The sequence below is a fragment of the Streptococcus sp. 27098_8_74 genome (assembly GCF_041431705.1).
Lineage (GTDB): Bacteria > Bacillota > Bacilli > Lactobacillales > Streptococcaceae > Streptococcus > Streptococcus salivarius_E.
In genome coordinates this window covers 1-57,671 of the sequence record NZ_JAPVYF010000006.1, presented here as the reverse complement: position 1 = coordinate 57,671, position 57,671 = coordinate 1, and the positions used below count along the sequence as shown (strand labels likewise).

55 protein-coding genes, 2 pseudogenes and 1 riboswitch (1 of these 58 running past the window's edge) are annotated in these 57,671 nt (G+C 39.8%); of the genes and pseudogenes, 48 read left to right on the top strand and 9 right to left on the bottom strand.

The window, feature by feature from the left end; translation table 11 throughout:
* The 14 genes and pseudogenes from O3670_RS03595 to O3670_RS03530 form a co-directional block, all read left to right on the top strand.
* Nucleotides 1–553 carry the 3' portion of a nitroreductase family protein gene (locus O3670_RS03595; protein ID WP_195187495.1) on the top strand. 80 nt of this gene lie to the left of the window's left edge, so 553 of the gene's 633 nt are visible here — the last part of the coding sequence; its start codon lies beyond the left edge, outside the window; it ends in the stop codon at nt 551–553.
* A 192-nt stretch (nt 554–745) separates the two neighbouring features.
* Nucleotides 746–2,038 carry a PTS sugar transporter subunit IIC gene (locus O3670_RS03590; RefSeq protein WP_371595789.1) on the top strand — a complete coding sequence of 431 codons (1,293 nt, stop codon included), beginning with the start codon at nt 746–748 and terminating at the stop codon, nt 2,036–2,038.
* Entirely contained in the window at nt 2,025–2,888 is an 864-nt protein-coding gene (locus O3670_RS03585) for an alpha/beta hydrolase (RefSeq protein ID WP_371595788.1), read from the top strand. Before O3670_RS03590 ends, O3670_RS03585 begins: the two co-directional genes overlap by 14 nt.
* Nucleotides 2,889–3,068: 180 nt before the next feature.
* Nucleotides 3,069–3,518: an Rrf2 family transcriptional regulator gene (locus O3670_RS03580; protein ID WP_037602342.1), complete on the top strand. Its 450-nt coding sequence runs from the start codon at nt 3,069–3,071 to the stop codon at nt 3,516–3,518.
* A 132-nt stretch (nt 3,519–3,650) separates the two neighbouring features.
* Nucleotides 3,651–4,511, top strand: a complete 861-nt coding sequence (locus O3670_RS03575; RefSeq protein WP_037602211.1) for a VOC family protein — start codon at nt 3,651–3,653, stop codon at nt 4,509–4,511.
* 129 nt (nt 4,512–4,640) lie between these two features.
* Nucleotides 4,641–5,243 carry a nitroreductase family protein gene (locus tag O3670_RS03570; RefSeq protein ID WP_201059209.1) on the top strand — a complete coding sequence of 201 codons (603 nt, stop codon included), beginning with the start codon at nt 4,641–4,643 and terminating at the stop codon, nt 5,241–5,243.
* 495 nt (nt 5,244–5,738) lie between these two features.
* Nucleotides 5,739–6,047, top strand: coding sequence for a hypothetical protein (locus O3670_RS03565; protein ID WP_215672237.1), 309 nt, complete (start codon nt 5,739–5,741; stop codon nt 6,045–6,047).
* 13 nt (nt 6,048–6,060) lie between these two features.
* The gene (locus tag O3670_RS03560) at nt 6,061–6,270 is read left to right on the top strand and encodes a helix-turn-helix transcriptional regulator (protein WP_021143931.1); all 210 of its coding nucleotides are present in this window, start codon (nt 6,061–6,063) and stop codon (nt 6,268–6,270) included.
* A pseudogene (locus O3670_RS03555) lies at nt 6,267–7,071 on the top strand (DUF3169 family protein). The gene O3670_RS03560 and the pseudogene O3670_RS03555 overlap by 4 nt, the downstream one beginning before the upstream one ends.
* A gap of 265 nt (nt 7,072–7,336) precedes the next feature.
* Nucleotides 7,337–8,260: an aldo/keto reductase gene (locus tag O3670_RS03550; RefSeq protein ID WP_371595787.1), complete on the top strand. Its 924-nt coding sequence runs from the start codon at nt 7,337–7,339 to the stop codon at nt 8,258–8,260.
* A gap of 399 nt (nt 8,261–8,659) precedes the next feature.
* Nucleotides 8,660–8,824 (top strand): hypothetical protein, encoded by a 165-nt coding sequence (locus O3670_RS03545; protein ID WP_371595786.1) that lies wholly within the window; start codon nt 8,660–8,662, stop codon nt 8,822–8,824.
* Nucleotides 8,825–9,403: 579 nt separating this feature from the next.
* On the top strand, nt 9,404–9,700 hold the full coding sequence (locus O3670_RS03540; RefSeq protein ID WP_371595785.1) for a hypothetical protein: 297 nt from the start codon (nt 9,404–9,406) through the stop codon (nt 9,698–9,700).
* Nucleotides 9,701–9,825: 125 nt separating this feature from the next.
* Nucleotides 9,826–10,188: a DUF6232 family protein gene (locus tag O3670_RS03535; protein WP_073949586.1), complete on the top strand. Its 363-nt coding sequence runs from the start codon at nt 9,826–9,828 to the stop codon at nt 10,186–10,188.
* 255 nt (nt 10,189–10,443) lie between these two features.
* Nucleotides 10,444–10,704, top strand: coding sequence for a SemiSWEET family transporter (locus O3670_RS03530; protein WP_008534978.1), 261 nt, complete (start codon nt 10,444–10,446; stop codon nt 10,702–10,704).
* A 105-nt stretch (nt 10,705–10,809) separates the two neighbouring features.
* Here the strand turns inward: O3670_RS03530 and O3670_RS03525 are convergent, their stop codons facing one another.
* On the bottom strand, nt 10,810–11,292 hold the full coding sequence (locus tag O3670_RS03525) for a glutathione peroxidase (RefSeq protein ID WP_371595784.1): 483 nt from the start codon (nt 11,290–11,292) through the stop codon (nt 10,810–10,812).
* A gap of 382 nt (nt 11,293–11,674) precedes the next feature.
* Between O3670_RS03525 and O3670_RS03520 the strand changes: the two genes are divergently transcribed.
* The 5 genes from O3670_RS03520 to O3670_RS03500 all read left to right on the top strand — a co-directional run bounded on the left by O3670_RS03520 (nt 11,675) and on the right by O3670_RS03500 (nt 15,784).
* Entirely contained in the window at nt 11,675–12,673 is a 999-nt protein-coding gene (locus tag O3670_RS03520; RefSeq protein WP_073689538.1) for a uroporphyrinogen decarboxylase family protein, read from the top strand.
* Nucleotides 12,674–12,691: 18 nt separating this feature from the next.
* Entirely contained in the window at nt 12,692–13,558 is an 867-nt protein-coding gene (locus O3670_RS03515) for a transporter substrate-binding domain-containing protein (protein WP_002885359.1), read from the top strand.
* A gap of 67 nt (nt 13,559–13,625) precedes the next feature.
* Nucleotides 13,626–14,318 carry an amino acid ABC transporter permease gene (locus O3670_RS03510; RefSeq protein ID WP_021143940.1) on the top strand — a complete coding sequence of 231 codons (693 nt, stop codon included), beginning with the start codon at nt 13,626–13,628 and terminating at the stop codon, nt 14,316–14,318.
* 3 nt (nt 14,319–14,321) lie between these two features.
* Complete coding sequence (locus O3670_RS03505; protein ID WP_004182287.1) at nt 14,322–15,008, top strand: amino acid ABC transporter permease; 687 nt, start codon at nt 14,322–14,324, stop codon at nt 15,006–15,008.
* 11 nt (nt 15,009–15,019) lie between these two features.
* Nucleotides 15,020–15,784, top strand: coding sequence for an amino acid ABC transporter ATP-binding protein (locus O3670_RS03500; RefSeq protein WP_049546143.1), 765 nt, complete (start codon nt 15,020–15,022; stop codon nt 15,782–15,784).
* A gap of 167 nt (nt 15,785–15,951) precedes the next feature.
* Here the strand turns inward: O3670_RS03500 and O3670_RS03495 are convergent, their stop codons facing one another.
* Entirely contained in the window at nt 15,952–19,101 is a 3,150-nt protein-coding gene (locus O3670_RS03495; protein WP_371595783.1) for a KxYKxGKxW signal peptide domain-containing protein, read from the bottom strand.
* Between the two features lie 323 nt (nt 19,102–19,424).
* Between O3670_RS03495 and O3670_RS03490 the strand changes: the two genes are divergently transcribed.
* The 3 genes from O3670_RS03490 (at nt 19,425) to O3670_RS03480 (ending at nt 23,887) form a co-directional block, all read left to right on the top strand.
* Nucleotides 19,425–20,810: an amino acid permease gene (locus tag O3670_RS03490; RefSeq protein ID WP_002891257.1), complete on the top strand. Its 1,386-nt coding sequence runs from the start codon at nt 19,425–19,427 to the stop codon at nt 20,808–20,810.
* A gap of 73 nt (nt 20,811–20,883) precedes the next feature.
* The gene (locus tag O3670_RS03485) at nt 20,884–21,327 is read left to right on the top strand and encodes an ASCH domain-containing protein (protein ID WP_070438137.1); all 444 of its coding nucleotides are present in this window, start codon (nt 20,884–20,886) and stop codon (nt 21,325–21,327) included.
* Between the two features lie 121 nt (nt 21,328–21,448).
* A complete protein-coding gene (locus O3670_RS03480; RefSeq protein ID WP_070438140.1) occupies nt 21,449–23,887 on the top strand; it encodes a carbohydrate-binding domain-containing protein in 2,439 nt (812 codons plus the stop codon).
* A gap of 71 nt (nt 23,888–23,958) precedes the next feature.
* Here the strand turns inward: O3670_RS03480 and O3670_RS03475 are convergent, their stop codons facing one another.
* The 3 genes from O3670_RS03475 to O3670_RS03465 form a co-directional block, all read right to left on the bottom strand.
* Nucleotides 23,959–24,156, bottom strand: coding sequence for a CsbD family protein (locus tag O3670_RS03475; protein ID WP_008534959.1), 198 nt, complete (start codon nt 24,154–24,156; stop codon nt 23,959–23,961).
* 66 nt (nt 24,157–24,222) lie between these two features.
* Nucleotides 24,223–24,855: a DUF421 domain-containing protein gene (locus O3670_RS03470; protein WP_070438143.1), complete on the bottom strand. Its 633-nt coding sequence runs from the start codon at nt 24,853–24,855 to the stop codon at nt 24,223–24,225.
* Nucleotides 24,852–25,304 carry a DUF3290 family protein gene (locus tag O3670_RS03465; protein ID WP_371595782.1) on the bottom strand — a complete coding sequence of 151 codons (453 nt, stop codon included), beginning with the start codon at nt 25,302–25,304 and terminating at the stop codon, nt 24,852–24,854. Before O3670_RS03465 ends, O3670_RS03470 begins: the two co-directional genes overlap by 4 nt.
* A gap of 376 nt (nt 25,305–25,680) precedes the next feature.
* Between O3670_RS03465 and manA the strand changes: the two genes are divergently transcribed.
* The 3 genes from manA (at nt 25,681) to msrB (ending at nt 29,251) form a co-directional block, all read left to right on the top strand.
* Nucleotides 25,681–26,622, top strand: a complete 942-nt coding sequence (gene manA, locus O3670_RS03460; RefSeq protein WP_324711990.1) for a mannose-6-phosphate isomerase, class I — start codon at nt 25,681–25,683, stop codon at nt 26,620–26,622.
* Nucleotides 26,623–26,837: 215 nt separating this feature from the next.
* Nucleotides 26,838–28,166 carry a branched-chain amino acid transport system II carrier protein gene (gene brnQ, locus O3670_RS03455; protein WP_371595781.1) on the top strand — a complete coding sequence of 443 codons (1,329 nt, stop codon included), beginning with the start codon at nt 26,838–26,840 and terminating at the stop codon, nt 28,164–28,166.
* Between the two features lie 134 nt (nt 28,167–28,300).
* Nucleotides 28,301–29,251, top strand: a complete 951-nt coding sequence (gene msrB, locus O3670_RS03450) for a peptide-methionine (R)-S-oxide reductase MsrB (RefSeq protein WP_004182298.1) — start codon at nt 28,301–28,303, stop codon at nt 29,249–29,251.
* Nucleotides 29,252–30,133: 882 nt separating this feature from the next.
* Here the strand turns inward: msrB and O3670_RS03445 are convergent.
* Both O3670_RS03445 and O3670_RS03440 read right to left on the bottom strand, forming a co-directional pair.
* Nucleotides 30,134–31,483 carry an MATE family efflux transporter gene (locus O3670_RS03445; RefSeq protein ID WP_048790062.1) on the bottom strand — a complete coding sequence of 450 codons (1,350 nt, stop codon included), beginning with the start codon at nt 31,481–31,483 and terminating at the stop codon, nt 30,134–30,136.
* Between the two features lie 63 nt (nt 31,484–31,546).
* The gene (locus tag O3670_RS03440; protein WP_227039585.1) at nt 31,547–32,380 is read right to left on the bottom strand and encodes a helix-turn-helix domain-containing protein; all 834 of its coding nucleotides are present in this window, start codon (nt 32,378–32,380) and stop codon (nt 31,547–31,549) included.
* A gap of 129 nt (nt 32,381–32,509) precedes the next feature.
* On the opposite strand from O3670_RS03440, the gene O3670_RS03435 reads away from it, so the two are divergent.
* Nucleotides 32,510–34,078, top strand: coding sequence for an ATP-binding cassette domain-containing protein (locus O3670_RS03435; protein ID WP_195187519.1), 1,569 nt, complete (start codon nt 32,510–32,512; stop codon nt 34,076–34,078).
* A 121-nt stretch (nt 34,079–34,199) separates the two neighbouring features.
* Here O3670_RS03435 and O3670_RS03430 read toward each other — a convergent pair whose 3' ends face one another.
* Together O3670_RS03430 and O3670_RS03425 are read right to left on the bottom strand one after the other, a co-directional pair.
* Nucleotides 34,200–35,468: a nucleobase:cation symporter-2 family protein gene (locus tag O3670_RS03430; RefSeq protein ID WP_073686875.1), complete on the bottom strand. Its 1,269-nt coding sequence runs from the start codon at nt 35,466–35,468 to the stop codon at nt 34,200–34,202.
* Nucleotides 35,468–36,049, bottom strand: a complete 582-nt coding sequence (locus O3670_RS03425; RefSeq protein WP_049528094.1) for a xanthine phosphoribosyltransferase — start codon at nt 36,047–36,049, stop codon at nt 35,468–35,470. The genes O3670_RS03430 and O3670_RS03425 overlap by 1 nt, the downstream gene beginning before the upstream one ends.
* A gap of 147 nt (nt 36,050–36,196) precedes the next feature.
* Nucleotides 36,197–36,292, bottom strand: a riboswitch (purine riboswitch).
* Between the two features lie 206 nt (nt 36,293–36,498).
* On the opposite strand from O3670_RS03425, the pseudogene O3670_RS03420 reads away from it, so the two are divergent.
* From O3670_RS03420 to O3670_RS03315, 22 genes and pseudogenes are all read left to right on the top strand, one after another.
* Nucleotides 36,499–37,179 (top strand): annotated as a pseudogene (locus O3670_RS03420) (response regulator transcription factor).
* Nucleotides 37,169–38,146, top strand: coding sequence for a sensor histidine kinase (locus O3670_RS03415; protein ID WP_371595780.1), 978 nt, complete (start codon nt 37,169–37,171; stop codon nt 38,144–38,146). Before O3670_RS03420 ends, O3670_RS03415 begins: the two are co-directional and overlap by 11 nt.
* A gap of 141 nt (nt 38,147–38,287) precedes the next feature.
* Entirely contained in the window at nt 38,288–39,046 is a 759-nt protein-coding gene (locus tag O3670_RS03410) for an ABC transporter ATP-binding protein (protein ID WP_008534947.1), read from the top strand.
* Between the two features lies 1 nt (nt 39,047).
* On the top strand, nt 39,048–41,048 hold the full coding sequence (locus tag O3670_RS03405) for an ABC transporter permease (protein ID WP_371595779.1): 2,001 nt from the start codon (nt 39,048–39,050) through the stop codon (nt 41,046–41,048).
* Between the two features lie 84 nt (nt 41,049–41,132).
* Entirely contained in the window at nt 41,133–41,627 is a 495-nt protein-coding gene (locus O3670_RS03400; RefSeq protein ID WP_004182309.1) for a YkgJ family cysteine cluster protein, read from the top strand.
* 12 nt (nt 41,628–41,639) lie between these two features.
* A complete protein-coding gene (locus O3670_RS03395; protein ID WP_037602160.1) occupies nt 41,640–42,305 on the top strand; it encodes a hypothetical protein in 666 nt (221 codons plus the stop codon).
* A gap of 138 nt (nt 42,306–42,443) precedes the next feature.
* Nucleotides 42,444–43,121: a hypothetical protein gene (locus O3670_RS03390; protein ID WP_037602158.1), complete on the top strand. Its 678-nt coding sequence runs from the start codon at nt 42,444–42,446 to the stop codon at nt 43,119–43,121.
* A gap of 66 nt (nt 43,122–43,187) precedes the next feature.
* Nucleotides 43,188–44,069 (top strand): ABC transporter ATP-binding protein, encoded by an 882-nt coding sequence (locus tag O3670_RS03385; RefSeq protein WP_175061349.1) that lies wholly within the window; start codon nt 43,188–43,190, stop codon nt 44,067–44,069.
* On the top strand, nt 44,066–44,803 hold the full coding sequence (locus tag O3670_RS03380; protein WP_037610448.1) for an ABC transporter permease: 738 nt from the start codon (nt 44,066–44,068) through the stop codon (nt 44,801–44,803). Before O3670_RS03385 ends, O3670_RS03380 begins: the two co-directional genes overlap by 4 nt.
* A gap of 10 nt (nt 44,804–44,813) precedes the next feature.
* Nucleotides 44,814–45,263 (top strand): cytidine deaminase family protein, encoded by a 450-nt coding sequence (locus tag O3670_RS03375; protein WP_037610447.1) that lies wholly within the window; start codon nt 44,814–44,816, stop codon nt 45,261–45,263.
* Between the two features lie 143 nt (nt 45,264–45,406).
* The gene (locus O3670_RS03370; RefSeq protein WP_014632977.1) at nt 45,407–46,345 is read left to right on the top strand and encodes a bile acid:sodium symporter family protein; all 939 of its coding nucleotides are present in this window, start codon (nt 45,407–45,409) and stop codon (nt 46,343–46,345) included.
* A gap of 345 nt (nt 46,346–46,690) precedes the next feature.
* Entirely contained in the window at nt 46,691–48,460 is a 1,770-nt protein-coding gene (locus O3670_RS03365; RefSeq protein ID WP_038676266.1) for an Hsp70 family protein, read from the top strand.
* Nucleotides 48,461–48,470: 10 nt separating this feature from the next.
* On the top strand, nt 48,471–49,826 hold the full coding sequence (locus O3670_RS03360; protein WP_038676264.1) for a J domain-containing protein: 1,356 nt from the start codon (nt 48,471–48,473) through the stop codon (nt 49,824–49,826).
* A 4-nt stretch (nt 49,827–49,830) separates the two neighbouring features.
* Complete coding sequence (locus O3670_RS03355) at nt 49,831–50,316, top strand: hypothetical protein (protein ID WP_038676262.1); 486 nt, start codon at nt 49,831–49,833, stop codon at nt 50,314–50,316.
* Between the two features lie 149 nt (nt 50,317–50,465).
* Nucleotides 50,466–50,675 (top strand): hypothetical protein, encoded by a 210-nt coding sequence (locus tag O3670_RS03350; RefSeq protein WP_004182317.1) that lies wholly within the window; start codon nt 50,466–50,468, stop codon nt 50,673–50,675.
* Nucleotides 50,676–50,856: 181 nt separating this feature from the next.
* On the top strand, nt 50,857–51,738 hold the full coding sequence (locus O3670_RS03345; protein ID WP_060775867.1) for an ABC transporter ATP-binding protein: 882 nt from the start codon (nt 50,857–50,859) through the stop codon (nt 51,736–51,738).
* Entirely contained in the window at nt 51,735–52,472 is a 738-nt protein-coding gene (locus tag O3670_RS03340) for an ABC transporter permease (protein WP_014621744.1), read from the top strand. Before O3670_RS03345 ends, O3670_RS03340 begins: the two co-directional genes overlap by 4 nt.
* On the top strand, nt 52,465–53,559 hold the full coding sequence (locus tag O3670_RS03335; protein WP_371595778.1) for a sensor histidine kinase: 1,095 nt from the start codon (nt 52,465–52,467) through the stop codon (nt 53,557–53,559). Before O3670_RS03340 ends, O3670_RS03335 begins: the two co-directional genes overlap by 8 nt.
* Nucleotides 53,556–54,158, top strand: a complete 603-nt coding sequence (locus tag O3670_RS03330) for a response regulator transcription factor (protein ID WP_038676257.1) — start codon at nt 53,556–53,558, stop codon at nt 54,156–54,158. The genes O3670_RS03335 and O3670_RS03330 overlap by 4 nt, the downstream gene beginning before the upstream one ends.
* 382 nt (nt 54,159–54,540) lie before the next feature.
* Complete coding sequence (locus tag O3670_RS03325; protein WP_156685355.1) at nt 54,541–55,533, top strand: ABC transporter ATP-binding protein; 993 nt, start codon at nt 54,541–54,543, stop codon at nt 55,531–55,533.
* A gap of 1 nt (nt 55,534) precedes the next feature.
* Nucleotides 55,535–56,353, top strand: a complete 819-nt coding sequence (locus O3670_RS03320) for an ABC transporter permease (protein ID WP_195520013.1) — start codon at nt 55,535–55,537, stop codon at nt 56,351–56,353.
* Between the two features lies 1 nt (nt 56,354).
* Nucleotides 56,355–57,140: an ABC transporter permease gene (locus O3670_RS03315; protein ID WP_073951114.1), complete on the top strand. Its 786-nt coding sequence runs from the start codon at nt 56,355–56,357 to the stop codon at nt 57,138–57,140.
* The last annotated feature ends 531 nt before the right edge of the window (nt 57,141–57,671 follow it).

Below are 57,671 nucleotides of genomic sequence, written 5' to 3'. Positions count from 1 at the left end.
TCCGCGAGAAGAATTGTTGGAAATCTTGGATAAAACTGTTACAGCACCATCATCAGTCAACATGCAACCTTGGCGTTTTGTGGTCGTTGATAGCGAAGAAGGTAAAGAAAAATTGAAACCTTTCGTCAGCTACAATGGTGTGCAAAATGAAACATCATCAGCCATGGTCCTTATTTTTGCTGATTTGAAGAGCCAAGAAAGAGCTGAAGAAATCTACGGCAAGGCTGTTGCTCAAGGAAAAATGCCTGAAGAGGTCAAAGAAAAACAATTGTCAAGTATTGTACCAATGTATGAAAATGCTCCTCGCGAAATGATGAATGAAATTGTCCACATCGATGCCAGCCTTGCTGCTATGCAGTTGATGTTGGTTGCACGTTCTTATGGCTATGATACCAACGCCATCGGTGGCTATAAAAAAGATGGCCTTGCTAAAGCATTTGGACTTGATGAAGACCGCCATGTGCCAGTTTTGCTTATTGCTCTTGGGAAAGCCAATGAAGAAGGCTTTGAGTCTGTTCGTTTGGACGCCTCTGATGTGACAACTTTTGCTTAATAAATAATCGACCATAGGTCTCGGAAGTGGAGACTTATGGTTTTTTCATGTATTAAGAGAGAGCTAAGTGTTTTTTAGCAAGAATGGGAATTTGCTTTAACTCACGATTAAGGTAAGGCCTCTCTCTTTGTGCTATAATGAAAGAAAACGTTTGAATATAAGGTAGATTTTGCCTTTTGCTAGGAGTCTGTTATGACTAACTATTTGGTCCAGAGGTTTCTCTGGTTTCGTGAGCGAGGCTTTGTCCAAATTACGCAGAAAACCTTGGTTTCGCTCTTTCCCTTTTTCCTCTTTTCAGGAATTATTCGGGTGATTTCGCTATCTGTCTTTTCAGAGCTTGGTTATATTAATCAGTTGTTTTCAGTTTCTGATTGGCTGCCAGCCTTTAGGATAACTGGTCAGGTGCTCAACAATCTTTCCAGTTTTCTTGGTGGTTTAGCGGGTCCCTTGTCAACTTACTTTGCAGGAAAATACACGGCTGGTCACTACGGTAGAAGTACTGGAACGGCTGGTGTGACCTCCCTTTTGGTCAGCTTGACAATAGGATCGCAAGAGTTGTTAATGTCTCCCATAAACGATGGCGATTTGACACGTATCAATTTACCAGCTTCGATTAATATTATGCTGGCTATCTTCGTGGGTTATCTGGTTGGCCAGATTTTTCGCTTTTCAAGAGCTAGTGATGATCAGATTGTGGATAAGGACTATATTTATCAACCTAAGACAGTTCGTCCCATCTTTTTATCCCTAATTCTGGCTGTTGGTCTTAATATCCTTTTGTTTATTGGAGAGCAACGGAATGTTTTTCAGACCATAGGTCAATATGTATCGAAAATCACTGTCACCCATAACCATCTATTCTCAACCTTTATGATGGGACTTTTGAACACTTTTTCTGCTTGGATTGGAAATAGTCAGGCTTTTGCCCTAAATTCAATTGCCGAGGATAGTTTTGCCTTGGAAAATTTGACCTATGCTGTTTCCCATCATACGACGACTGGGCTTCCCCACCTTTACACACTAACAAATCTTTATCATAGTTATGGCTTGGTTGCTGGCATTGGCTCAGGGCTAGCCCTCTTGGTGGCTCTGCTTTTAGCATCAACCAGTTATAAGGATAAGAAGGTGAGTCTTCTAAGTGTCTTTCCTAGTCTCTTTAACAATGGGGCTCCATTTATGGTGGGGATACCAGTCTTGCTTAATTTAGTTTATCTGGTTCCTTTCCTACTGTCACCTATGATCAATATGGGCATTGCTGCGGTGGCCTTGGCTATCCATCTTATGCCAGCTGCGGTTTATCCAGTTCCAGATGGTACACCAAGTCTTCTTTACGCCTTTATTGGAACTGGTGGTAGTCTGCGGGCACTTGCTGTTAGCCTGCTCTGTTTTGCGGTTGATGTTGCTATCTTTATTCCATTTGTGCGTCTGTCTAATAAAGTACAACACGGTCTAAAAGAGGAAGGAGAGAGCATTGAAACTAAATAAAAAAACGAAGTTGGTCTTTATCCTTGTCGCTGTCTTTCTCATTGGTTTGGCAGTTCCGTCTTATAGTTGGACTAGGAAAAATGTCAAGGAAATAGAGACTTTCTATAATTCAAAATTGTCTCCCATTATCATGATTCCAGGGAGCTCCGCTACGGAAAATAGATTCGACGGCCTAGTACGTAAGCTCAATCAAGACCATCGTGGTGTCAAGCATAGCCTTCTCAAAGTCAAGGTCTGGAACAATGGGCGTATCACCTTTGAGGGTAAAATCAAGGATAAGGATAACGAGCCAGTCATTGTTATTGGATTTGAGAATAACAAAGATGGCTATAACAATATCAAGAAACAAACCAAGATGATGAATCAGGCATTTGAAGCCTTGCAGAATAAATACAATTTCAATAATTTTAAAGGGTTGGGGCATTCAAATGGTGGCTTGATTTATACGGCTTTTATTGAAAATTATCTTAGCGACTACGATGTCAAGATAAATTCTTTGATGACTATCGGAACGCCCTATAATTTCACTGAAACCAATATTAAAAATAAATCGGTCATGCTAGCAGACTTTATAGCTGCTAAGGAGAATATTCCGTCTACCCTACATGTCTATTCGGTAGCGGGAACCATCACCTATGATTCGGACGAGCTGGTTCCAGATGCTAGCGTGTCCGCTGGGAAATATATCTATCAGAATCAGGCAAAAAGTTATACTGAAATCACTGTTACAGGTGAAGATGCCCAACACTCGGATTTACCAACCAATGATGAAGTAGTGGAACTAATCAAACAACATATCGAGGGACAAGGTGTTCGTAAGAAGCAAAAGACCAATCTAGAACCTCAATAGGCTATAATACTATGTATTATTAGTCTAGTTAGTTATTATCAAATACAAAAGAATAGAGTCTACGATGGCTCTATTTTTTTAGTGTAAGACTGACTCTTTAAGTTGTTGTAACCCCTTGTTTTACAACGTTGGTTTTGTTATAATTGATTGAAAAGAAAAAGATGAATGAGAGGTTCTGATATGCAAATACCAAGTCGCTTTACCATTGCTGTTCATATTTTGACCCTTATAGCACAAAATAAGGGAAATGAAACTAAGCTAACCAGTGATTTAATGGCAGGTAGTGTGGGGGTTAATCCAGTTATTATCCGCAAAACCTTGTCGCAACTGAAGAAAGCAGACTTGATTTCAGTTCAAAGGGGAAGTGGAGGAGCCACATTAGCCAAGGTACCAGAGGAGATTAACCTTTTGCAGGTTTATCGTGCGGTGGATAGCATCGGTCCAAGTGGCAAACTCTTTAGTTTTCATGACAATCCTAATCCAGCGTGTCCAGTAGGACGTAATATCCATGGGATTTTGGATCAGAGCCTAGAAGACGTTCAAATGGCAATGGAAAAGGAACTCGAAAAGAAAACTTTGGCTGGTATTTTAAAGGATGCTAAGGCCAACTGGAAAGAAGCTGGAGCTTGATTTTTAGATTTTAAACTATAAGAAATCGAAAGTTTTTCGGTTTCTTTTTTAATTCCCAAGTTGTAATGATTGACGTGACAATATAAAAAGTTATAATGTAATTCATATAATTACAACACAGGAGAAAATCATATGACATACGACTACAATAGTAAGATTTACCTCGCGGAGACGGTACTCAATGTGAAGGACTTGGCACGTCAGACAGCCTTTTATACACAGGTTATAGGACTTGAAATCCTATCTCAAACTGCAACAGAAATTGTTTTGGGTGCTGGAAACAAGCCGCTAGTTCACTTGATTGAAACCAATCGTGAGGAAGCGGTCAAGTCTAGTTATGGTCTCTACCATATGGCAATTTTGTTGCCATCTCGCGAGGATTTGGCAGATGTTTTCAAACATATTGCTGAGCTAGATTATCCATTTGTCGGTGCAGCTGACCACGGTTATAGTGAAGCCCTTTATTTGGAAGACCTTGAAGGCAATGGTATTGAGCTCTATAGAGACAAGCCTGTTGCTGAATGGGATATTCGTGAGGATGGTCGCATCGTTGGTGTAACAGAAGAACTATCAGCTCAAGAAATTTACGAGATGGGACGCAAGGTTGAGCCATTTGTGATAGCTAAGGATACTCGTATGGGGCATATTCATTTATCGGTCAAAGATAGTCAGCTAGCAACGGCTTTCTATCAGGATGTTTTGGAGCTGGCAGATAAGTATACCATTCCAAGTGCTAGTTGGATTGCTTCAGGTGATTACCATCACCACTTGGCTGTCAATGAATGGGGTGGCAAAAACTTAGCCAAACGTGAAAAAGGGATGATTGGTCTTGCCTACTACGTCCTTGAAGTAGAAGACAAAGAAGATTTGATTACCATAGCAGAACGTGCTAAGAATCGTGGAGCAGAGGTCAAATGGTTATCTTCTAATGCGTTAATCTTCGAGGATAATGATGGTATTTTGACACGAGTGAGAAAAAATATTAATAATTAGTGATTTTCAAGTCGTAACTATTGACATTACATTTGAAAGGTCTATAATGGTTATTGTAATCAAAGTTGTTACAAATAAACTTAACAATTTTAACAATTAACATTCATCACAAAGAAAGAGGGAATAACTATGACCTACTTTACAGACTTACAAACAAAGCGCCGTTCTATCTACGCATTAGGAAAAGACCTTGAGCTCTCTAACCAAGAATTGATTGAAACCGTTCAAGGGGCTGTTCTTAACACTCCGACAGCCTTTAACTCACAAACATCACGTGTGGTGATTTTGCTGGATGAAGAATCAGATGCTTTCTGGAATGAAATCGCTTATTCAGAGCTTGAAAAAGTAACGCCAGCAGAAGCTTTTGAGGCAACAAAAGAACGTTTGGCAGGTTTTGCCCAAGCTAAGGGAACAATCCTCTTCTACGAAGATCAAGATGTAGTGAAAGGCCTTCAAGAGCAATTCCCACTTTACGTTGAAAACTTCCCAATTTGGTCAGAGCAAGGTCACGGAATCGCTCTTTATGCAACGTGGTTGGCTTTGGCTGAGAAGAATATCGGCATGAACGTACAACACTACAATCCACTTGTGGATGCCCAATTGGCTGAAAAATACGACATTCCAGCTAACTGGAAACTCCGTGCTCAAGCACCATTTGGTCAAATCGTTGCACCAGCAGGAGATAAAGACATCCAAACAGAAGGTCGTTTCAAAGTTTTTGGCGACAAATAATCACTTTAATTTAGTCAGTCAGCTTGCCAGTAGGCTACATACTGACTGAACAAAATCATAATGATAAGACAAAAAAGTAGCAGGGTTGAGAAATCTTGTTATTTTTTTATCTTAAAAATAGTAATACCCAAGGAAAGTTATAGCTTGAATTTTGCTAAGGTGACACCGGACGTCAGCAATCTTTTTCGAAGTTTCATGACTAAGTTTTAAGTTTCTAGATTTTAAATTTTTAGGCTCGGGCTAAGACAATTTTCCCAATTTCCGAGTATCTGAAACTATTTGGTTTCGGGCGCTTTTGTAACGGCATCTTGCATATCAATTTTTCCAAGTCATTTTTTTGAAGGAGAAGTGCTATAAGATGTTAGAAAAGTTGTGTTATTTATATCATATTTCCAATGATTTTGACAATATCCTTTTTATTATTGACAAAGATACTTGTCAAAAATAAAAAGAAGCGTTACAATAGTTTTAGACGAAAGAAGGAGAGGTATTCTTATGGGAGCCATATGGATTCTTTTTATCCCTTTTATAGTTATATTTTATGCAAGCTCAGAAAAGAAGATAAAAGGATTGAACAGACGTATCAGACGATTAGAAAAACAAGTGAAAGGAAATAAAGAAATGTCTAGACTTTTAGAAGAATTGAAAGGCCAAACGGCCACTGTTACAGTAGATGGTGTTGGATTTGAGTATGAAATTATAGATATCGATGAAGATTGGGTCAAACTGACTCGTGTGAATCATAAACAACAGAGGGAAACCAAATTAGTCCGCATCGAAGATATTCAAGATATTCAACTATAAGGGGGCGAAAGCCATGATCTTAAAAAATCGACTGAAAGAGCTGAGGGCGCGTGATGGGCTCAACCAATCCGAGCTAGCTAAGCTAGCAGGGGTTTCGCGCCAGTCCATCAGTCTCTTGGAGCGAGGGGAATATACCCCTTCTGTAATTATTGCCATCACCATCGCCCAGGTTTTTAAAGAGCCTGTGGAAAATGTTTTTAGTCTTGTAGAGGAAGAGGAATGATTATGAAAAAGCAACAACAAGAACGATCTCCACGTTACCGTTTTTGGAGAAATGTAGGGATCATTACAGTTTCTGGTTTGATTGGAGGAGTCATCGGAGTTTTGACAGGCATGTTTGGATCAGAAAAGCCACTTGAAATCCAAACCTTCTTTAGTAAAGAAGTACTCTTTTTGGACTCAGCAGTTTTATTTCTGATCCTATTTATACTCACGATGGCCTTGTTGATTCACGCGAGAAAAGTCCATCAAAAAAATGCTCCAAATAGATGACGAAGATGAGGCCTATCACTATGACATTCAAAAGAATAAACTGTATGGTTTAGCGACCATTTTTAAAGGCATCATGATCTTGTCATACTTTTTAGTCATCATCTTTTATTGTCAATTGATGTCTATGGATAGACCTGGCACAGGGAACTTGGCTTTTATCTTTGGAGACTTTACCATGCTCTATCTTTTTCTTGCCTTGATTGTCCTATTTTTCCTAGTGGATTCCTTCTATCGAAAGACCTTTCATCAGCTTTATGGAAAACCAATTCCCCGCAATGCCAATGCCAAGGAAGTGCGTAAATTCATGATGAGTATGATGGATGAAGCAGAAAAGCAGATTAGCTACGAGGAAAATTTCGAAGTGGTTGTCAAGTTAAGCAATTATATCTTGCCGAGCCTTCTCCTTGGTCTCTTAATTATTGGAATTGCCTTCCAGACGGATATCCTTTTAGCTTTGATTGTTGTATCCATCATCTATATTTATATCCTTATTTCACAATACAAGATTACCAAACGTTATTATAAAGAGTAAAGGAGTCATCCATGTTAGAAATCTGTAAAAGCTTTTGGAAGTGCTGGAGATCTCTTCTTATTGAAAATTTTATCTTACATTTATTTACATACAATCAGTGGGTATGCTATCGGTCTTGAATCATAGGGATTCTGAGAGACCATCAAACGTGCTCTCAGTTATCGCTAATCAAACAAGCTCTCAGTTACAGCTGAGGTTTTTTTGATTCCCAATTGATTTTTGCAACCCTTTTCACTACAATAGAGATACAGAAAAGGAGGCGGACATGAACTATATTGAGTTTTCTGAAAATGAGCGTCTGTCCACGATTGTCCTTGGGATGATGCGGATCAGTCAGATGAGTGAAGATGAGGTGGAGGCCTTGGTGGAAGCAGCCTTGTCGATTGGGATCAACACCTTTGACCTGGCGGATATCTATGGCGATGGCCAGTGTGAGGTCCTACTGGGGAAGGTTCTCAAGCGCCGTCCGGATCTTCGGGACCAGATGTGGATCCAGTCCAAGTGTGGGATTCGCAAAGACGGTTTTACCTATTTTGATTTTTCGAAGGACTATATTTTGGCCTCTGTTGATGGCATCCTCGAGCGTCTGCAGATCGAGCGCTTAGATAGTCTCCTCCTTCACCGACCTGATGCTCTCATGGAGCCGGAAGAAGTGGCAGCAGCTTTTGATCACTTGGATCAAGCGGGCAAGGTCCGTCATTTTGGGGTGTCCAATCAAAATCCTATGATGATGGAATTGCTCAAAACGGCTGTCAAACAACCGCTCAAGGTCAACCAGTTGCAGTTGAGTGCTGCCTTTACACCGAGTTTTGAGGCTGGTTTTCATGTCAACATGGAAGGGCCAAAAGCAGCTGTGCGAGATGGTAGTATCTTTGAGTATTGTCGCTTAACCGATACGGTGATTCAAGCCTGGTCAGTCCTCCAGCATGGCTATTTTAAGGGGAACTTTGTCGGCAAGGAAGAGTTTGCGGCCCTTAATCATGTCCTCAATGACTTGGCGAAGAAATACCAGGTCACTCCGACAGCCATCGCCCTTGCTTGGGTCCTCCGCTATCCGGGTAAGATGCAGGCTGTCATCGGAACGACCAAACCCCAGCATGTCCTTAAAGCAGGGAAAGCAGCAGAGGTGAATTTGACCCGCAAGGAATGGTACCAAATCTACCTTGCTGCAGGTAATGATTTGCCTTAGAATATAAAAAAGAAGTTGCTAGTACTGTACTAGTAACTTTTTTTGTGATTTAAGTAGCTGAGAACATGTTGTAGAGTTTTGGCAGTCGAATGTCTTCTTTGGATAGCTTAAGTTTTTGAAAAACGTATTAAAATACTATCCTGTCCAGTCTTGAAAATGTTAATTTTACCACTAAAAACCTATTTTTTTATAATGTATTTTTCATATATCAAATGACATAAAATACTGTGTTTTGTGTCATTTTGTTTTTGTAGTAAATTTTGAGAAATAAATACTTTTGGTATACGCACATTAGACTACGTTTTTAGCTGTTTTCGAGGTTGAATCTCTTATTTTTCTGTGCAATAATAATGGCATCAAAGATGTTATCTGAGTTATAAAAATGAGAGGAGACTTAATATGAAAACACTTGATGTAGAGTCAGTTAAAACTTTAATTCAGTCACGACTTAGCAAGAATGAGAAACTGTTATCGTGTTCACAAGCTCATGGAACTGAGTCAATCTATGTTGCCATTACTAAAGACACCTATTATTACAAGATTTTTCGTTTGAGTGGTCATTAAGCATTACAATCTTTTGGACAAGAGACTGTTTCTAACCGTCATAGTGACTTTTGGCTTAAGTCGTCTATCAGTGATTTGCTTTATAAAGAAGGAAACTGGTATTACTTTGATCAGAGTCAGTATCTGGCTTTGAGACTTCTTCAATCTTTACAGTCGGAGGGTGTCCATGTACGTCTCTATAAACCTAAAGATCCTCAATTTTACATTTTTGTGCCAGATTCGAAAAAGGGATCGGGTCTCAAGTACCAATTTAATCAGACTTATCAAAAGACCTTAAAGAAACTGTTAAGGGGTGGGCTCTTGGCATGTCATCAAAGGAAACTGGTATATTTGACAAAGGCAGCGTATGCTTACTTGGAAGTAATGCGAAAGGATAATGATTTTCAGAATGCATGGCAGCAGTTATCTAAAAGCGCCCATCTAGAGAAGTTACCAGAACACAATACCTATATTAGTCAGGTGACTTATCGTTTATCAAAGTAGGAGTTACATTATAAGCTCTCAGGTCAATCTATTGAGCCACCAAAAATTTATGGAGCAAATGCTCAACGCTCAATCTTTAAGCGACTTAGAAATCATTTGATTTATTCAATTAAAGCATTTTTGAAAGAGAAAGTGGACCAAGTTTTATCCTGTTTGAAGCAAACTTTCTCTAGTAAGGTAAAACGTCTCGAGGCCCCCCAAGCAGTTAGCTTGGAACGAAAAAATCCTATTAATATTTTGTCAAAATCAAAGCTCAATAATGAGAGGGATAGTATCAAACAGGCATGGGAAGCTAATATTAATCATCGTTCAAATGAAAATATCAAAGGTTTAGTTTCAAGTGATACTTTGGACAAGTTAGCTCAATTTAGGCAGACACTTTCTGAGGGATAGAAAGGAGATATCATGTCAAATGATTTGACTAAAGGCTGGCGTGCACCGCCAGTAGGATAATAGATAAATAAACGTACATGTCGAGACTATGTGTCTCAAGCAATAAGAGGATTAGGAGTATATAAATGAGTTTTCAAATTGGTGGTGTCAGTTCAACAGGTAAAATTTTGTCATGGGGTGGCCGTTCAGTAGCTATTAACAAGATTAATGCCGTCGATGTCGTTTGTGACAAGCGTGCATTTCCGAAAATTGCTCTTTTGGGAGTATTTCTGGGATTGATTTTCTTAGGGAAGGATCCGTTTTTGGGGCTTTTATTGCTTGGTATTTGTGGCTTCTGGCTTTACTGGTGGTCTAATCACATTTACCACAATTACTGTGTCCGTATGAAGACGAGCTCTTCACAACCGTTCTATATTAATTTTGGTGATAATGCGGCCATGGCCCGTCAGGTCTGTAGGGCGATTGTTGAGGAAATGTCGGTATTATAACCATTTGAAGACCACTATGAAGGTCTTTTTTCTTATGAAAATGCTACATAAGAGACTAAATTCACTATCACAAGACTGAGACCAATCACAATCTTGTGATAGTTTACATGTTTTTAACATTGCCCCAAAATTCTTGAATTCTCTATTGTAAAAGCGTAAGATAGACACTGTTTTAATTCTAGTGCATTAAAACATGTCTTGAGAATCTTATCATCAGGTTCAAGGCAAAAGAATTTTATAAAAGAGGAGTCTCGAATGTCAGATAAACAAATGAAAACCCTTGGTTGGGTAGCAACCTTTATGTCAGTAATGATGTACGTATCTTACGTACCACAAATCATGGACAATCTGTCTGGTCATAAAGGAAACTTTATCCAACCTTTGGTAGCTGCAATCAACTGTAGCCTTTGGGTTTACTATGGTCTCTTTAAAAAAGAACGTGACCTTCCCCTTGCTGCTGCAAATGCGCCAGGTATCGTCTTTGGTTTAATTACAGCATTGACAGCTTTGTTCTAAAATAAGGCGAAATTTCTTTCTATATTATTTTTCTTAACGCAGAAAACGAGAGCAGAACTAGCGACAGTCAGAGATTGTCGTTCTGGTTTTACTCTCGTTTTATTTTTAGTTATTAAGAAGAGCTTTGATAGCATCTTCCATTTTTAGTGGATCAGTTTTGGAAGAAAAGCGTTCGACGACTTGACCTTCACGGTTAATCAAAAATTTAGCAAAGTTCCATTCAATTCTAGCCCCAAGCGGTCCAGATTTTTCTTGTTTTAGCCAATCAAAAAGTGGTTCTGCTTCCTTACCATTGACCTTGATTTTGGCAAACCGAGGGAAGGTTGTATGGTAATTGAGGGTGCAGAAGGTATTGATTTCTTCAGCACTACCAGGTGCCTGTCCCATAAACTGATTACAAGGAAAATCAAGAATCTCGAATCCTTGGTCTTTGTATTTGTCATAAAGTTCCTGCAAGCCCTGATATTGTGGCGTCAAACCACATCCTGTTGCTGAATTGACGATTAAGACGATCTTGCCCTTATAGTCCTGGAGAGACACGGGTTGGTCAGCTTGATCTGAAACTGTAAAATCGTATAAGGATGTCATAGAAAATCTCCTTTTATTTGTTTGAGACTATTATAGCAAAGTTAGTCAGAGAAGTGATTTTCCAAGAAGACTAGAGACTAAATTAAGTTTGTGATAGTTATTATTTATATAGGCATTAGGATTACTTATTGCTAATTGAGATGATACTATATGGAGATATATCACTTGAAAGTATATAACAAAAGGTTTAAAGGGGATTTGAATGTTACACTCATAAATTAAATTTATAACCCAGTATAAAATTTCTTTATTTTTCGGATGTGATAATCTCTGATAAGATAATGTCATTCAGTTTTGAAGCAGCTAGTGATAATAGGAGTTGAAAGTATTTTAGGTATGTTCATTAGCTGTTGATATTAGGATAAGAGAAAAGGAGATTCTTATGTCAGAAAAAAGAGAGTTAGTTTTGAAAGCACTTCGTGGAGAAAGTGTTGATCGTGTCCCGGTGGGATTTTGGCATCATTTTACTACTGAAGACGAGTGGTTACATGGTTTTGAAAATCCAGAAATTATTGATAAAAATAAGGCTGGTCATAAAAAATTTATTGAAGAAGTCAAACCCGATTTTGTTAAGTTGATGAGTGATGGTTTCTTTGCATACCCACAACCTGCTTTTAAAGATTTTAAGTCAATCAGTGACCTGCAAACAATTGAACCTTTAGGTGCAAATCATCCTTGGATTTCTGATCAAGTTGAACTTGTAAAAAGTTTGATTGCTGATTTTCCTGAAGATATTGTTGCAATTTACAATATCTTCGCTCCGGTTACTTATTTTAAATGGTTAGTTGGAAAGGTCTCAGGTGGAGATGATTCCATCGCAGATTACATTGAGGAGAACCGTGAAGCTTTGAAGCATGTTTTAGATGTTATTGGAGAAGACATTGCAAGTCTTAGTCAGAGAGTGATTAAAGAAGCTGGTGCTGATGGTATTTACCTAAGTGTTCAAAGTATTCAAGATAATCGTGTTAGCGCTGAGACTTATAAGGAAATCATTTCTCCAAGTGAATTAAAGGTTTTAGATGCAGCTAATGAGGTCAAGGGTCACAATATTCTACATATTTGCGGTTACGAAGGGGCTCGTAATAACATCGAACTCTTTAAAGATTATCCTGCTCAGGTAGTTAATTGGGCGGTTGGTCCTGAAGGAATTAGTCTGTCAGAAGGACGTAACATTTTTGGTGGTCGAACAGTCCTTGGAGGGTTTGAAAATGGAAAAGATGGCCTTCTATATACTGGAACTAAAAAAGCTATTCAGGAAAAAGTTAAGGAGATTATTGCTGATACTGGAACTCATGGGTTAATCATTGGTGCTGATTGCACGATTCCAAGTGATATTAACCATGAGCGTATTGAATGGGTACGTGAAGCAGCAATTTTGTAAGAAAAAGGAGAGATTAATATGAGTAAAAAGACATGGATTATTGGTGGAGCAGTTGTTGTAGCACTTATTGGGGCTACAGTTATTGGACGTAGCTTAACAGGAGATAAAAAAGCAAAATCAGACTCTGGAAAGGTAACAACATTAAAAGTTGCCCATACTCAAAACTATGTTCCTTATGATTTTGTTGATAAGGATGGTAATTCTGATGGCTATGAGGTAGCTGTATTAAAGGAAATTGATAAAAAGCTTCCACAGTACAAATTTGAATATACTGGAACAAGTGATGATGACCTTTTGATTGGTTTAGAGTCAGGTAAATATGATATTGGTACTAAGGGCGCGTGGTATACAGATGAACGTGCTAAAAAGTTTATTATTCCTAAGGATCCAATTGGAGCAAGTATTATTGGATTTACCATTCGTAAGGATGATAAAGATAAATATAAAAATATCTCTGATTTTGCAAAACAAAATGGTCGATTGGTGCCAATCTCACCACAAAATGCTCAGTGGAATGTTATCAAAGACTACAACGATGAGCATAAAGATCAACCAATTGAGTTAACATCTGCGGAATCTTTCCAAGTTTCAGATGCCTATGCATGGGTTTTGGAAAATCGTTATGATGCTTACTTTGATATTAAATTATCTTTTGAAAAGGCTGTAACTGATAAAGATGGTGCTTATCATCAATATGCAGATAAGTTGACTTGGTTCCCTTATAAAGGAATTCCAACCTATCCACTCTTCCATCGAGATAGTAAGAATGAAGAGTTTTCAAAAGAATATACTAAGGCAATTAAGGAACTAAAAGAAGACGGTACACTTGAAAAGTTGTCTAAAAAATACTTTGGTGAGGATGTCTTCTCATACGTAGACAAATAAGTAATTGTAACGTCGTAAAGTAGGATGTTTTGATAAGCTTCTGAAGTGAGTTTAGTTAGGAGAAATTATGGTCAATTATGACATTTCAAAAGTTTTTGGAGCATTACCTGAAATCATAAAGGGCTTACCGATGACATTATTGGTTATCTTATTAACGACTTTACTTGGGTCGTTATTAGGAGGATTAGTTGCTTGGGCAAGCCTTTCTAAGGATAAAGCTTTAGAGAATTTGGCTAAGGGATATGTTTTTATCTTACGCTGTACCCCACCGATTGTCTTGCTATTTTTAGTATTTTACGGAGTTCCAGAATTTCTTAATTGGTGGTTAGGATTAGATATTAATGATTGGTCAAAATTGATATTTGTTCTTGTGACTATGGTTCTCCTATTCTCAGCAATGATATCAGAAGTATTTAAAGCAGCTTATCAAGCAATCCCTAAAGGACAATTAGAAGCTGGGCTTAGTATTGGGCTTACTTCTGAACAAACCTTTGTAAGAATAATTGCCCCTCAAGCATTTAAGGTTGCTTTACCAAATATTACAACAGCTATACTTAACCTTATGCGTGATGCAGCTTTGGCTTATACGATTGGTTTTATTGATGTTATGGGCAAAGGGAACCTTTTGATTAGTCGCCATTTAGGAAATTATTCTTTGGAGACTTATACAGCTGTTGCCTTTGTTTATTGGGGAATAGCATTAATTCTATCGTTGATTTCTAGGATAGCAGAGCAACAATTGAGTGTAAAAGAGAGGTAAAAAATGAATATTACTTTTATTATAGATACCTTTATCAAGGCTTTATATGGTGTTCCGGTAACACTGGGAATCATGGTTGTGGCTATTCTATTGAGTTTTCTACCTGCTTTATTTCTCGCTTTGGGTCAAATTTATAAGGTACGAGGTGTTAAGACTTTTTCAATTGTGTATCTTGCGTTTATTCGTGCAACACCTCCAATTCTTTTAATTTTATTCTTTTATAGTTTGTTCCCTAGTTTGTTAAATCAGTTTTTTAAAGGTATTGGGAGTCACATAGATGTCTTCAAAGTTAATCCGCTGTACTATGCCTTTATTATCTATAGCTTGATGACGACAGGAAGCTTATCGGAAATCATTCGATCAGCATTACTAACTGTTGATAAAGGTCAACTAGAAGCTGCACAAGCGATAGGCTTAACAACAAGACAAGCCTATCTGAGAATCGTTTTTCCACAGGCACTTAAGGCCGCTCTTCCAAATTTGTGTAACTTAGTTATCAATATTGTAAAAGGAACGTCACTTGTCTTTGTTATGACGATAAAAGATATTACCGCAATTGCACGAGTCGAAGCAGCATATGGATATCAATATTTTGAATCTTATTTTGTCATCTTCATTTTATATTTAATCATTTGTGGTATCATTCAAGTTCTCTTTAACTTTGGAGAAAGAAAATTGCAATTTACATAGAGGGAGTCACTATGCTAGAAGCTAAACATATATCAAAAACATTTGGAGATCGTCAGGTTCTTGTTGATGTCAATCTACAAGTGAAACAGGGAGATGTGGTTGTCATCTTGGGACCATCAGGTTCAGGAAAAACAACTTTCTTACGTTGCCTTAATCATTTGGAGAAAGCTGATGGAGGTCAATTAACAATTTCGGGTAAGGACTACTCTTTGGAAAAGTTATCAAAGAAAGATATTTTAGATATCCGAAAGAAAACAGCTTTTGTATTTCAACATTACAATTTATTTGCAAACAAGACTGCCATTGAGAATATCTTGGAAGGTTTAGTGATTGCTAGGAAAGTTCCCAAAAGTGAAGCGCAAGAGATTGCTGAAGAAGCACTTAAAAAAGTTGGTCTTCTGGATTTTAAAGATTACTACCCATCACAACTTTCAGGAGGACAACAACAACGTATTGGTTTAGCTAGAGCAATAGCAGTCAAACCAGAAGTTATCTTGTTAGATGAACCAACATCGGCCCTTGATCCAGAACTAGTTGGGGATGTTCTGGATGTCATGAAACAACTTGCTAATGAAGGAACGACAATGGTAGTTGTGACTCATGAAATGGGGTTTGCACGAGATGTAGCTAATCATGTCGTTTTCATGGATGGTGGTCATGTCATCGAAGAGGGGAGTCCAAAGGACATTTTTTACAGACCCAAAGAAAAACGTACACAACAATTTTTGGCACGAATTCTTTCTGATGCTAGTTATGATTTGGAATATATGATTTGATTCATCATTAATAAGTTGTAATTAGAGTATATATTTCTTGTATAAATAAAATAGGCTGAGGTTATTTCTCAGCCTATTTTTAGTTTCCTAAATGTAATGTTAGTTTATATGGTATAACTCCCACAAAAAACCAAGACTTTCGTCTCGGTTTCAGGTTTCATCTCATCTTAAGACACCACATGTCCATCTTTATCGAAGGTATAGAGTTTACCGTCGATGAGGACAGAGCAGTTAGTGTATCTTTCACCTGTTTTAGGGTCGAAATAGTAGGTGTAATTATCAACTGTGACAAAGCGTCCTAGGACTTGTTTGCCTTCAGCGTCGAAGTAGAGGACCTTGCCATCAACTTCTTGGAAGCCGGTCACTTTCTCACCTTTGTCATTGTAATAGTAGTTATCGCCCTTATCGTAGACAATACGATTGCGATAAGCTGGTTCACCCTTGCGGTCAGCAACTACGCCATTGTCATCAGCGTTATAGGCTCTATCTCCGATGACAAAACGTCCTGTTTCAAGGTTTCCACTAGCTCGGAAGTAGTAGTCCTTGCCATCGATGGTTTGCCAACCAGTAAGAGCAGCTCCGTCGTTACCATAGTAGCGTGTTGGGTATAATGGGAAGCGTGGAGAACCTTCGTAGTTGTATGATTCTGAAAAGGCGTTACGTGTCATGATACCAGTCAATTGGTCAAATTGGTATGTTTTACCATTGATTGTGACCTCTGTGCCTTTGGCTTGACGGCCATCTTCATAGAAATAGTAACTAACGCCATCAAAGGTCTTCAAACCAGTGACTTTTTGGCCATTTTCATAGAGATAACTTGTACCGTTACGATCCGTCTGCAATTGGTCAAAGTGGATGGCTTTTTCTTTTGTCTCGTCAATACCCTTGGCATCAAAATTAAAGGTTACACCACGATATGTAAGGGCCTTGTTAGTTGTTGCAATGGCAACGTTTGTGGTTACTTTTTGGCCATTTGGTGCTGTGAAGGTCATTGGTGTAGAGTCGAAATGGTAGAGGTGTCCGTTAAGAATGTCCCATTCGTCAAAAGTTGACCATTGTGATTGGCGAACGCTACTATATTTTGATCCAAGAATCTTGCCATCATACTGATAAGGACCTTCTTTGATATTACCGTCGGTATCTGTGACATAGACACCTTCAAGGTCATAAGCATTTTCACCAGTACGCTTAAACTCAGGATAGAGACCATTTGTCAAGAGTTTCCCATCTGGGCTAAAGAGTTGAGAGTTGATAACTCCTGTGTAGAGGTTTCCTTTAGGGGTGTCGTCATCAGAATAGTCGCTAGCGTAGTAACGGTTACCGTTGACTTCTAACCAGCCTGTCTTGAAGGCACCATCATTGCCAGCGTAGTAGATGTTTTCAGAGAAGTCACCGTAACGACCAGTAGATTTATCATGGTAGAAGGCATTGCGAAGGATAGCACCAGTATCTTTGTTGGCGACGTAGTAGTTATCACCTAGGTTGAAAATACCTCCTCGAACTTGTTGGCCCTTATCGTTAAAGTAGTAGAGGTCCTTGTTAATGGTTTGGAAACCAGTGACCTTTTTACCATTATCATCATAGTAGTACCATTCTTGATCAGTACCTTTAACAAATTGATTTCGATTTGTGGTTTGGTCAGCTTTAGTAGTCGCCACACCATTGCTATCAAAGTTATAGACCGTACCGTTTAAGGTAAGTGAGCGATTTACCCACTTGTCACCTGTATTTGGATCGAAGTAGTAGGTTTTGCCACCAACAGTAACCAGTTGTCCCTTGGCTTGTACACCATATTCGTGGAAATAAAGGTTCTGTCCGTTAATGGTTTGGAAACCAGACACGGCTTTACCATCAGCTCCGAAGTAGTACCAAGAGTTGTCTCTATTGATAAATTGGTTAGTTACTGGATTTCCATTATCTTTATCGAAATAGTAGATATCGTTACCGTAGTAAAGGAAGTCCCCTTTGATTTGTTGACCATTGTCATTGAAGTAGTGAAGGCTACCGTCTACAGTTTGAAAGCCATGAAGCGCTTTACCATCTTTACCAAAGTAATACCAATTCCCTTTATCGTCAGAAACATAACGGTTGGTTACCATAATACCAGTCTTAGGGTCAAAGTAATACTGTTGTCCGTTCAGGTTTTGAACACTTGTCTTGTAGTGAGCCTGGCTACGGTCTAGAAATTCGGTTTGGAAACCAAATGGGGCTGAGAAGCCTTTAGTTGCCTTGAAGTCATTGATGTAATACCAGTTTCCAGCTTTATCCGAAACAAAGACAAAATTAGGTTGATTACCAGTAGCATCAAAGTAGTAAAGATTTCCATTTTCAGTGATGAAGTCATCTTTGACCATCTTGCCATCTTTGTCGAAGTAGTAAAAGCCAAAGTATTTATGGTTGACGTTGTTAAGAGCTTGGCGACCTGTTACACGACGTCCATTGTCTTTATCGAAATAGTAGCTATCACCATTAATAGTGACGATTTCGTTTTTAGCTTGTCGACCATCTTCGTGGAAGTAGAGGTTAAAGCCATCGATGTTCTGAGCACCAGTGACGGGTTTCCCATCTTTACCGAGGTAATACCAGTTGTGGTTGTTGTCTTCAATAAACTGGTTGCGTTTGTTCGTTTCAGGCAGAACTGCTGTCAAACGACCTTGGGCATCAGCTTTGTAGGCTTGACCATCAATGTTGATAGAGGTATTGGTTACCTTACGTCCATTGGCTTTGTCATAGTAGTAAGATTGTCCATTTTCTGTGATAATCTCACCCTTGGCTTGCTTGCCATCCTCGTGGAAATAAAGGTCGAAATGGTCAACGTTTTGGGCACCTGTCAGATTTTTCCCGTCTTTAAGGTAGTACCAGTTGCCCTCAGCATCGCTCTTGAATTGACCGCCAGAAACGACAGCAGTTTCAACAGGTTCCGGTGCTTGGCTATTCACATCAGTAGCTGTGTTAGCTGTTTCTGAAGTTGAAGTAGCAGTTCTCGTTTCGCCACTAGACAAATTGTAAGTGCTACTTGCTTGGTCTTCTTTAAGGACTGGCTGCTTATCAGATGTGACAGTAGCAGTTGTATCACTTGTCTTATTGGTTGCGCCTTGATCAGCTTTTGTCGTAGCTACAGTTGTTTCTGTGACGACAAGATCAGGATCCTGGCTGACGCTTTCAGGCGTGCTAGCTGAGGTAACTTGATTTGTAGCTTGCTCGTCGGCAGAGACACCAACTCCAATCAATGAGGCACCAAGTGCCAAACCAGATACGGCAATGGTAACCCATTGTTTTTTCACTTTATGAAGTTTAAAATGAACTTTATTTTCCATAAAAGTTCCCCTTTTCCTTTTAATGCCACCATTCTAACATCTTTCATTAGAAGAATCAAACGCATTCATAATATTTTCATGTTTTTTCTAAAAATTGAAAATTCTTTCGAGATAAGGATTTTAGAAACAAAATGAATGTTAAAGAACCACTTTAGCAAGTTTCTTTTGATAGAGATGTATGTAAAATTAAAAAGCAAGCACTGGGAGTCCCCATTTTCGGTATAGCATTCAACAATAAAAGTATAAAAATACAGAAAGGGGCCCTTTTAGGCCAAGATATATGGTATAATAGTTCGGTATTTCGCAAAAAATGGAGTATAAAAATGAGTATTTTTCGTAAAAAGGATGTTGGTCTCGCTCAGACTGAGATGAAACGACATCTGACCCTTAGGGATGTAGTCCTTCTGGGAATCGGTGCCATGGTTGGGACAGGAATCTTTACAATTACTGGTACCGCAGCATCGACTCTAGCTGGTCCTGCTCTGATTATTTCGGTCTTGATTTCAGCCGTGTGTGTTGGGATGTCAGCTATTTTCTTTGCTGAGTTTGCCTCACGTTACCCATCGGCTGGTGGTGTTTATGGTTATCTCTATGCTGTCTGGGGGGAGTATCCTGCCTGGATGGGTGGCTGGTTGACCATGATTGTCTTTATGAATGCTGTATCCAGTGTGGCCTCTGGTTGGGGTGCCTACCTCAAGGGGCTACTGGCTAGCTTTGGTCTTAAGTTGCCTCAAGCCATCAGTGGACCTTTCAATCCCAGTCAGGGTACTTACATTGACCTCTTGCCAGTCTTGGTCTTGGTCTTGGTGACAGCTCTTCTTCTCATGAATTCTAAACAGGCTTTACGTTTGAACTCCCTCTTGGTAGTACTCAAATTTTCAGCCTTAGCGGTCTTTGTCTTAGTGGGTCTCTTCCATTTGAATCCTAGCAACTGGGCAGATTTTGCACCATTTGGCTTTGGACAAATTTATGGAGGAAAGACAGGAATTATGGCGGGTGCTTCCCTCATGTTCTTTGGTTTCCTTGGTTTCGAGTCTATCTCTATGACAGTAGACGAGATTAAAGAGCCGCAAAAGAACGTTCCTCGAGGTATCGTTCTTGCCTTGATTATCGTAGCTTCACTTTATGCAGTGGTTTCGCTGGTCTTGACAGGAGTTGTTCACTATACCAAGTTGAATGTTGATGATGCTGTGGCTTATGCCCTTCGCTATATCGGTATTTCTTGGGCAGCCAACTACGTATCAGTGGTTGCTATTATGACCTTGATTACGGTATGTATCTCAATGGCCTATGCCCTTAGCCGTATGGTTTATAGCCTGGCGCGTGATGGTTTCCTTCCTCAAACCTTCCAAAAGGTTTCAAAGACTAATAAGGTTCCACATCATGCGACGCTTTTGACAGGCGTTTTGTCAGCTATCTCAGCAGGTATCTTCTCTTTGGCCAATATGGCATCCTTGGTTAACATTGCGACCTTGGCTTACTTGGTCCTCTTGGCTATTGCCCTCATTATTCTTCGTAAGGACAAGGGCTTGCCACAGAAGGATGAGTTTAAGGTTCCATTTGTTCCTGTCTTGCCCATTATTTCAATTATCGTCTGCCTCTCCTTTATGAGTCAGTACAGTTGGCAGACATGGTTAACCTTTGGTTTGGCAGTGCTAATTGGGTCAGCGATCTATGCCTTTTACGGTTACAAACATTCTAAGTATTAAGATGAAAACGTTAGGTCTGATGATCTAGCGTTTTTTGATATAATGGAAGGAGAGTAAAAGCAGGAGTAGATTGATGAAATCAGACCAGATGTGGCAAGCCTATAAGATTTTAAATCAGACAATCGGAGATAAGATTGATGCCTGGGCCTTTGGCGTGGAAGCAGATTATTTGGCAGAACTCGTATTGATGGGGCAAAAGACAGCAACCAGTTCAGCTTTTGACTTGTATGCAGTGGGGAATGAACCATTGCCCAAGGAAAATGAACTGAGCGTCATTCTTGATAGTAAGGAGAATGCTATTTGTATTATTGAAACGACGAAAGTTGAGGTCGTCCCATTTAAAGAGGTTTCTAAAGACCATGCTTACAAGGAAGGTGAAGGAGACCGTGGGCTAACCTATTGGCAAGAGATTCATGAGAATCTCTTTAGCAATTGGTTGGAAGAGGTTGGATTACATTTTAGTCAGGACAGTCTAGTTGTTTTAGAAGAATTTAGAGTAGTCTATCCTAGAGATTGAAAGTTCCCAATATCTTGGGGACTTTTTTTACTTTAAGGAAAGATTAACCTTTCTTTAAGTCTTGTCTTAGGTTTCTTGTGTTTAATAGAGGCATCTCAAAAGTAAGTAAGAGGTAGAACATATGACATACAAACATAGCAAACAAACACAAGAACGTTATGCCATTAAGAAATCATCAAAATGGAAAACAGCAGGTTCAGTCCTGGTAGCAAGCTTAATCTTTGGTAGCTCAGTTGTCTTAAATGACAGCAAGGTTTCAGCAGACGAGACAAACACTGAATCAACACTCTCAACGGTTTCAACAGGTGAAACCACTGCTGATTTAATTGAAGAAAGTACTCAGACCGACAATACATCAGAAACTACTGAAACAAGCACAGAATCGGCTACAAGTACTTCAACTGCGGCTTCAACTTCAGACACTGATTCGTCAACAATAAGTACAACAAGTACGATAGAGGACACGACTGCTACATCAACAAGCAGTGAAACATCTGATCATTCAAGTACTTCCGCAACTCCAGAAGCAAGTTCTTCTGAAACTGCTGAAAGCACAACTAGTGAAACCTCAGCATCTGAAACGAACAATGCAGACGAAAACACTAGCTCTAATACAAGCTCAAGCACCACTGAAGCCACTGCATCAGAAACGGCTTCTGTTCTAACTAACAATTCTTCTGATACTGCTTCTGAGGCAACAACAACTGAGTCTAACGGCACTGATTCAGAAAGCACGACGACCACGATTACCTTTAATGGGACAACTGTTGTAACGAGTGATAGTAGCACAGTAACAGTTGATGGCACTACCGTTACCATTAATCAATCCGGATCATACACTTTGACCGGAAATGGTTCAAGCTATACCATTATTGTGTCAGGTAGCGTGACAGATCCAGTTACAATCTACTTGGATGGTGTGACCTTGACAGATTCATCAATCACTTCCAATTCTTCAGCAGAATTGACTGTTAATGTCCTTTCAGACAGTTCTATTTCTTCGACGTCTGCTAATGCGATTGAAGCCGCTGGTGCCTTAACAATCACGAGTGGTACTGGAAGCACCCTTACCCTTTCATGCACTGAAAAGCATGCGATTAAGGCTGACAGTGTAACGGTTGACTCTGTAACACTTGATTTGACTTCTGAGGCAAAGGATGGTATCAATGCGACGACAGCTGTAACTATTAAAAATGCCACAGTCAACATCACAGCAACTGATGACGGTATTAATGCCACTGAGTGGACGACCAAGGACAGCGCTGATACTTCAAGCTTAACCAATTCGACTTCTGACTTGGAAAATGAAGTGGGCATCAATATTGACGGTGCAACGGTAACTATCTTGGCAGATGGTGATGGTATCGACAGTAACGGCAATGTGACAGTGAAAAGTGGTTCTCTCTACGTCGCTCAGACAAGTGCAGATAATGCTGCTATCGACTACGATGGAACAGGTATTATTTCTGGCGGTACCGTTTGGGCCATAGGTAACCAAGGAATGGCTCAGGCCTTTACAACGGGTTCAAGCCAGTCTTATATCATGGCCAACATCTCTGGTAGTGCTGGAGATACCATCACAGTTACAGATAGTTCTGGAAATGTTGTAGCGACCACGACAGCAACAACTTCATTTGGAAATGTGGTCTTTAGTACCGAGAGTCTAACTTCGGGTGAAACCTATACCATTACGACATCAAGTGGTGCTAGTGTGACTGCAACAGCTACTGAAGAAGGCACAAACAATGGTCCTGGTGCTGGTGGCATGAGTGGGTTCCCAGGCGGTGGCTTTGGAAATGGCTCAGTGCCTGATAACTTTGGAGGCTACGGTGGACCGACTAGCTATGGCGGAAGCTCTATCAATACCGGAAGCGTTAACACAGCATGGGGCCAATCTGCTTCGACAAGTTCTGAGAATACAACTAGCACAAGTAGTACAAGTTCAACAAGCCAGACGGCTAATACTGGACGTCCAACCCCACCAAACTTTGCTAGTCAAACAAGTAGCTCAAACTCTATAAATATGAGCCCTACGACAAGTAACAGTGGTAATCAACCAGCTACCAATGATCCAGCAATGACAGCGACAAACACAGCTTTATCAAATCAAAATACGCCAACATCAAATCCTTCAAGCTCTGAAGGAGCATCGCTTAAATCAAATACCTCTCTTGCTAACCAGCCTACAAAAGAGCAATCGACACAAACAATGACTAATGCGACAAGCAGTGCCCAACAACAAGCTCAAGAGACTGCTGAGAAATTGAATAAGATTCTTACTCAAAATCAAACTTCTGAAGCAGCAAAAGGTCAGACAAGAGAAGTTTCAAGTCAAAAGGAAAATGTAAGCTCAGTCGTACAAACTAATCTTGCTCAGAAACAAAATACCCAAACAAGCTCTAAGGCTAATCAGTCATCTAAAAGTTCACAAAGCAATCAAACAAGTAAATCAAGTCTACCAAATACTGGTGATGTGAGCAGTTTGGGACTAGGTGCATTAGGGGCTGTACTTATGACAACATCATTTGCAATTAAAGGAAGCAAGCATTCTCGTAAGTAATTCTAGTTAAGAACATAAAGAAAAACAGAAGCCCTCTTCAAAAAAGGAAAAGAGCTTCTGTTTATTTATTATTATTTTTTAGAAAAAGCATTTTTAAGGCCTTCAACAGCACCTTCAACGCCTTCTTTAACATCTTCGATACCGTCTTTTGCTTTTGCTACCACTTTTTCAACAGCACCTTCGACTTCAGTCTTTTTGTCGCCAGTCAGTTTACCAGCACCCTCTTTAAGAGCGCCTTTAGCTTGATTCAATTTATCTTCGATTCCCATAGTAGAACCTCCTTTTTATGATGAGACCATTGTAGACAATATTAAACGGTAATGCAAGTGATTTGTTTAATAAGTAACGACATTAATGTTTCCTTTATCGTATTCAGCAATAAAGATATCCGAAACGTTTTCATATCCTAATTTTTGAAGCTCTTCATTTAACCAATCTTCCGTTTTACCAATAGTATCAAGAATTTCTGTTTGAATGACCCCATCAGTAATGATTGGATATTTTGGATTTTCATCGCCAGAACGGACCACAATCAATTGGCCGTTCTGTTCAATAACTGCACGTTTAACCTCTTTGAGTTGAAAAATTCCTTGAGAACGTAATTTTAAAGCGACATCAGAAGCTGAAAGTCCTATAGAGCGACAAGCTTCAGGATCTAGTTGACCCTGTTTGATGATGAGAGTTGGTTTACCGTCAATCAAATGTTTGATGAAGCGAATATTGGTGATGAGCCATTTAAGAAGTAAGATCAAAATAGTCCAAATAATCAGGATAACAAAGTACTGAAGGATGGAAACGGTACTATTATAAATTGTACCACCGATGATTCCACCAAGAACAAAGTTCTGTACTTGGTCAGCAGCTGAGCTAGGTGCTAGGTTTCCTTTACCTGTTAAATTGATAACAAAGACGAGTGAAATAAGCCCCAAAGCTAGTTTAATTGCAACAGCAAGATAAAAAGATGTCATTTTTTAACCTCCACGAGTTCAACATCAGACTTGTAAAGTTTTATTTGTTCTAGCAAGTAGCTGTCAGGTTCTGAACCTGAGATGGCACGATAGTATTTGTTTCCAACTTTGAGGATAGCATCATCTGTAGTAGTAGAAGCATTGACATAAACTTTACTCTTATCAACGTCGAGATTTTTAGACACAATCTCGATAAAGTGAAGAGATGCTCTAAATTGGTCATTGTTTGATTGATTGCTTTGGAAATTACTGATAGCAATTAGAACCACGGCAACTAAGGTTAAAATAGAAATAATAGAGAGTTCACGAAACTTAGTATCATGGCGTTCTTTGAAGGCCTTAAAAGCAAATACGCCGGTCACTAAAATAAGTCCTGCAGTAATGGCAACCATAACCCAGTTTTGTTGGCTAATCTGACTTAGCACATAGTCGTAGGAATAGAATTTCATTGAGAGATTTCCTTTCATAATATCTCTAGTATTATTATTATAGGTTAAAAAGTCTTTAAATTCAATCAGTCTATCCGAAAAATGAAGGAATGAGTAGGATTCTTAAAGGAAATTTGCTATTGAAATGACTTGCAGCCATTAAGCCAAATTTTGTGATTTCTTTAAGGACTTTGTTGATATTTTCACAAATTATGCTTATAATTGAGGTAATCAACAATCAGAACTTGCCTAAATTTTTCGAGAATCAGAAGTCTGGTAACTTAAAGAGATTGGTTATTTTATGTAAGACTTCACTGTTAATCTCTAAGAGAGTCAACACCTTTTCTTGAATTCCAAAAAATGTTAAGGCCTCTCGTTCCTAGAAAAAGGAGTAATTATGTCTGAACCATTATTTTTACAATCTGTTATGCAAGAAAAAATCTGGGGTGGTACGCATTTACGTGATGTCTTTGGCTACGACATTCCAAGTGACCATGTCGGAGAGTACTGGGCTATTTCTGCTCACCCAAATGGTGTTTCTACTATTAAGAATGGTCGTTATGCCGGTCAAACTTTAGATGTTCTTTATGCAGAGCACCGTGAGTTATTTGGCAATCGTCAAGAACCTGTCTTCCCACTTTTGACTAAGATTTTGGATGCCAATGATTGGCTCAGTGTGCAGGTCCATCCAGATGATGCTTATGGACTTGAACATGAAGGTGAACTTGGTAAAACAGAGTGTTGGTATATCATTGCTGCTGAACCAGGTGCTGAAATCATTTATGGTCATAATGCCAAATCAAAAGAAGAATTGCGTCAGCAAATTGAAAGTAAGGATTGGGAAAATCTTTTGACCAAGGTTCCAGTTAAAGCCGGCGATTTCTTCTATGTCCCAAGTGGTACCATGCATGCCATTGGTGCAGGAATCTTAGTTCTTGAAACCCAACAGTCAAGTGACACAACCTACCGTGTCTATGACTTTGACCGTAAAGATGACCAGGGCAACCTGCGTGAGCTCCATCTGGAAAAATCTATCGATGTCCTAAATATTGGTGAACCTGCCAACAGTCGCCCAGTCACAACAAAAGTAGATGACCTCAAATCTACGCTCTTAGTAGCAAGTGATTTCTTCGCCGTTTATAAATGGGAGATTTCAGGTAAGGCTGATTTTGAAAAGACTGCTGATTACAGTTTGTTTAGTGTACTTGACGGTCAGGGAAGTCTCCTTGTTGATGGTCAAGAATATCCAATTGCAAAAGGCAGCCACTTCATTCTACCTAGCGACGTTCAAGATTGGAAAATCAAGGGAGAGCTTGAGCTGATTGTCAGTCACCCATAATCAAACGATCAAACTAGACGAGATAAGAATCTTGTCTAGTTTTTTCGTACAAGGATACAGAAAATTAGCAATTTTAAAAACCTTTGTAAATACGTTTCAATAGCTTGAAGTTCCAAACTAATCATGTCATACTAAATAAGTTGACTAAAATTATAATAAACAAGTTGTGTCTATTTGGGGCATAAGATCTTGTTTGTTTTAGATTGGAGAAACTTATGTTAAAAAAGGGAAGCCTTACAGCTTTATTGTTGTTTGGTATGTTCTTTGGAGCGGGAAATCTGACTTTTCCCCCTCAGTTAGGCTTTGAATCTGGAGGTCGTTTTTGGCCAGCCATTGCCGGCTTTGTCCTATCAGGTGTTGGTATTGCCATCCTAACACTGGTTATCGGGACTTTAAATCCTAAGGGTTACATTCATGAGATTTCTCAAAAAATCTCGCCTAAGTTTGCCCTAGTCTATTTGGCAGTACTTTATCTGTCCATTGGTCCTTTCTTTGCCATTCCTAGAACGGCCGCCACCGCCTTTTCAATTGGCTTCTCTCCTTTGATTGGAAGTGGACATACTAGCCTTTGGCTCTTTGTCTTTACCGTAATCTACTTTGCTCTAGCACTTTGGATTGCCATGAATCCATCTAAAATTCTAGATAGTATTGGACGTATATTGACGCCTATCTTTGCCATCATGATTGTTGTCGTTATCGTGGCAGGAGTATTTAAATATGGTGGTTACAATCCTCAGGATGCAAGTCAAGCCTATCAGGCTTCTGCTTTTGGTAAAGGATTCTTGGAAGGCTACAACACCTTGGATGCCTTGGCTTCTGTGGCCTTCAGTGTAGTAGCAGTAGTCACACTCAACCAATTAGGCTTCAAGTCTAAAAAAGAGTATATCTCAACGATTTGGGTCGTTGGTTTCGTAGTGACTATCCTCTTCGGTGCTCTGTATTTGGGATTAGCCTTTTTAGGGAATCATTTCCCACTCCAAGTGGCGGGATTACCAAAAGATGCCAATATTGGTGCAAGTGTCTTGTCACAAGCCACACAAGCCATCTTTGGACCAGCGGCTCAGATTTTCCTAGCTATCATGGTGACAGTGACTTGCTTCACAACAACCGCAGGACTTATCGTTGCGACTGGGGAATTCTTCCACAAGGCATTTCCGAAAGTATCTTACAAGGCTTACGCCATTATCTTTACCTTGATTGGGTTTGCGATTGCCAACTTGGGACTTAACAATATCATTGCTTTCTCAGTGCCAGTGCTTTTGATTCTCTACCCAATCACCATCACGATTGTTATGATTGTGATTGCCAACAAGTTCGTGGCCTTGTCTAAACCTGGTATGCAAGTGACAGTTGCAGTAGTCACGCTGATTGCCTTGCTTAGTGTAATTGGAAGCCAGTTTAAACTTGCGGGACTCAATGCCCTCATTAACTTCCTCCCATTATCAGGAGCATCACTGCCATGGTTGATACCAGCCATCTTGTGTATTCTCTTGTCTCTCGTCTTACCAGATAAGATTAAGAGCGAAAGCTTCGAAATGGAATAAACATACTAATCCTATCACATAATATGTGATGGGATTTTTTTGTCTCTCCAAGTCACCTTAAGTGCGAAATCTTCTCAAAAGCGTTACACTTAAGGCGTGGAGATGCAAGTATCTAGTGAAGGGAGTGTTTAAAAATGTCAAATCCAAATAATCATATCATCTATCTTGCTGGTGGCTGTTTCTGGGGTGTGGAAGAGTACTTCTCTCGTGTACCTGGTGTGCTTGATGCGGTTTCGGGTTATGCCAATGGTCGTAGTGAGACGACTCGTTATGAGCTCATCGGTCAGACGGGTCACGCTGAGACTGTTCAGGTGACCTATGATGCTAGCAAGGTGTCATTGCGAGAGATTCTGCTACATTTTTTCCGTATCATCAATCCTCTAAGCAAAAACAAACAGGGGAATGATGTGGGAACCCAGTACCGTACGGGTGTTTACTATACTGATGTAAATGACTTGCCAATCATCGAGCAAGTTTTCCAAGAAATGTCTGAGCAATACGGTCAGCCTTTGGCAGTTGAGTTGTTGCCATTGCAACACTTTATTCCTGCTGAGGATTACCATCAGGATTATCTCAAGAAGAATCCTAATGGCTATTGCCATATTAATGTTAATCAAGCCGTTAATCCTATTATTGATTCAAGTTCTTATCACAAGCCAAGTCAGGAGGAGCTTAAAGTAAGTCTGAGCCCAGAAGCCTATGCTGTGACCCAGGAAAATGGAACCGAACGGGCGTTTACAAGTCCCCTTTGGAATCATTTTGAACCAGGGATTTATGTTGATGTAGTGACCGGTGAGCCCCTCTTTTCTTCCAAGGACAAGTTTGATTCAGCCTGTGGCTGGCCAAGTTTCTCTCGTCCCATTAGTCCCGAGGTAGCCAACTACAAGGAAGACCATTCTCACAATATGGATCGTATTGAGGTTCGTAGTCGTGTAGGAGATTCTCATCTTGGGCATGTCTTTCCAGATGGGCCAAGTGACAAGGGTGGTTTGCGCTACTGTATCAATGGTGCAGCAACACGATTTGTGCCTAAAGCCGATATGGAAAAAGAAGGCTATGCCTACTTACTTGACCAAGTAGACTGATTAGTCACTAGTTTTAAGAGATTTTTTTAGTCGAATCATGTCATAACTAAAGAGGTTGGTGCCCTTTGCAACCTACCTCTTTTACATGTAAAAGAAATTAAGGAAAGCCTTTTAAAGCTAACATAAAATGTCACCTTACCATTCAGGACAAAAAAGTGACCTTTCATTACATTTTTTTACAATTTTATCCAATTTGTTTTAAGTGTCAAACCAAAAAGTAGTACACTATAGTAGTGAGAAATCTGACAAGTGTTAAAGTCTTATTTTTCCATAGATTTTGCTAGTTTTGGTGTCTGTAAACATTATTGTACTTTGTGTAATAATTAGTCTTCCCAACCTCCCAATTATGATTTTATATGTCTTAACTTACCTAAATATAGCTAGCAAAAGAGTACCAATTTCCATAAAGGAATATGACAGCACTTGTTAGATTTTGTGATAAGATTCAGATAGTCCTAAGGACTATTTTATTGTGCTAAATCTTTTTGACGGAGCTTATTATGGAATGGATGAATAAACTAATCATATTAATAGCCATTTGTGTCTTGTGGTTCTGGTCTTTTCTTTTACTTCCTAAAACAGGGGAGAAAGTCGTTTATCTTTATCATTTCCTAGCTCTATGTGGTTTAGTCATGATTTATTTTGCCCTAATTGACCCAGCTGGTCTCTGTGATACCTTTTTCAATATTAAACATCTATGTTTTCATTAATGGATCCAGTTTGACAATAGGTCAGGAAAATCTGAATATAACTAATCACTCATAAAAAAAGCTTTCTGTACATTGACAACAGTTTATCTGTTTTCAATATGCAGGAGGCTTTTTCTTTATTATCAAGATCTGGTCAGAGAAAAAGCAGTCCGACTAGACTGCTTAAGGTATATTAATGATGTGATTCGTAGCGTTTGACGATTCTATTTAGGCGCCATTGGTAACAAAGTCCACTGACGATAAGACTGGCAATCAGGCCAATCCAGTAACTATATGGACCCAGTCCAGCGACTTTTTCAAGAAGGTAGCCAACAGGGAAAGTCATGCCCCAGTATGACAAGACACCGAGATAGAAAGGGACTTTGGTGTCCTTATAGCCACGCAGAATTCCTTGAAGTGGAGCCGCAAAGACATCCGCCACTTGAAAGAAGAGGCTATAGGTCATGAAAACGGCCGTCATTCTCAAAAACTCAGGTTCATGGCCGTAGAGTTCTGCTAAATCATAGCGCAAGAAATAGAGGAAGAACAAGGTAAAACCAGCAAAACCTAAGGCAGTTAGACGTCCTAGCTTGCTATAGCTCTTGACCGCATCCATGCGTTTAGCTCCAAATTCGTAAGAAATAATGATAGCCATTGCACTGGAAACACTGAGAGGAAAGGCATACATGAGGTTTGAGAAATTCATGGCCGCCTGATGACTGGCAATGACTAGGGATGGATACTTGGCCATAACTAGACCAACGCCTGAGAAGATGGCGACTTCCGCAAAGACGGTCCCCCCAATTGGAAGCCCTAGTTTCAGTGCGTCAAGCAGAGCCTCTTTATCAAGAGGTTGAATCCTTTCGATGTGGTAGGGTTTAACCTTCTTATGCTTTCTGATAACTGCGATGGAAATAAGGAGAAGGGCCCAGTAAGCCAATGAAGTTCCCAGACCTGCTCCGGCTCCCCCCAACTCTGGCAGATTAGCGATGCCATAGATGAGGAGGAAATTGAAGAAACCATTTAGTGGTAGAAGCAAAAGCATGAGGTACATGGACAGGCGCGTGAGGCCAAGCGCATCAAGAAAGGAGCGCACCACGCTAAAGAGCAGAAGGGGAATAATCCCAAGGCTCAAAAAGCGTAGGTAACCAAGAGCCACCTTTCTGACCACAGGTTCCAAACCTAAGTGGCCCAGAACTAAGGGGGCCCCCAGAAAAACAAGGGCAAAGAGAATCAGTGATAGCCCTAAAGCCATATAGAGAAATTGGTAGAAATCAGGTGCCACTCGGTCCTTGCGACCTGCCCCTAGATGGTGACCGATAATCGGAACCAAGGCAGAGACAATACCTGTTAAGAAGGTGAAAAAAGGACTCCATAAACTCGTTGCCATGGCTACCCCCGCCAAGTGTAGGGTATCGTATTGACCAGTCATGGTAGTGTCCACAAAGGCTGCCGAAAAGTTGGCAAACTGATAAATCAGTATGGGCACAAAAATCTTGAAGAAAACAAGAAATCGCTCACGGAGAGAATGTGTTTCGTGCATTCTGTTTTCCTTTCTAAATTTTTCAAATTATATAATCATTGTACAACTGTTATCCAATAAAGTCTATAATTGACGGAAAGTTCGGTCCCATTCTCTCAAATTATCGTCATCTCCCATAAAAGCCAAGTAGTGGAGAATTTCTTTATGTATAGTTTTTCCCATATTCTTATCGATAAATTTATAAAGGTATGCAGCCTCTAGTTCTTTAAGATAGAGTTTTTGTAACATGAAATAATCTGGTAATTGAATAGTTTTTAGTTCGTTTAGATAGTAATCACTATCTTCTTGATTTCCGTAAAGAATGATTTGGAAAATACAACGACTGATAACATCTAAAGTGATTCGATCTAAATTATTTCTAAGATTTTTACCGAGAATTGATAGGAGTTCTTTAATGTATATTTTTAGCGCATCTTCTGTGAAGATATCCTTTACCATATCCAGTAAATCAATATCAAGAAGTGTCCAAATATCAATCGAAAAGAAGTAGTTTTGAAGTTCTGTAGCAATATCTTGGTTAACTGACTGGTTTTGAAGTTTTGAAATCTGACAGGTAATACAAAGACTAATCAGATAATCACTATAATTAGTTTCTCCTAAAATGCGAAACCTTTCTGCGACTTGCTTCAGTGCTTCAAAATCTAGATGATTTGAGGCGTGATTGTATTGATTAGCGAGTTTTATGTAGGTTTCGTCCACAAGATATTCTTGTCCGAAAAATTCATTATATTCGACTTTTAGGTGTTTTAAAAGTTTGAAAAGAGTATCATTTGAGAGTGATGTTTTGTTATTTTCAAAGTCTGAAATACTCGCTACAGATCCGGACACTTGAGCGAGTCTCTGAATAGTGTATTTTCTCTGTTTTCGAATCTGCTTAAATTTTTGACCTAGTTCCATATAAAATTTCCTTATCGGATTTCCGAAATTTCAATAGTTGATACTATTAATAAACTAAAATAATAGTATCAAATGGAAGGAGGTAAAAGCAATGATTATTGAAAAAAATAAATCAGTTGCTGTATCACAATGATGGTTAAATTTTTTAAGCTACTTCCTAAAAAGGACATTATACTTTATATCATTTTTGCGCTTCTTTATTCCTGTCAAGGCATTGTAATACCTGTAATTATCCAGATGGCAGGTCATATAGATAGTAGTGATAGTCGGGATTTAATAGTTTTTACATTTTCGAGTATCTCTCTTTGGGTGGTTGTGTACGCTGTTATGTATATAGAGAATATTCTGCTTCGTTCTATTATTAGAGCGTTTAATGTAAGCCTATCAGAAAATATTTTAAAGAATCATACTGTCTTTCCTAAAAACATCTCCGATTCTGAGCTTTGCTCACTCTTGACACAAGATCTTGGAATTGTAGACCAGGAGTTCCTCCAATCTTTTCTAATCTCGCCAGTGTGGGGCGCCTCTGTCCTAGTATCTGTAATTTATCTGCTCAAACAAAATCTTATTGTGGGTAGTCTTTTTACTGTAGGTGCCTTTCTGATGATTTTGCCTCAGTTTATTTTTAAGAGAAAATTGAAAGAGTCAGGAGAATTACTAAGTAGCTCAAAAGAGAAGAATTTAAGAGCTATTACAGACTTTGGTAAAGGGATTGAAACGATTATTTGCAACCAAGCAGAAAAAGAGAATGTAAAGCAAACTCTCATAACCCTTAGTGAGATGGAGACGACACAATTTAAGTATTATACATTTCAGAATTTAGTTATGTTTTGGACAGGACCTCTGAAAGCTGTCGGCTTGATTGGACCATTTGTGATTGGTCTTGTCATGAAACAAAATTCAATTACTACACTTATTGCTATGATGTCTGCTTCAACATATCTTATTAACCCCTTACAACAGATTCTGGAGGCTATTGCAAGTATTCAATCAAGTCAAGTGATAAAAGATAAATTATTGACATTTGGAAGTGAGTCAGAAATTCCTTCAAAAGGGCTTCACATACATACTTTAGAAGAAATTCAGTTAAAAAACGTCACTAAATCTTATGATAATCAAGAGATTTTTCGAGATGTTACGGTTACTTTTTCATTGTCTCAGCATAATCTTATAGTTGGTGATAGTGGTATCGGAAAAACAACACTTTTTAGGTTAATATCAGGGCAAGATAAGGCATATAGTGGGAAAATCATTTTTAAAAGCATTGATGGAAGGGAGCTGACTCCAAATTTAGATAATATTGCAATTATTCATCAAAATCCCTATGTCTTTCATACAAGTGTGCGACATAATCTAACTCTTTATCAAGATTATTCTGACTCATTGCTCATTTCAACACTAAAAAAAGTTGGACTATGGGAGGCTTGTTGTCATCAATTGGACTATGAATTAACTGGAGATAACTTTTCAGGTGGTCAAATCATAAAACTTGAGATTGCACGTGCTATTTTGAGGGAAAAGCAGGTTTTACTTGCGGATGAGATGATGGCTTCTTTAGATGAAGCAAGTTCAAAAGAAATAAGTAATGTCTTGAAACAGTTGCCTAATAGTATTATTGAAATTGCCCATCATTACAATCTGGAAGATTACGATGTTGTCTATAGAATTGAAAATAAGTCAATCGTAAGAATTAAATAGCATGAGCTACTTTCAGTAAAATCAAGACAGAGTAGTTGCTTAGTCTTTTCTTTTGCTTTACAACTTGAAGATTTTAATTTCAAAGAAAACACCTAAGTCAAGTGACTCAGGTGTTCTTGTGTTATTTTTCTTTTTTGTTATGGTTCAAAATGGTATTGAGGACGATGGCAAGCAAGCTTGCAACGACGATACCGTTTGAGAAGAACATTTGGAAAGCATTTGGTAGGCTGTTGAAGAGGTTGCTGCCGTTAAGACCAACCCCTGCAGCGATTGATACCGCAGCAATCAAGAAGTTGTGTTCGTTGTTGGCGAAATCAACACGTGCCAAGATTTGCATTCCTTGGATAGAAACAAAACCGAACATGACAAGCATAGCGCCACCAAGGACTGGGCTTGGGATGATTTGAGCCAAGGCACCAAACTTAGGAAGGAGTCCAAGAAGAACAAGGAAACCAGCTGCATAGTAGATTGGCAAGCGAGTCTTGATACCTGACAATTTCACAAGACCAACGTTTTGTGAAAAACCAGTGTATGGGAAGGTGTTGAAGAGTCCACCAAGGAGAACAGCCAAACCTTCAGCGCGGTAACCGTTACGAAGGCGAGTGCTATCGAGTGGTTCTTTGGTAATATCAGAGAGGGCCAAGTAAACTCCAGTTGATTCAACCATAGACACTGTAGCGATAATACACATCATGATGATTGATGACAACTCAAACTTAGGCATTCCGAAGTAGAATGGTGTTGGCACGTGGACAATAGGTGCCGCAGCCACTGGTGAGAAGTCAACTAAGCCCATGCTTGCTGCGATAGCAGTACCGACAATCAAACCAATCAAGATTGAGATGGATTTGATAAATCCTTTAGTGAAAATATTAATCAAAAGGATGATGAGAACGGTGATAGCTGCAAGGAAGAGGCTTTGACCAGTTGGTTTATCAACGTTGTTCCCCATATTTCCGATAGCCACAGGGATGAGGGTCAAACCAATAGTAGTGATGACAGATCCCGTAACGATAGAGGGGAAGAGATTGGCCACTTTTGAAAAGACGCCAGAAACGAGGATAACATAAATCCCTGAAACGATAAGGGCACCAAACATAGCACCGCTACCGTGTTTCTCACCAATCATAATAAGTGGTGCTACTGACTGGAAGGCAACCCCAAGAACAACTGGAAGACCGATACCGAAGTATTTATTAAGTTGAAGTTGGAGGAAGGTTGCTACACCACACATGAAAATGTCGGTTGAAATCAAGTAGGTTAATTCATGAGCTGAATAGCCCAAGGCTCCAGCAATCATGATTGGAACCAGGATTGATCCCGAGTACATGGCAAGAAGGTGTTGCAGTCCTAGGACCGCCGCCTGCGAATGTTTCTCTTTATTTTGCATTAGATGTCTGCCTCCTTAAATACGATCTGACCATTTTCAAAACGATCCAAACGAGCAAGTGAAACGACTGGGTAGCCAGCTTCTTCCAGAAGGGCACGACCATCTTGGAAAGATTTCTCAATAACGATACCGACCGCTTCGACGTGTGCGCCAGCTTCTTCGATGATTTGAATCAAGCCTTTGGCAGCTTGGCCGTTAGCTAGGAAGTCATCAACGATGAGAACCTTATCTTCAGGAGTGAGGAACTTGCTTGCGATAGAGACAGTGCTAGTCACCTGCTTAGTGAAGGAGTAAACCTCAGCAGTGAGGATCCCTTCATTCATGGTGATATTTTTAGCCTTCTTAGCAAAGATCATAGGGACATCCAAAGCCTCAGCAGCATAGAGGGCTGGAGCAATACCAGATGCTTCGATAGTCACCACCTTAGTGATGCCTGCATCCTTGAACTTTTCAGCAAAGACCTTTCCAATCTCACGCATGAGATCAAAGTCCACTTGGTGAGTAAGGAAAGAGTCAACTTTGAGGATGTTCTCCCCAAGGACATTCCCATCTTTGAGAATGCGGTCTTCCAGTAATTTCATATTACCTCCTATAAAAAATAAAACTAAAGTGTATTTTGATTTTCTCAGATTCCATTGAGACTCTGACAAAGATCAAACCAATCGAATAACAGAAAAAGGCCTGCCAAGCAAGCCTTTAAAATCACAAAAAAACGGTAAAATCTTTCTATGACTTTATGACTTACTTATTGTTAGGTGTTACGGCACCTTGTAGAAACGTCACGCCGATTCGTGACATAAATAAGTAATGTTCTCATTATTCGATGAAGCTGTCGTTGGTTGATGATAAACCAACATCAACTCTATTATAATACTATATTTTCTTTGAAGACTCAAAGGATTTTTCCTATGAAAACGCACTATTTTAAAAGTTGGAAAATTTAATCTAACATTATTGTAAGATTTGTTGAGAAAGGTCGTTTCTTGGGGTATTTATTGTTATAATAGTGGGAAATGAAAGAGGTTGAGTTATGCATAAGATTTTATTAGTGGAGGACGACGAGGTTATCCGTCAACAAGTCAAAAAAATGCTAGAACAGTGGGGTTACGAAGTTGTTCTTGTTGAAGATTTCATGGAAGTGTTATCTATTTTTGTAAAAGTAGAGCCCCACTTGGTTCTTATGGACATTGGTTTACCTCTATTTAATGGTTATCATTGGTGTCAGGAAATTCGTAAGGTCTCCAAGGTGCCTATTATGTTCTTGTCTTCCAGAGATCAGGCCATGGATATCGTTATGGCAATCAATATGGGTGGGGACGACTTTGTGACTAAACCCTTTGACCAAAATGTTCTCTTGGCAAAAATTTAAGGGCTTTTGCGCCGATCTTATGAGTTTGGAAAGGATCAGAGTCTTTTGGAATATATGGGTGTGATTCTGAACCTTAAAGCCATGGATCTGGTTTATCAGGGAGAAGTAGTTTCTTTGACCAAGAACGAGTTTCAGATTTTACAAGTTCTCTTCGACCATGCTGGAAATATCGTTAGTCGGGAAGACCTGATGAAGGAGCTTTGGAATAGTGACTTCTTTATTGATGATAATACCCTGTCTGTCAATGTGGCACGTTTACGTAAGAAGTTAGAGGCAGTTGGTTTGAAGGATTTTATTGAAACCAAGAAAGGTGTCGGTTACGGGTTGCGTCATGATGGATAAGCGTCAATTTATCAAATATCAGATTAGGTCTCGTCTACCTTTCTATCTTTTGTTTATTTTTAATGGAATCATCTTGGTTTTGTTTGCCTTTTTATTTGAAGAGGCAGCAGATATTCTTCATTATGCCTTGACCATACTGACATTTGTGGCTATCATCATGGTTATTTGGGACCTGGTTAGCTCTTATCAGTCTTATAACTTAGCCTATCTCTATGAGAAAATGACACCATCAAGTCCTTTAGAATTTTATCTAGTTCAAGCTTTGGAGAGTGCTAGGGAGAGTCAGATGTCTCAGGCTGAGGAGGAGCGCAAGCGCTATACAGATTTGATGGACTACTATACGCTCTGGGTTCACCAAATCAAGACACCAATAGCAGCCAGTCAATTATTACTTCAGGATGTTAGGAATAGTAAAACTAAGCCTCTCTTGGAGCAAGAGGTCTTTAAGATTGATGCCTACACCAATCTGGTCTTGCAGTATTTACGTTTGGAAAACTTTCATGATGATTTGCAGTTGAGGCAGGTTGCATTAGACCCCTTGGTTAAAGAAGTTGTTAGAAAACATAGTCTATTCTTTATTCAAAAAGGGTTGACTATTAATTTACATGACTTGGATGTTATGGTCGTTTCAGATGAAAAATGGCTCTTGGTTATCATAGAGCAGGTCTTATCAAATAGTTTGAAGTACACAAAAAGTGGTGGCATTGACATTTACTTCAAAGATAATAGGCTTTATCTTAAAGATACAGGGATTGGTATTAAAAATAGTGATATTTTACGTGTCTTTGAGCGTGGTTTTTCAGGTTACAATGGCCGCTTGACTCAGCAGTCGTCTGGGTTAGGTCTCTATCTTTCTAAGAAGATTGCTGATCAGCTTGGACATGAGATAAGTATTAGCTCTCAAGTGGGACAAGGAACCACCGTTTCCATTCATTTTCAAAAGCAGAAGTTGGCTATTGATTACTAACTTACAAAAGTGTAAGAAATAAGACCAGAAATGAAAGCAAGGGTTATGGTTGAGACCTTGCTTTTTCTATAAAATGGTATCAGAAGTTAAGTAAGAGGTTCCTAAAATCTCTTCCAAATCTATTAAATAAAGGAGCTTATTATGACATTACTAGATGTTCAACATGTTAAAAAAATCTATAAAACACGTTTCAAAGGAAATCAGGTTGAAGCCCTTAAAGATATCCATTTTACGGTTGATAAAGGTGACTATGTTGCAATCATGGGTGAGTCTGGGTCAGGAAAATCAACCTTGCTTAATATCCTTGCCATGCTTGATAAACCAACAGCAGGGCGTGTCTATCTGAATGGTATGGACACAGCAACCATCAAAAACAAGGATGCTTCTAGCTTCCGTCGTGAAAGATTAGGGTTTGTTTTCCAGGATTTCAATCTTTTAGATACCCTATCAGTTAAAGATAATATTTTGCTACCTTTGGTTCTTTCTCGTCGCCCACTTAAGCAAATGATGACACAAGTAGATGCAATCAGTCGTCAACTGGGAATTCATTCCTTACTGGAGAAGTACCCTTATGAAATTTCAGGTGGCCAAAAGCAAAGGGTTGCGGTTGCGCGTGCAATCATCACAAAACCAGAAATACTCTTAGCAGATGAGCCAACAGGTGCCCTGGATTCCAAATCTTCAGCAGCGCTCTTGGATGTCTTCGATGCTATTAATGCCAGCGGTCAGACCATTCTCATGGTAACTCACTCGACAGCGGCCGCCAGTCGAGCGCAGCGTGTTTTGTTTATCAAGGATGGAATTCTTTATAATCAAATCTTCAAAGGAGATAAGTCTGAACATCAAATGTTCCAGGAAATTTCCGATACACTAACTGCAATGGCAAGTGAGGTGAACTAATATGTTTCGTCTAACCAATAGACTGGCTTTGTCCAATCTCATAAAAAATCGTAAGCTTTATTATCCTTTTGCTTTAGCAACTATTCTGGCTATTGCCATTACCTATATCTTTACATCTTTAACGCTTAATCCTCATCTGGATGACTTGACTGGGGCAGATGCTATCAAGATGGTTTTGGGGATGGGACTTGGAATTGTTGCCCTATCCTCTGGAATTATTGTTCTTTATGCCAATAGCTTTGTTATGAAAAATCGTTCAAGGGAGCTTGGTCTCTATAGTGTGCTAGGCTTAGAGAAGCGTCACCTCTTTAGTATGATTCTAAAAGAAACAGTGATTATGAGTTTTGTGACTTTGCTACTAGGTATAGGTGTGGGGGCACTTTTTGATAAACTCATTTATGCTTTTCTTCAAAGGCTTATCGGTGAAAGTACTGGTTTAGTCTCGACCTTTCAAGTAATGACAATTCCTATTGTTCTTGTCATCTTTGCTTGTATTTTTGGTTTGTTGGTTTTGGTAAATGGTTTCCGATTGCTACGGCTTAATCCTTTACAATTAACTAAAGATGGCCTTAAGGGTGAAAAAAAGGGACGTTTTCTAGTTATTCAAACCCTTTTGGGACTTGGTGCTATGGGGTATGGTTACTATCTTGCTCTCTCTGTTCAGAATCCAGTAACGGCTATTATGAGTTTTTTCCTAGCTGTTCTACTGGTCATTCTAGGGACTTACCTTCTCTTTAATGCCGGGACAACAGTTGTTCTGCAACTCTTGAAAAAGAAGAAGAGCTACTATTACAAGCCCAATAATATGATTTCCATTTCCAACCTTGTCTTTCGGATGAAGAAAAATGCAGTTGGGCTGGCGACCATTGCCATCCTATCAAGTATGGTTCTAGTGACGCTTGTAGGTGCTGCAAGTATCTATGCTGGAAAAAAAGACTATTTGGCCAGTGCTGCTCCACATGAGTACTCAGTTACCGGAACGAATGTAGATGTAACAAGTACACAAAAGGTTATGGATGATTTCTTATCACAGTCGGGAAATCAGGTAAATAGAAAAACGGAAGTAACTTACCTCTACTTTGGTATCAAAGAACAAGAAAAAAACAAGCTAACCATCTTTTCTGAGAATGAAAGAAAAGTTCTACCAAAGTCAGTTTTTCTTGTCTTCTCACAAGCAACTTATAAGCAATTAACAGGTAAAGACCTCAATCTGACTTCAAATCAAGTTGGCTTATTTACTAAAAATAAAATATTGAAAGATCAAAAGAGTGTCTCTATCAATGGTCAAAACTACCAGATTCAGGAAAGCCTTAATGACTTTATTAAAGGTAAAGTACCTAATATCTTTACAACCATAGTTTCTGATTATAGCTACCTTGTCGTTCCTGATATGGATAATTTTAAAGAAAGTATCAAAGGAACAGCAACCACTCAATCTACTTATGTTGGTGTTAACGTCAAAGACCCTACACATGAAGCCAAGAAAAATTCAGATTTGCTAGACAAACTCACGGATAAAGAAACGCAACAGTTAGCTGGACAAACTACTGGTGTCCCTGGGCCTAACCTCACTGCTAATAGCCGATATGATGTAGAAGGGATGCTAAATGGCTTTGTTGGCGGAACCTTATTTATCGGTATTTTCTTATCCATTATCTTTATGCTTGGCACAGTTCTCGTGATTTACTATAAACAGATTTCTGAAGGTTATGAGGATCGTGAGCGCTTTGTTATTCTTCAAAAGATTGGGTTGGACGATCAACAAGTCAAGAAAACCATTCGTAAACAAGTTCTTACTGTCTTTTTCCTCCCTCTGATTTTTGCCTTTACACACTTAGCCTTTGCTTACCATATGATCAGTTTGATTGTGCGTGTTATTGGGGTTCTCAATCCAAATCTTATGTTAGTGGTCACTATTATTGTTTGTGGCGTCTTCTTCCTAGCCTATGTCTTGGTTTTCGCCCTAACGTCGCGTTCTTATCGTAGAATCGTATCGATGTAACTAACATAGAGTCTAGTTCAAGCTAGGCTCTATTTCTTTTATGCTATAATAGATGAAAGAATTATAAATCATCGGAGAAAACACATGTCACAGACTATTGATGTCAAACGTTACGAGGAATTGGCACGTCAAAAGCAGGGGGAGCACCGTAAATTTCTAGCACAACTCAAGAAGAAAGCCCCTAAAAATTTAGATAAGATTGTTCAGCAGGTACACAATGAAGTTTTTCAGGAGATTGATTGTGTCCAGTGTGCCAATTGTTGTAAGACACTAGGCCCAGACTTCACAGAGCAGGACATTACTCGTATTGCCAAGCATTTTCGCATGAAGTTACCTGCTTTCGAGGAGATGTACTTGCAAGTAGATGAGGATGGCGATAAGGTCTTCAAGTCCATGCCTTGTCCATTTTTGGGGCCTGATAATCTCTGTGACATCTATGATGTCCGCCCCAAGGCCTGTGCAGCCTTTCCTCACACAGACCGTAAGAAAATCTATCAGATCAATCATCTGACTATTAAAAATACGCTTTTCTGTCCAGCAGCCTACCTTTTTGTGGAAAAACTCAAGGATAGGATTTAGAAAGGAACTGTTATGAGACGCTTTAATGCAGGTGTTATCACCCTACTTATCATTGCTGCCTATTTTATCGCGACAGCCTTTATTCCAGATTTGTATTTGGCCTTTAATTATAAGTTGATTTTGGCCTTGCTTTTTGTGCTTTTGAGTTGGCAATCTAAGGGGAAATTTCTCTTTTTCTTGGGAATGGCTTTTCTATCAACCTATATTCATGACCTCTTTAGATTGGACTATTCAGAATGGACCCTGTTTGTAGGGATTCTTATCTTGGGAATTGCGGTGGACCGTTTGAGCAAGCCAAGTTATAAAAAGAACTTCTCTTACAAGGTTTCTAAAGAACATGAGCGAGAGATTTTTGCTAAGACCTTATTTTCAGAGTCTGTTCAGGTGGTGACTTCACAAAACCTCGAAACTGTCTATGCCAATGCCGATTTTGGACGTTTGACTTTAGATTTGCGTCAGGCTCAGTTTATGACGGACCGACCTCAGATTGTGGTTCAGGCCAATTTTTCTCATGTTGTCATTCGAGTGCCTAAGGATTGGCAAGTGGATACACATGGGCTTCATACAAGCCTAGCAGGAGTGAAAGGCTACGATAGTCTGGGAGAGCGAGACTTGTCTAGCACTACAGTTTCTCTAACAGGCTCAGTATCCTTTGGACAGGTAACTGTCAAACATTGAAAAATGATGAAAGGGCGAAAGCTCTTTTTTTCTTGCAATTCCTTCTTATATAACATTGAATACGTTTACAAATAGTGCTATACTGATAGTGAAAATAATTGGAAAATTGCAATCATTTCTTTAGAAAGGAGTCTTCTTATGCAACGGTTTAATCTTCGGTCTTTCTTATTGCTTTTACTAGCAGCTTGTTTTATCGCTAGTGCCTTTATTCCAGATTTTTGGATCATGGTCAATTATAATCTGGTTTTCTTCGTGGCCTTCTTTTGTTTTGGTATCCTGAATAGGCGGCCTCTCCTCGTTTTTCTTGGTTTGGCCTTCTTATCACCCTATGTTCATGACTTGTTAAACCTTGATTTTGCACAGTGGAATCTCTTTAGCGGTATCTTTCTCATTGGTTTGGCCTTAGAGCTTTTTTATGGTCGTAGTCAAAAGAAGGGTCTCACTAAAGACTATAAGGTTAATAAGAATGACCAAGAGGGGCCTCATATTTCTGTTAAGACCTATATGGCTGAGGATAGGTATCGTATCTATTCTCAAGAAGTCGAAACGATTGATATGAATCTAGCTTTTGGTGAGCTTTGGTTGGATTTGAGTCAGGCCAAATTTGCGTCAGATCGGGTAGCTGTTCATCTTGATGCAAAGTTTGGTGAAGTTCATATCCGACTTCCTCACGGCTGTGTCATGGATACCACTGGAATTTCACATCCTCTGTCATCTGTGAAGGTGGATCGTTTCGAATCTGATTTCGAGCAAGTTGAAACGAGACTTCATCTGAGCGGAAGTCTCTTCTGTACGGAGTTGGAAGTGGAGTATTAAGGGAAGTCCAATGATGTCAGCGATATTGTCAAGCATGGCATCTATATAAAAGAAAGGAAAGCATTGATGGGTGAGACAGTTATTCAGGTTTCTTCTCTTGGAAAACGTATCAAGGGAAAGACCATTTTAGAGGAGATTAGTTTTGAGATAAACAAGGGAGATTGTGTGGCCTTGATTGGACCTAATGGGGCAGGGAAGACTGTCTTGATGTCCTGTATTCTTGGCGATAAAAAGCCAAGCAGTGGTCAGGTCCTCATTGATGGTAAGGCAGGTAAGGCCAAAAATAAAATCGCAGTTCTCCTTCAGGAAAATACCATTCCAAATAGTTTAAAAGTGGAAGAGCTGATTGCCTTCTTCCAGTCTATCTCTGATAATCCCTTGACCAATCAAGTGGTGCAAGACCTCCTGCAATTCAAGGAAGACCAGTACCAGCAGTTTGCGGACAAACTCTCTGGTGGACAAAGACGTCTTCTAGCTTTTGTCCTTTGTTTGATTGATAAACCAAAAATCCTTTTCTTGGATGAACCGACAGCGGGTATGGATACCTCCACTCGTCAACGTTTCTGGGAGATTGTCAATGACTTGAAAAAAGCTGGGACAACTATCCTCTATTCCTCTCACTATATCGAAGAAGTAGAGCATACAGCTGACCGCATCTTAGTTCTCCATCAGGGAAAACTCATCAGAGATACTACGCCATACGCTATGCGACACGAAGAGAAAGAGAAGCAGGTCACTCTTCCAAGTAGCTTTGTTAATATCGTTCATGGCTTGACCGATATCTATGAGATTACTGAAAAGAGGGATGTCATCAGCTTCATGACCAAAGATATCGAAAAGGTATGGCAAAGTCTTGAGAAAGCAGGCTGTGGAATTTCTGATATTGAAATCCAAAATAAAACACTCTTGGATAGCTTATTTGATTCAACAAGGGAGGACAAGGCATGAAAGCATTACTAAAAATTGAATGGATAAAAACATGGCGTAGCTGGCCAGTATTTATCATGGGAATTGGTATGCCTGTAGGCTTTTTCCTCCTATTCTCAAGCATTGTCTCAACACCTAATCCCGAGACTCAAAAAGAGTTTTTGCTGTCTTATATGTTAACCATGACTGGCTTTTCCATGTCTAGTTTTGGTTTGTTCACCTTCCCTTATATGTTGCAAGAGGACCAAACGGAGCACTGGTTGACCTATATCGAGCATTCTAAAATCAGTATCTCAGCATATTATCTTTCTAAAATCTTTCGTGTTTTGCTGAATTTTATGGTTGCTATCATTGTGACCTTTTGTGTGGGAGCTTTTGTTCGAGATGTTGAGTTGCCTTTGTCAGGTTGGCTAGGTTCAGGTGCTCTCTTACTCTTGTCAAGTCTGGTTTTTCTAGCTTTTGGTTTGCTTATCGCTCAAATTAAATCTCAACAGATTATGTCTGTGGTTGCAAATATTACCTATCTTGGCCTAGCTATCGTGGGTGGTTCGTGGATGCCTATTTCCATGTTCCCTAAGTGGGTTCAGAATATCTCTGAGTGGACGCCTGTCTATCATGTCAATGAGTTGGTCGTTAATTTTGCAAAGGACGGGAAATTTTCATGGAAGTCACTTCTGTTTATTTTGGCTTATACTGTAGTAGCAACAGGGCTTGCACTCTTTATCAAGTCACAAAGAGAAAGTGATCGAGGTTAAAGGAGAAATAATGGATATTTGGCAGAAAATGTATGAAAAGGCTCAAGCCTTGTATCAGCCACAGGAAGTCTCAGACTTTGTCTATGCTAGACACGTTGTGGCTGCCGTTGAGGCTGAAGATGGGCAAATTTTCACAGGCTTTTGTATGGAAGGGACTTGTGGTGTTTTCCATCTATGTGCTGAAAGGGCTGCGCTTTTCAATATGTATCAAGAGTCTGGTCAGACCAAGGTTAAGCGAATTATCGCCTTTCGTGACCAGCCACCTCATGGTGGAACGTCTGGCATGCCTTGTGGGGCTTGTCGAGAATTTTTAATGGAACTGCATCCCGACAATCGTAACTTGGAATTCATGGTTGACTACGAAACACGACAAACCATTACTTTGAGCGAATTATTGCCACTATGGTGGGGAGAAGAACGGGCTCAACATTTTGAAGAAAAGTCGCAAGACAAGGCTTAACGTTTATAGAAATCACAAAATCCTCACATCTTAAGTGTGAGGGTTTATTTTTTTGAAAATAATTTCAGAAAATTCGAAATTTACCTTGTAATTCAAAATGAAAGTGCTATACTATTCTGTGAAAATAGAAAGAAGGTTTCATTATGGAGTCACTTGTATCTTTTAGTAAATGGCTCAGCAAATGGTTTACTGTAGCTGTTATCCTTTGGGCGGCCTTTAACTATGCCCTTCCCGCAACTAGTAGTTGGGTTATTCCCAATACGGCTTATCTACTTGGCTTGATTCTCTTTGGTATGGGGCTTACTTTGACCACTGAAGATTTTAAACGTATTGCTAAGCGTCCAATTCCAGTTGTTCTTGGGACTGTTGCCCACTATGTCATCATGCCTGGTTTGGCTTGGTTGCTTTGTATGATTTTCCATCTTAAGGGTGCGACAGCAGCAGGGGTTATCCTTGTTGGGTCTTGTCCAAGTGGGACTTCATCTAGTGTTATGGCCTTCCTTTCAGGTGGGGATGTTGCCTTGGATGTCTCTATTGAAACCCTCTCAACTCTCTTGGCCCCACTCATGATTCCAACTCTCTTGTCATTCTTGGCTGGTCAGTACGTGAGCGTCCCTGCTCAAAGCCTCTTCCTTAGTACCTTGCGTATCGTGGTTGTTCCTATCATTTTGGGTGTGCTTGTTCACTCAATCTTTGGTAAGAAAATTGATGCCATCATCAAGATTATGCCTTTGATTTCTCAAGCTGCCATCCTCTTGATTGTTGGAGCAGTGGTTTCTGCCAACCATGCCAATATTTTCACAGCAGCGACAGCCCTTGTCATTCCAGTTGTTATGCTCCATAACCTTTGTGGTTATGCCCTTGGTTTTGGATTTTCAAAAATCCTTGGTTTGGAAGAGCCACAACAAAAAGCCATTACTTTCGAAGTGGGGATGCAAGACTCAAGTCTTGGAGCAACCCTTGCCATGAAGTATTTCGTGCCACAAGCTGCTATCCCATCAACCATCTTTAGTATTTGGCACAATATCTCAGGTTCCATCCTCTCATCATGGTGGAAGAACCATTCAAAAAATAATCAATAAGAAAAATGAAAAGCTGACCTTGGGTTGGCTTTTATTTTTTAATAAAGAATCTTTTTCGAGACTGTCCTTAGGTGATGATGGGCGTCAGCGAACGTCAAGGAAGTTCCATACCTAAGCTTAGAGTATAAGGTCTCGATATTTCTGAACCTCTGAAGTTTAAGTTCTTAGGGGGGAATCATAGCGGAAAGTCTCAGTTAAACTCACTTTGTTCTCAAAGAGAATCATCTGTCATTCTTTGCTGACTTTCTTAGTTCATGGCACATTTGAAATAGTTTACTTACTTCCTGAAAAGGACGTTTTTGACTATGTTATAATGGAAGGACAAAAGCAGTTTAGGAGAATGTTATGGCAACAATTGGTATTGATTTGGGGACGACTAATAGTCTAGCGGTTACCTATCGTGAAGGTGAGGTTGAGCTGATTCCAAATGGTTTTGGCGAATATTTGACGCCTAGCGTGGTTCATGTGTCGGACGATGTCTTGACGGTTGGAAAAATTGCGAAGGAACGCTTAGTGACTGATCCTGAGAATACGGCCCAACTCTTTAAACGTTCAATGGGAACCAATGAAATCTTTTACCTTGATGGGGAAGTTTTCTCGGCAACTGATTTGTCAACTTTGGTGGTTAAACAATTAGTAGCTGATGCGGAGAGTTACTTAGGTGAAAAAGTAGATGAGGTGCTCATTAGTGTGCCGGCTTATTTTAACGAGAAACAACGCTCTGCGACCAAGGCTATCGGACAACGATTGGGCATTAAGGTGGAACGATTGATTAACGAGCCTTCTGCGGCAGCCATTGCTTGTCACAAGATTGGCAAGGACGAGTCTTTCATCGTCTTCGACTTTGGAGGAGGTACGCTTGATGTTTCTGTGGTTGATTGTTTTGATAATGTGATTTCAATTGTTTCTATTGCAGGTGATAATTTCTTGGGTGGCAGCGACTTTGATAAGGCTATCGCTGAAGATTTTTGTCAGTCTCAAGGGATTGATTTGGAGAAGTTAGACACCAAGCAAAAGTCTAGTCTCCTCTTGTCTTCAGAACGTTGCAAGCTCAAGCTACAAAAGGAAAAACTAGCTGCAGTCTCCTTGACCTACGATGACCAATATTACATGAAACAATACACTCAAGCTGAGCTTAAGTCCATTATTCAACCTGTTCTTGATCGTGTTAAGAAAGTCATTGGTAGAGCGGTGAGTGATAGCGGCTACAGGGCTCATGAGCTAGATGCCTTTATCTTGGTCGGTGGGTCTAGCATGATGCCTTTGGTTCAATCCTATATCATGAATCTTCTCAATCTTCCTATTAAGCGTTTGAAGGATATGGATGAGTTGGTTGCGCGTGGTTTGGGGACTTATTTAGCTGTTAAAGAGCGTCAGGAAAAGGTCAAAGATTTGGTAATTACTGATATTTGTCCTTTCTCATTGGGAATCAGTGCCTATGACTCTGACTTTGATAAAAATATCTTTTCAAAGGTTATTAATAAGTTGTCTGTCCTTCCGACCTCAGCCAGCAAATATTATTATGCCAGTCGCGGACAGAAACAATGTCGCTTTATGATTTATCAGGGAGAATCGCTCGATCCTGAGGCAAATCTCTTTTTGGATGAGTTTATTATCGATGTTCCTGGGACTGCGACTAAGACAGAGTTTTTTGAGACTACCTTTACTTACGATATTAATTCCATGCTCTATATAGAGGTTAAACTGGGGTCAACAGGTGAGACTAAAACGTATCGTATTGGTAGTCAAAGTAAAATCGAAGAGGTTGACAAGAGTGAGCATCTGGAGAATATCAAGCTTGTCTCTAATCAATTGTCCTTTGAGGCCGACTTTAAAACGCAGACTGAGCGGGCCTATCGTTTAATTATGGAAATGCCTTATAAGATGCAATTACATTTTTTGTGGCAAATGGAAGATTTTGAAAAAGGCTATCAATTGGCTATTAACAATATCAAGAAGCGAAAAGAAATCGTGAAACGCTATCAAGCTTATCTTGATAGCATTGAAAATATCATGTCACTAGATGATTTGGATATTTTCCGTCAAGAAAAAGACGACCACGGGGAGAATGGCGAGCCCTTTGATAGGTCTGATGACCCTAATTTCTGGAGATAGGAGGTGACGCATGAATTTTTGGTCCATTTTAGGCATTCAACCAACCAATAATCTTAAGGACATCAAGAGAGCCTACGCCAAACAGAGTAAGGTTTACCACCCTGAGGATGATCCTGAAAATTTCCAACGCCTGCAAAAGGCTTATCAAGAGGCCCTTGCCTGGCAAAAATCGCAATCTGGAAATGAGGATGTGAGTGCTGTCATAGGCCATAAACAGGCTGATGGCAGCGTTGTTGGGATGGTGTCTGCCTCCCAGCTAGACGCTTCCTTTAAACAAGCTGCAGATGCTAGCAAGTCTGGTCAAGGGCAAGAAAGCATTGATGAACTTGAGCTTACAGATTATGCGACTGGAAAAGTCGACGATGAGCAAGTGACTGAATATGAGGTCCAGCAGGTGGATGCTGAAGAAGAGCAGAAGCAACTGGATGAGCTAACTTCATCAGATACTTATGAAACGTTCAATCATAGTGAGCCTTATTCAAGGACTCGCGAGGATTCTGTTCTTAGAGAAGATTTAGCTATCGAAAAGCAGGATAGTTTTCTTCAGACTGTTGAGCTATATTTCCTATATAATACTCTGACTATTTCTAAACTCAAAGATTATATGAGTGAGTGTGCTGCTTTGGGCTGGTTGGAGGATCAGGATTTTGCCTACCGTTTTACCAAGACTATTGGCACCATACTTGAAAGAGGTGGTCTAAGTTATGAGACCTTGGAAGGAATTGAAAGTCTAGCCAAGGATTATGATTTTGCATTGTTGGAAGACTACCTTTGTGACCTCTTGGATATGAGACACAAAAAGACCGCTTGGCAAGGACCTCCTCTTCGTCCAATGACAGAAGTGACAGAGCAGACACGGACAGGTGGAGGGGTGATTGTCTTATCCTTTCTAGTAATGGTATGTGGTATTTTTTTCCTAGCCAATGGCTTTTTCACACGAGCAATGGTCCAGTCACAGCCTAAGAAGATTCAAGTTATTTCGGGGCTTTCAGGAAATGAGTTGGTTACACAGGGAACGGTAGATAAGGCAGCTTCAGCCATATCTGATTTGGCTAAAAAATCAGATAAGCCTATTTCTGATACCAAGAAAGTGGTCTATGACCAAGCTAGTTCAACCTTTGTGATTGAGGATAGCTCGACAGGACAGCGTCAAGAACTACCAGGTGTGACAGAGGTTTATGTCCTGCCAGTTTATGAAAATGGTCAAGAAGACAAGGGGATAGCCACAAGTAACGACGGTAGCAATTGGGAACTCAGAGATACTGATGGCCAAGTTCGTGGTCCAATTACTTTATCAGTTGCCATGTCATCAGATATTGCTATCAAGAGTGAAAATGGTAGCTACACTACGGTAGAAAAGGAGTAGAGACATGAAGGATTTTATTTTGAGAAATATTGAAAGAGTCTTCTCTCTCCTCCTTACAGGTATTTTTCTAGCCCTGCTGTATTTTGGAAATGAGAAAGGTTTGCATCTCTGGTTTGACAGTGGACGTGAGAGTGGTAGTCTGGGCTTGGTGACAGGAATATTTATCTTTTTTGTACTTGCTCTTTCTGCTGGCATTTGGGTACTAACGGATAAATTTCTTCTCTTTATTTTAACCAAGATGGGCTATTATAGCGAAGACTGGTCTAAGGTTGTAGGTGTCATCATTGGAAAGAGAATTGCTAAGGCACCAAGAACGAGTACCAATCATTTCCTAGTCGTTAAAGTTGGTGAGGCAAAACGTAACTTCTTCGTTAGTCGAGATGACTTCTATACCCTTGAAAAAGGTGATTGCCTTTGGCTACGGAAAGTCAGAGTGCATTATAAAGGACGTGTCGTTCGCACTTATTACGAACTTGATGAGAGATATTAGACTATAGAGAGCTGACCTTGGGTCGGCTTTTTTACGTCACATGACAAATGTCATGTCATGTCATGACATCTGGTGCTAAAAAGAGAATGACCAAAAAGATATACTTTAGTCATAACTTAGAAATAATAAAAAACGAAAGAGGTCATCTCATGAAAATCAAAACATCTTACCTTATCTACGCTGTAATCGGAACTGTCTTTGCTGGACTTAGCATGTTTACTGATATCTTTGAAAAAGGGAACTTTGAAGCTATCTTCTCAAATTTGGGCATGATTATTGGCTTGTCTATCTCAGCTTACATTCTTATCACTATGGCTAAAAGTTTTATCGATCTTGTCATTAATGAATTGAAAAACTAGGAGGCCCAGTATGAAACTATTGAAAATACTAAGCATTATGCTCCTAGCGGTAATTGGACCATCCTCTTTGCCTATGTCCTACTTCATGGCAGTAGTGATATTCTCTACAGTGTCATGGGGGTATCTGTTGCAGCTTGTTATGTCTTTTTAGCCTTCTATCAAAAGAAAGGAAATCACACACATGAGTGAAGCAATCCTTCAAGTCACAAATCTTGTAAAAAAAATCAAAGGAAAAACAATTTTAGACCATATTAGCTTTGAGGTGGGACAAGGAGACTGTCTTGCCTTAATCGGGCCCAACGGTGCTGGTAAAACGACCTTAATGTCCTGCATTCTTGGTGATAAGAAAGCCAGTAGCGGTCAAGTTTTTATCAAGGGCAAAAAGGGAAAAGCGCAAGATCAAATTGCTGTTCTCCTTCAAGAAAATACCATTCCCTCACAATTAAGAGTAAAGGAACTGATTGCTTTTTTCCAAGATATTTCTGAAAATGGCTTATCTAAAGAAGAGATACAAGCACTCTTACAATTCAAAGACGACCAGTATCAGCAGTTCGCGGATAAACTCTCAGGGGGACAAAAACGTCTTCTTGCTTTTGTCCTCTGTCTTATTGGCAAGCCTGATATTCTGTTTTTAGATGAACCTACAGCAGGGATGGACACTACGACACGCCAACGCTTTTGGGAAATCATCAATGATCTGAAAAAGTCAGGTGTGACCATTCTCTATTCGTCCCACTATATCGAAGAAGTCGAGCACACAGCTGACCGCATTTTGGTTCTTCATCAGGGAAAACTCATCAGGGATACTACGCCACATGCTATGCGTAGCGAAGAAAAGGAAAAGCAAGTCACCTTAGCAAGTCGCTTTGCGTCAAGTCTTGACAAACTGGCAGCCATTTATGATGTGACTGAAAAACGTGATGTAGTAACCTTTATGACTAAAGATATTGAAAGTATTTGGAGTAGTTTGCAAGCTCTAGGCTGTCGCATTTCTGACATTGAAATTCAAAACAAGACACTTTTAGATAGCCTATTTGATAGCACAAGGGAGGACAAGTCATGAAAGCACTACTTAAAATCGAATGGATAAAAACATGGCGCAGTTGGCCAGTCTTCATCATGTCCATCGGAATGCCCGTCGGATTCTTCCTCTTGTATTCAGGTATGGAAATGAGTCCTGACCCTGAATCACAAAAAGCCTTTATCTTGTCCTATATGTTGACCATGACTGGGTTTTCCATGTCTAGCTTTGGTTTCTTTACCTTCCCCTACATGCTTAGAGAGGACCAAACCGAGCACTGGCTAACCTACATCGAACATTCAAAAATCAGTATTCAGGCCTATTACCTGTCAAAAATCTTCCGAGTTCTTATGAACTTTATGGTTGCTATCATCGTAACTTTCTGTGTGGGAGCTTTTGTGCGTGATGTTAAGATGCCATTATCACATTGGCTCGGTTCAGGTGCTCTTTTACTCTTGTCAAGTCTAGTTTTCCTCTCCTTTGGCTTACTCCTAGCCCAAATTAAGTCCCAACAAATCATGGCTATCGTCGGAAATATCGTCTTTCTTGGACTTGCTATTATCGGTGGCTCTTGGATGCCAGTAACCATGTTTCCAAAATGGGTTCAGCACATTTCTGAGTGGACACCCATCTATCATATCAATCAATTGGTAGTCAATTTTGCGAAAAAGGGGGAATTTTCATGGAAATCTCTCATTTTTATCTTGGTCTATGCTACAATAGCTACAGGCTTAGCCCTTTTTATCAAATCGTACAGAGAAAGTGACCATGTTTAGAACATACCAGAAAAATGATTTCGCTTATTTTGTTAGTCTGATTTTCCTAGTCTTCCCAGTATTGGGAGTTTTTGGTGGCTATTTTCCAGTTTGGACCTTAGTTTTGACAGGATTGTTTACCATCGCTTATCTCCTTATGGTGTATTTGAAACAAGCCTATAGCAAGTGGATTCCCTTTCTGTGGTTTTACACTTTAGCTTACATTATCTTTATGTCCATGACCTTCCAGGGGGGCATGATGTGGTTTGTTTTTTTCAATGTCAATCTTCTCGTTTGGCGCTTTGAGGATAGCATATCATCTTATCGATTCTTTTCCTTTCTAGTGACCCTCTTGATTTTGACGTCATCATCCTTCCTATTGACAGACGATTTGAGTACCCACCTCATGTCTATGGCTATTACCTTATTTTCTTTGGGAATGTACTATTTTCAAAACCGTATACGTCAGGAGAGAAAGATGGAAGAGGCCCTTGCGGAGCAGAATCGGACCATTAATATCCTGTCAGCTGAAAATGAGCGCAATCGTATCGGTCGTGATTTGCACGATACCTTAGGACATACCTTTGCCATGATGAGTCTTAAAACCGAGTTGGCTCTGAAACAGATGGACAAGGAGCAGTATGAAGCTGCTAGAAAGAATCTGGAAGAATTGAACCAGATTAGCCGAGACTCCATGTACGAGGTGCGTGAGATTGTCAATAAGCTCAAATACCGAACGGTGGCAGAGGAGTTACTGGAACTCGAGCGACTCTTTGACCTATCAGATATCGTCTTGACCGTGGATAGTAGCCTTGACTTAGACAGCCTGTCACCTGTTAGCCAGTCGACCTTGTCCATGGTGCTTCGTGAACTGGCCAATAATGTCATCAAACATAGCCAGGCTGATAGCTGTCAGATTCGTCTAAGACGTGATCGTGGTATTGTCCTTGAGTTTGAGGATGATGGTTGTGGCTTTGAGGAAGTCACTGGACAAGAACTACACAGTATCAGAGAGCGCCTGAGTTTGGTAGATGGAGACTTGGAAATTGTGTCTCAATCGCATCCAACAATCATTCGTGTGCATTTGAAAGAGGGAGGAAAAGCATGAAATTATTAGTTGCCGAAGACCAGTCAATGTTGAGGGATGCCCTCTGCCAACTCCTCATGCTGGAGGACGATGTTGAAGAGGTCCATGCGGCCAGTGATGGCCAAGAAGCCATTGCCCTCTTGGAAAAAGAAGAGGTCGACGTAGCCATTTTAGACATTGAAATGCCAATCAAGACAGGACTTGATGTCCTGGAGTGGATTCGTGCCAATCAAAGTGAAACGAAGGTTGTTATTGTGACCACCTTCAAACGAAAAGGCTATTTTAAACGAGCCCTTGCAGCCCAGGTGGATGCCTACGTGCTCAAAGAACGTTCCATCAGTGACCTCATGGCGACCATCCATACCGTCCTAGCAGGTCAAAAGGAGTACTCGCCAGAGCTGGTTGAAGGTGTTGCCTTTGACAATAATCCACTCAGCCAACGTGAACAAGAAGTCTTGGCCATGGTTGCCCAAGGGTCAACCAACCAAGAAATCGCCGAAAGCCTCTTCCTCTCAAATGGAACCGTCCGAAATTACATGACAGCCATCCTGACTAAACTCGATGCAGGCAACCGAACAGAAGCCGTCCGCATTGCCAAAGAAAAAGATTGGTTGGGATGAGGAGAAGTTTATAAAAGAAATTTTATTAATTAAAGGTCACCATATGGTGGCTTTTTTGTGGCTTATAATCTATCTAAACATTCACAAGCAAGAATGAGAGAAGTTGAAATGAGCCTCTACAGGAATATGTAGAGGCTTTGATGAATTATTGAATTGTGTCATTTTGTTTAGTGAATTAGACGGGTGGTTTTGATTTTTTCAAGTATCAAAACTATTTTCTCTTTTGAGAGAATAACACTTGGTTTCCTTTTTTAACTGCTTTATAATAGAGTAATACTAAGGTCTTCTGCTGTGATAAAGAAGGCAGATTTTAGGAGATGAGAAATTGGCTTTTTGTGTTTAGAGGACACGGTTTGTTGATTTTTTACTGTAGGAGATAGATATGGCAATGATAGAAGTGAAACATCTTCAGAAAAATTTTGTGAAGACAGTCAAGGAACCGGGGTTGAAGGGGGCTTTGCGTTCCTTTATTCATCCTGAAAAGCAGACCTTTGAAGCGGTCAAGGATTTGACCTTTGAAGTGCCCAAGGGGCAGATTCTAGGTTTTATCGGGGCAAATGGTGCTGGGAAGTCGACCACCATTAAAATGCTGACAGGAATTTTGAAACCGACGTCTGGTTTTTGTCGGATTAATGGCAAGATTCCACAGGATAATCGCCAGGATTATGTCAAGGATATTGGGGTTGTTTTTGGACAACGCACTCAGCTATGGTGGGACTTGGCCCTGCAAGAGACTTACACGGTTTTGAAGGAGATTTACGATGTCCCAGACTCGCTCTTCCACAAGCGCATGGATTTTTTGAATGAAGTCTTGGATTTGAAGGACTTTATCAAGGATCCTGTGCGGACTCTTTCGCTAGGTCAACGGATGCGGGCGGATATTGCGGCTTCCTTGCTTCACAATCCCAAGGTTCTCTTTTTAGATGAGCCGACCATTGGTTTGGATGTGTCGGTCAAGGATAACATTCGCCGGGCTATTACTCAAATCAATCAAGAGGAAGAAACAACTATTCTCTTGACCACTCACGATCTGAGTGACATTGAGCAACTCTGTGATCGGATTTTTATGATTGATAAGGGGCAAGAGATTTTTGATGGGACGGTTAGCCAGCTCAAGGAAACCTTTGGCAAGATGAAGACTCTTTCCTTCGATCTGATGCCAGGTCAAAGTCATCTCGTCTCTCATTATGAAGACTTGCCTGATATGACCATCGATAGACAAGGAAATAGCCTGACTATTGAATTCGATAGTTCCCGCTACCAGTCGGCCGATATTATCAAGCAAACCTTATCTGATTTTGAAGTCCGTGATTTGAAGATGGTAGATACGGATATCGAAGATATTATCCGTCGCTTCTATCGAAAGGAGCTCTAAGATGGTCAAATTGTGGAGACGTTATAAACCCTTTATCAATGCAGGGATTCAGGAGTTGATTACCTATCGAGTCAACTTTATTCTCTATCGGATTGGTGATGTCATGGGGGCTTTTGTCGCTTTCTATCTCTGGAAGGCTGTTTTTGACTCCTCCCAGGAGCCTTTGATTCAGGGCTTCAGTATGGCAGATATCACTTTCTACATCATCATGAGTTTTGTGACCAATCTCTTGACCAGGTCTGATAGCTCCTTTATGATTGGGGAGGAGGTCAAGGATGGCTCCATTATCATGCGCTTGCTGAGACCAGTGCATTTTGCGGCCTCTTACCTTTTCACCGAACTTGGTTCCAAGTGGTTGATTTTTATCTCTGTTGGACTGCCATTTTTAAGTGTCATTGTTTTGATGAAAATCTTATCTGGGCAAGGTATTGTAGAAGTGCTGGGATTAACTGTCCTTTATCTCTTTAGCTTAACTCTGGCTTATCTGATTAACTTTTTCTTTAATATCTGCTTTGGATTTTCAGCCTTTGTATTTAAAAATTTATGGGGTTCTAATCTACTCAAGACTTCAATAGTGGCCTTTATGTCTGGCAGTTTGATTCCCTTGACGTTTTTTCCAAAGGTGGTTTCAGCTATTCTCTCCTTCTTGCCTTTTTCATCCTTGATTTACACTCCGGTTATGATCATTGTTGGGAAATACGATGCCAGTCAGATTCTTCAAGCGCTTTTGCTCCAGTTCTTCTGGCTTATAGTGATGGTGGGCTTGTCTCAGTTGATTTGGAAACGAGTCCAGTCATTTATCACTATTCAAGGAGGTTAGTATGAAAAAATATCAACGCATGCATCTGATTTTTATCAGACAATACATCAAGCAAATCATGGAATACAAGGTTGATTTTGTAGTAGGTGTCTTGGGAGTCTTTCTGACTCAAGGCCTAAACCTCTTGTTTCTCAATGTTATCTTTCAACATATTCCATCCCTAGAAGGTTGGACTTTTCAAGAGATTGCCTTTATCTATGGATTTTCCTTGATTCCCAAGGGATTGGACCATCTCTTTTTTGACAATCTCTGGGCCTTAGGTCAACGACTAGTACGAAAAGGGGAATTTGACAAGTATCTGACTCGTCCTATCAACCCTCTCTTTCATATTCTGGTTGAGACCTTTCAGATTGATGCCTTGGGTGAACTTTTGGTCGGTGGCATTCTATTAGGAACAACAGTAACTAGCATCGCTTGGACTCTTCCAAAATTCCTGCTTTTTCTAGTTTGTATTCCTTTTGCGACCTTGATTTACACTTCTTTAAAAATCGCGACAGCCAGCATCGCTTTTTGGACTAAACAGTCAGGCGCCATGATTTATATTTTTTATATGTTCAATGATTTTGCCAAGTACCCGATTTCCATTTACAATTCGCTCCTTCGTTGGTTGATTAGTTTTATCGTGCCATTTGCCTTTACGGCTTACTATCCTGCTAGTTATTTCTTGCAGGGTAAGAATGGGCTCTTTAATATCGGTGGTTTGATTCTGATTTCCCTTGTCTTCTTTTTCATTTCCCTCAAACTCTGGGATAGGGGCTTGGATGCCTACGAAAGTGCTGGCTCGTAAGGGGGAAAGATGGATTGACCATCACAGACTCTACACTGGCTGAGAAAATAAAAAGGTCTGTCTAGATCTTTATGATTTAATCATTACGCACCAAAGCAATGATTATTTCGAAGGTTTAAGCAATGACTTTAAGTACCAGCAGTCTACTACCAAGTCTTGAATGCTACTCTTAAAAGAGATATACATAGAGCAAGTTAGTCTTAGAAGATAAATCGCTCTATATCGTTCGAAAGGCTAAACAATACTTGAAGGATGAAGAAAATCATCTGAAAATTTCTCAATCGAATAGAGATTAATTGGAAGTGCTTGAAAAAACTGTACTGATTCCTAAAAGTTAGATTTTTTCTGTCTAACTTTAGGGCTATCGTTCTTATATCTTATTTTAGGTAGTTTTTTACTATTATTTCTAAGTTTTGTGATGTGGTACTTATTTATTATTTTGGCATTATCAGGGCAATTTAAGAAAACCAAATATTTGAAAATCTTGGAGAAGGAAGAGAAACCCTACTAAGCTATTTTTATTGAAGTATT

Excerpts from the sequence above, each read along its gene's own strand:
- O3670_RS03490 (WP_002891257.1), top strand. The coding sequence starts at position 19,425 with ATGAGTATTTTTCGTAAAAAGGATGTTGGTCTCGCTCAGACTGAGATG.
- O3670_RS03465 (WP_371595782.1), bottom strand. The coding sequence starts at position 25,304 with ATGAAATTCTATTCCTACGACTATGTGCTAAGTCAGATTAGCCAACAA.
- O3670_RS03395 (WP_037602160.1), top strand. The coding sequence starts at position 41,640 with ATGAGACGCTTTAATGCAGGTGTTATCACCCTACTTATCATTGCTGCC.
- O3670_RS03320 (WP_195520013.1), top strand. The coding sequence starts at position 55,535 with ATGGTCAAATTGTGGAGACGTTATAAACCCTTTATCAATGCAGGGATT.
- O3670_RS03335 (WP_371595778.1), top strand. The coding sequence starts at position 52,465 with ATGTTTAGAACATACCAGAAAAATGATTTCGCTTATTTTGTTAGTCTG.
- O3670_RS03430 (WP_073686875.1), bottom strand. The coding sequence starts at position 35,468 with ATGCAAAATAAAGAGAAACATTCGCAGGCGGCGGTCCTAGGACTGCAA.
- O3670_RS03505 (WP_004182287.1), top strand. The coding sequence starts at position 14,322 with ATGAATATTACTTTTATTATAGATACCTTTATCAAGGCTTTATATGGT.
- O3670_RS03375 (WP_037610447.1), top strand. The coding sequence starts at position 44,814 with ATGGATATTTGGCAGAAAATGTATGAAAAGGCTCAAGCCTTGTATCAG.
- O3670_RS03485 (WP_070438137.1), top strand. The coding sequence starts at position 20,884 with ATGAAATCAGACCAGATGTGGCAAGCCTATAAGATTTTAAATCAGACA.
- O3670_RS03365 (WP_038676266.1), top strand. The coding sequence starts at position 46,691 with ATGGCAACAATTGGTATTGATTTGGGGACGACTAATAGTCTAGCGGTT.
- O3670_RS03565 (WP_215672237.1), top strand. The coding sequence starts at position 5,739 with ATGGGAGCCATATGGATTCTTTTTATCCCTTTTATAGTTATATTTTAT.
- O3670_RS03515 (WP_002885359.1), top strand. The coding sequence starts at position 12,692 with ATGAGTAAAAAGACATGGATTATTGGTGGAGCAGTTGTTGTAGCACTT.
- O3670_RS03550 (WP_371595787.1), top strand. The coding sequence starts at position 7,337 with ATGAACTATATTGAGTTTTCTGAAAATGAGCGTCTGTCCACGATTGTC.
- O3670_RS03590 (WP_371595789.1), top strand. The coding sequence starts at position 746 with ATGACTAACTATTTGGTCCAGAGGTTTCTCTGGTTTCGTGAGCGAGGC.
- manA (WP_324711990.1), top strand. The coding sequence starts at position 25,681 with ATGTCTGAACCATTATTTTTACAATCTGTTATGCAAGAAAAAATCTGG.
- O3670_RS03345 (WP_060775867.1), top strand. The coding sequence starts at position 50,857 with ATGAGTGAAGCAATCCTTCAAGTCACAAATCTTGTAAAAAAAATCAAA.
- O3670_RS03510 (WP_021143940.1), top strand. The coding sequence starts at position 13,626 with ATGGTCAATTATGACATTTCAAAAGTTTTTGGAGCATTACCTGAAATC.
- brnQ (WP_371595781.1), top strand. The coding sequence starts at position 26,838 with ATGTTAAAAAAGGGAAGCCTTACAGCTTTATTGTTGTTTGGTATGTTC.
- O3670_RS03325 (WP_156685355.1), top strand. The coding sequence starts at position 54,541 with ATGGCAATGATAGAAGTGAAACATCTTCAGAAAAATTTTGTGAAGACA.
- O3670_RS03385 (WP_175061349.1), top strand. The coding sequence starts at position 43,188 with ATGGGTGAGACAGTTATTCAGGTTTCTTCTCTTGGAAAACGTATCAAG.
- O3670_RS03435 (WP_195187519.1), top strand. The coding sequence starts at position 32,510 with ATGATGGTTAAATTTTTTAAGCTACTTCCTAAAAAGGACATTATACTT.
- O3670_RS03445 (WP_048790062.1), bottom strand. The coding sequence starts at position 31,483 with ATGCACGAAACACATTCTCTCCGTGAGCGATTTCTTGTTTTCTTCAAG.
- O3670_RS03330 (WP_038676257.1), top strand. The coding sequence starts at position 53,556 with ATGAAATTATTAGTTGCCGAAGACCAGTCAATGTTGAGGGATGCCCTC.
- O3670_RS03525 (WP_371595784.1), bottom strand. The coding sequence starts at position 11,292 with ATGACATCCTTATACGATTTTACAGTTTCAGATCAAGCTGACCAACCC.
- O3670_RS03495 (WP_371595783.1), bottom strand. The coding sequence starts at position 19,101 with ATGGAAAATAAAGTTCATTTTAAACTTCATAAAGTGAAAAAACAATGG.
- O3670_RS03535 (WP_073949586.1), top strand. The coding sequence starts at position 9,826 with ATGAGTTTTCAAATTGGTGGTGTCAGTTCAACAGGTAAAATTTTGTCA.
- O3670_RS03470 (WP_070438143.1), bottom strand. The coding sequence starts at position 24,855 with ATGACATCTTTTTATCTTGCTGTTGCAATTAAACTAGCTTTGGGGCTT.
- O3670_RS03400 (WP_004182309.1), top strand. The coding sequence starts at position 41,133 with ATGTCACAGACTATTGATGTCAAACGTTACGAGGAATTGGCACGTCAA.
- O3670_RS03315 (WP_073951114.1), top strand. The coding sequence starts at position 56,355 with ATGAAAAAATATCAACGCATGCATCTGATTTTTATCAGACAATACATC.
- O3670_RS03560 (WP_021143931.1), top strand. The coding sequence starts at position 6,061 with ATGATCTTAAAAAATCGACTGAAAGAGCTGAGGGCGCGTGATGGGCTC.
- O3670_RS03380 (WP_037610448.1), top strand. The coding sequence starts at position 44,066 with ATGAAAGCATTACTAAAAATTGAATGGATAAAAACATGGCGTAGCTGG.
- O3670_RS03580 (WP_037602342.1), top strand. The coding sequence starts at position 3,069 with ATGCAAATACCAAGTCGCTTTACCATTGCTGTTCATATTTTGACCCTT.
- O3670_RS03475 (WP_008534959.1), bottom strand. The coding sequence starts at position 24,156 with ATGGGAATCGAAGATAAATTGAATCAAGCTAAAGGCGCTCTTAAAGAG.
- O3670_RS03350 (WP_004182317.1), top strand. The coding sequence starts at position 50,466 with ATGAAAATCAAAACATCTTACCTTATCTACGCTGTAATCGGAACTGTC.
- O3670_RS03360 (WP_038676264.1), top strand. The coding sequence starts at position 48,471 with ATGAATTTTTGGTCCATTTTAGGCATTCAACCAACCAATAATCTTAAG.
- O3670_RS03530 (WP_008534978.1), top strand. The coding sequence starts at position 10,444 with ATGTCAGATAAACAAATGAAAACCCTTGGTTGGGTAGCAACCTTTATG.
- O3670_RS03425 (WP_049528094.1), bottom strand. The coding sequence starts at position 36,049 with ATGAAATTACTGGAAGACCGCATTCTCAAAGATGGGAATGTCCTTGGG.
- O3670_RS03355 (WP_038676262.1), top strand. The coding sequence starts at position 49,831 with ATGAAGGATTTTATTTTGAGAAATATTGAAAGAGTCTTCTCTCTCCTC.
- O3670_RS03440 (WP_227039585.1), bottom strand. The coding sequence starts at position 32,380 with ATGGAACTAGGTCAAAAATTTAAGCAGATTCGAAAACAGAGAAAATAC.
- O3670_RS03575 (WP_037602211.1), top strand. The coding sequence starts at position 3,651 with ATGACATACGACTACAATAGTAAGATTTACCTCGCGGAGACGGTACTC.
- O3670_RS03520 (WP_073689538.1), top strand. The coding sequence starts at position 11,675 with ATGTCAGAAAAAAGAGAGTTAGTTTTGAAAGCACTTCGTGGAGAAAGT.
- O3670_RS03500 (WP_049546143.1), top strand. The coding sequence starts at position 15,020 with ATGCTAGAAGCTAAACATATATCAAAAACATTTGGAGATCGTCAGGTT.
- O3670_RS03390 (WP_037602158.1), top strand. The coding sequence starts at position 42,444 with ATGCAACGGTTTAATCTTCGGTCTTTCTTATTGCTTTTACTAGCAGCT.
- O3670_RS03415 (WP_371595780.1), top strand. The coding sequence starts at position 37,169 with ATGATGGATAAGCGTCAATTTATCAAATATCAGATTAGGTCTCGTCTA.
- O3670_RS03570 (WP_201059209.1), top strand. The coding sequence starts at position 4,641 with ATGACCTACTTTACAGACTTACAAACAAAGCGCCGTTCTATCTACGCA.
- O3670_RS03410 (WP_008534947.1), top strand. The coding sequence starts at position 38,288 with ATGACATTACTAGATGTTCAACATGTTAAAAAAATCTATAAAACACGT.
- msrB (WP_004182298.1), top strand. The coding sequence starts at position 28,301 with ATGTCAAATCCAAATAATCATATCATCTATCTTGCTGGTGGCTGTTTC.
- O3670_RS03545 (WP_371595786.1), top strand. The coding sequence starts at position 8,660 with ATGAAAACACTTGATGTAGAGTCAGTTAAAACTTTAATTCAGTCACGA.
- O3670_RS03370 (WP_014632977.1), top strand. The coding sequence starts at position 45,407 with ATGGAGTCACTTGTATCTTTTAGTAAATGGCTCAGCAAATGGTTTACT.
- O3670_RS03340 (WP_014621744.1), top strand. The coding sequence starts at position 51,735 with ATGAAAGCACTACTTAAAATCGAATGGATAAAAACATGGCGCAGTTGG.
- O3670_RS03480 (WP_070438140.1), top strand. The coding sequence starts at position 21,449 with ATGACATACAAACATAGCAAACAAACACAAGAACGTTATGCCATTAAG.
- O3670_RS03405 (WP_371595779.1), top strand. The coding sequence starts at position 39,048 with ATGTTTCGTCTAACCAATAGACTGGCTTTGTCCAATCTCATAAAAAAT.